Origin of the sequence: Paracerasibacillus soli, assembly GCF_042432965.1 — a bacterium.
Classification (GTDB): Bacteria; Bacillota; Bacilli; order Bacillales; family Amphibacillaceae; genus Paracerasibacillus; species Paracerasibacillus soli.
Genome location: NZ_JBHLWL010000022.1, coordinates 1 through 57,671, shown reverse-complemented (window position 1 = coordinate 57,671; position 57,671 = coordinate 1). Strand labels below are relative to the sequence as shown.

The window sequence follows — 57,671 nt, the reverse complement described above, 5'->3', positions numbered from 1 at the left end:
GTCTCGCAACGTGGCGCAATTGTTACTGGCTTCTCCACAAAGTCATAAAAAGCTTCATCTACAACGAGATAACATTGGTGTTTTTCGCAGGCTTTTATCAGATTTATAAGTTCTGCTTCCGAATACAAGATACCAGTTGGATTATTCGGATTACATAGAAACATCACATCATGTGTTTTTAATAACGGTTCAACCTCCGCTACTGATAACCGCCAATCTCCTTCGGTTAAAGTAAAATTCGTCATTTCACAACCATATGCATGACACATTCTTTCATATTCCGAAAATGTCGGTTGGATTAATAGTACCCGTTTTCCGGCAAAAAATCTCGCTACTAGGGCAATTAACTCAGCACCACCATTGCCAAGTAAAATTGAGCTACTAGGCAGTTGCTCTTTTTCTACAACCATTCCCACCAAGTCTTTCCCATAGGGATCTGGATAATCCGCAATTGCCGCGTGCCATTCAGGCCATTTTTTCCTTATGACAGGAGGCGGACCAAATGGATTAATATTCACACTAAAGTCAATGATTTTTTCTGGTTTCGGTAATTGTAAAAATTGATATATATATTGTGGATTAGATCCATGTAGTGGCCAACTCAATGATCATCCCTCCAATTAACATGAACACGAGAAACAAAAACACTGTTCTGTGCATTATTGTGATGGTCTTCAAAATATGTTTTACCTGTAAATTTGTACTCGGCTCACCAATTAAGGGCGATTGAGATTTTTTACCTTGATAAGTATTTGTCCCACCAAGTTGTACTCCAAGAATGGCTGCTATAGCCGCTTCTCCCCAACCACTGTTCGGACTATGATGTTTGCTAGCATCCCGAAATAGAATAGACAAGGCAGCGCGGAGTGACGACTCCTGTGGTCGCATGACAATCATCATGATTAATCCAGTTAATCTTGCAGGAATCCAGTTTAGAATGTCATCTAATTTTGCTGATGCCCAACCAAAGTTTTCATACTTATCATTGCGGTAACCTACCATCGAATCACACGTATTCACTGCCCGATAAACAAGTGCAAGAGGAGCTCCTCCAAGAAAACTCCAGAAAAGTGGCGCCGTGATTCCGTCACTCGTATTTTCAGCAACCGTTTCTACTGTTCCTCTTATCAGCTCTCTTTCAGATAAATGTTCTGTATCACGGCCAACGATATAAGATAGTTTATTCCTTGCTTCGTGTATATCCTGTTTTTTTAAAGGTTCAACTACTTCTAGCGCTGCTTCACGTAAACTCGTCTGTGCAATAGTCGTAGCGATTAATGTTGCTTCCACGATGATACCAAAGACTGGATGCAACTGGTAACTAACAAATGTGATTACCATGCTTAATACAAAAACCGTACAAATAATAAGCACCACCATGAGTATTCCTTTTTGTTTCCGATAACTTCCCTTATTTAGCTTTCCATCAAAATAGTGAATAAACTTACCAAACCATTTTACAGGATGCGGCCATTGTTTTGGATCTCCTACAATAAAATCTATTATATATGCAAGCAAAATTGCTAAAAAATGATTCATCATGCGCTTCCAATCCCTTTGCCGTCTGAATTTTTTTCTTATACTATCTTCCCGTATCTATTTTTCCATTTATCCCTGATATTTTGCCAACGCTTTACGCAAGCATTGATATACGCCCTTTCCGACAAGTTTGCCTAAAGGAGAAATTGGTCCACCAAAAACAAGTTCAACCCCCTGTTGTGTTGCACCAATTAAAATACTGTCTGTTGACGTCCCAGTTGCTATCGTTCCCGTTACATTATCAGCAATCCCTACTTCTCTTAATACGCTAGCTTTTGCTTCTGTTGCCGTTATAATAGATTGAACATACGCTTCATCTGTTAATTTCCCATTCACAAAAATCCATGTATTTATGGTACCAGGTTGGCTTCGGATGAAATGATTTTCACCGAACGCTGCATCAATGGCGTTACCAACCCCAGCAGTTATCACAATAAATACCGAAAAGTCTTCACCTTCCACCATTTCATACGCAACTTCATTCAAATTAACAGCTGTCATCATACCAACTGTTTCATTCGCGTCTAATCCATGACCTTGTAAATAATCTATCATTTCTTGTTTATAATCATCACATTGATAATCTTTGTTAACATGACGATTAATAAATGATTTGTACCATCCCATACCAGCTCCTGTCACACCAGATGACAATGTTTTTAACGGAATTGGTGATTGCAGGCAAATAAATTCCTTCGTAACGGTTAATTGCTTTTCACTAATCATGCTATTTTTTTCTTTACGATTGTCCACTTCACTAGCGCAAACTTCAGGTAGAAGCATAATTTGTGGCTTTGCTAGTTTAGGATGGGCATACTTTTCTATATCAGTCCGGTAAACTTCCCGGATTGCTTCCACCTTTAATACCGCTTCAGGCACATGACAACTTTTCATTTTCCCTTGATGCATCAGTAGCAACCTATCACAATAAAGACTCGCCAAATTTAAATCATGGAAGATAGAAATAACTGTAAGTCCTTTTTCATATGTCCATCTTCTTAATAAATCAAGTAGTTCTTTTTGATAGGCTAAATCTAGGTGGTTTGTCGGTTCATCTAATAGTAAAATTTCAGGTTGTTGTGCTAAAGCCTGTGCTAGATAAACACGTTGCCGCTCTCCACCAGAAAGTTGATCCAACAAATCATCTCCGTAGGATGCAACACCAGTTTGTTCCATTACATCTTGTACGACTTGCTCATCTTCTTCAGTAAAAATTTGAAAAAGACCCTTTTTATAGGCATATCTACCTAATGAAATCGTTTCTTTAACTGTATAGCTAAACGTTTGCGACGTATGTTGTGGTAATACTGCCATCAACTGTGCAAGTGCTTTTGGTTGATAAGAAGAAATGGGACGATTTTTTAATTGGATATTCCCCGCACTAGTCGGCAAAATACCACTCATCATTTTGACAAGTGTTGTTTTCCCACTACCATTCGGTCCAATAATGCCAAAAAACTCACCCTTATCGACATGAAAGGAAATATCCTTTACAACTGTTTCATGGGCATATCCTCCTGAAACATGTTCTATTTCTATCATATTATCTCCTTCCTTTCAGCCGCTGTTTCATTAAAATAAATGCAAATATTGGTGCACCGATTAACGCAGTAATTACGCCTATTGGCAATTCTGATGGTGCAATAATAATTCGTGAAACAAGATCCGCCATTATTAAAAATGCGGCACCGGCCAACATGGATAATGGTAATAAATGACGATGATCTGGCCCCCAAATTATTCGTATAAAATGTGGAATGACTAAACCGACAAACCCAATCGTTCCAGAAACTGCCACAGCTGCACCGGTCAAAATAGACCCCGCAATTAGAATGATCATTTTTTTACGTTCCACATGAACACCTAAATGTTTTGCCTGTTCCTCTCCAAAGGACATCGCATTTAATTCTGTTGCATGAATGAATAATAAAACTGAACCGATAATAAAAAACGGTAATATAATCCATACATAATCCCAACCGCGCATCGAGACACTGCCAAGCAACCAACCGATAATTTGTCTCAATTCCTCACCGGTTAACGCAATCATAAGCGAAATGAACGCCCCAAGAAACGAGCTGAAAATAACCCCTGTCAAAATAATTGTTTCCACACGCATCGATTGATCAATCCGTTTTGCAAAAAATAAAACTACAAAGATTGTGATAAAGGATGCAACAATACTTACAACTGGCAAAGTAAATATGCCAAGAAAAGGGATAGATAAACTAAAAAAAATCGTCATGACGGCACCAACACTAGCACCCGAGGATACGCCAAGTGTATAAGGATCTGCCAACGGATTACGCAACAAACCTTGAAAGGCTGCTCCCGCAATTGCGAGAGAAGCCCCAATAAGACCAGATAAAATAACACGCGGCATCCGTATATTCATAACGATATTTTCATACATAGGATTCACTTCATTGGACAGCGGTCGTTGAGAAATGTGGGCATAAACAATTTTTAAAATGTCTACAACCGCAACCTTCACAGTCCCAATGGAAATACCTATCAACATAGCACCTATTAAAAGACTAAGTAATAAGAAATAGGCAAATAAATATTTACTCTGCAAAAATGTCTGGATATATCGCTTTTCCAAGTTCCTCTGCTCCTTCAACCAATCGAGGTCCTGGGCGGCTCACTAAATCTTCATTCACATCGATAATTTGTTTGTTTTTAACTGCTGTTACCTCATTCCATCCATTACGTTCCGTTACCTCTGCAACTGGATCTTCTACAAAGCTACCATAGGTTGTAATGATGACATCCGGATTTAATGCAATAATCGCCTCTTCATTCATTTTAGGCCAACCTACCTGGTCCTCTGCGGCATTTTTAGCATTGATTTTTGTAAGTAACTCGTCCATAAATGTATCTTTTCCAGTCGTGTAAATTTCCGGTGATGGAGAAATTTCTACAAAAACGCTTTTCTGATCTTTCTCTTCTATTGTACTAGCCTTTTCTTCAAGTGCTATTAATTTATCCTTCATTTCTGTTATGATATCTAGTGCTTTTTCATGTGTACCAGTTGCCTTACCGATTAGGCCTATCACATCATAAACACCATCAAAATTAGAGGCTGAACTAACGACTAATACCGGAATTCCCGAATCACGTAATTGATCTAACGCTTTTTCATCATTAGACTGATCAGCTAAAACTAACTGTGGTTCCAAGGAAAGTATTTTTTCTACATTCAGCTCTAAACCACCAATTTTCTCCTTTTTAGTTGCTTCTTCCGGATAGTTATCATGATCAGAAACACCAACTATCTCATCACCTAATCCTAAAGCAAATGCAATTTCTGTATTACTTGGAAGTACCGAAACAATTTTTTCTGGCTTTTCTTCTATTGTTAATTTAGCACCAGTTGCATCCGTTACAGTTACAGGAAAAGCTACTTCCGAACTATTTCCAGCATCAGATTGTTCTGTTTGTACATCTTCTTTATTTTTATCCTTATTTTCATCTGATGAACTGGAACATCCAGCTAACACCCCAAATGCTAGTAACATTACCAAAACAAAGAGATTCAGTTTTTTAAATATACTATTTCGCATCCTATTTCCTCCAATATTTGTATGATGTATGAAAATCGAATCATAAAGTAAAAACTTCAATAAAAAAGTCCAAAATAAAACACCTCTAACAAGGTGGTTGAGATGTTATACATACTTCGACTGTTTGCTTTAGGACAAAACTAGCCTACTTTTATTTCTAAACACCTCCCTATCCACGTAGGTAACTGGCGTCAGAACTTGGCAGGTCTCCTGGCTCAGGGGAAATCATGACGAGATACATACACATATATGTATTAAGTATATTCACAATACGAATACAGATTGAATCTGCTAGGAAACTGCACCTTCCCATGTACGTAGACACAGTGGTAACGACAGCTTCTTCCCCAATTACAGTGGCGGGACCGCGTTGGATTTTCACCAAACTTCCCTTTTAAGTATTAAAAACACCAAATTCCGCAACATATTTAATTTTTCTACATTAATTAGTATATCACAATTTACTTAGCACATTTAATTTAAATCAGCTAAGTTATATCACACTTTTTTTAATGTTTCCACCTTAGCTACAGTAAATATCAAACCTTTACCATTTTCTAATGATCTTCTGGCCCATCACGAATAGCATACTTCGAATCTTGTTCATTAAGTTTTAAAAAAGACAAGATAAAGCGAACTAGTATATCCCTATTTTTAAAATCAATCTTCATTTTTGTTAGTATCTTTCTTTACTGTATGCTAAACAATTCTACGAGTAGTAAAGATACTGCACCTAGTAAAGTAGCATGATCCCCTAGTCGTGATACAACTACCTTCGTTTGTTTCGCTTCAGATGTTAAAGCCCATTTTTCAATCGTCTCTTGTACGGCTGGTAATAAAAATTGTTGGGCCTTAGAAACCCCACCACCTATTACAATTACTTCTGGATTCATAATATGAATTAAGTTGGTTAAACCGATACCAAGATACGTACCAGTTTCTTTTAATACTTGAACCATATTTTGATTTCCATTAACCGCCATCCTATATATTTTTTCTCCTGTTAAATTAACAGTAGGACTTATTTCGTCATCATTTTCTTGTTTTAACTTTTCATTGGCGCGTTTTACAATTGCAGGACCTGAGGCAAATGTTTGCAAACAACCACGATTGCCACACTCACATATTGTTCCATTTAAATCAATTGTCATATGACCAATCTCACCTGCTAAATCTTGCGCACCATGATAAAGTTTGCCATCTACAACAGCACCCGCTCCCACACCACTCCCAAGATTAATAGCTACCATGCTGTTTATCTTTCCATGCTTACCAAACCAAGATTCTCCTAGCGCCATCGCTCTTGCGTCATTTTCTACTTTGACATCAAATCCGAATTCTTTTTCCAATTCATCCTTTATCGGTACATTTGTTAAATGCAAATTAGGTGCGAATAGCGATGTTCCTGTTTCAACATCGACGACACCGTGCATAGCAACACCGATTCCTACTATTTTCTCTTGATTATCTACAAAATCAACTACAGATTGAATACAGTTCTTTAAAATCGCCAAAAATTGGTCATTAGTTAACTGACTACTAAGCTTTTTAGATGTTTGAAACAAAACCTTTCCAGACAAATTAGTAAGAACACAGTCAACATCCGCCGGCCCTACGTCAGCACCAATGATAAGAAATGCCTCATCATTAATGTGAAGCATTGTCGGCTTTCTACCTCCCTTTGATTCACCCAAATTACTTTCCATTATTATTTCTTGTTCGAGTAATTCCTTGACGATGCTACTAACCGTAGGTGGTGTAAGCTTTGTTTGCTTTGCAATTTCAGCTCTAGAAATTGGTTCATTCGTCCTAATCTTATTTAAAACCAGCGATTTATTTACAGATTTCATTAATTGAAAAGTACCACGTTGCATAATTTTCCTCCAAAAACATATTTTAAAATAACATATGTAATGCCCTGCAAATAAACCTTACAGGGCATCAACCATATCAAACTGGTGCGATCATAAATTCAAATTGAAGTGTTTCTTCAGCACGAATTTGATATTCTTCATGAACTGCGGCTCCCCAACTATCATCCCCACCAACACCTGATTGTTTTCCTGCAACAGTTACGACCGTATGATGAATAGGAGGTAATTCATAATGATGATAAGCATTTTCTAATTCAAATGCAGTATATGGAGAAACGTTACACTCCAGGGCTTCACCTACAGCTGAAATACGAATACCATCACCTTTCTGATTCGTAATATCTACACGACGAACCCCAGTCCGATTACCTGATTCTTGTGGAATGACGTAGGTCGATACATTATCCATAACAGTATTTTTAAATTGACATAACCTTGCCCCAAAAGCACGATCACTGTAATTTTCCTCCGGTCCTTTTGCATACCATTCCAGCTGGTTGTAATCAGCAGATATTTTAAACGTCAGCGCATAAATTGGAAGATTTGGTAATCCCTTCACACCTTGATAAATAGACTTAACTTTAATTTTACCATTATGATAAACTGTATAACAAACCTTAACTGAAACATCTGGATGGATAGATATTGCATGCTCAAAACTAATCGTAACATATGTTTTTTCTTTTTCTATCGACATGGCAACACATTTTTGGCCTAAACTAGCTGCGTACCACAAACTATGATCAAACGCATAACGATTCCCACGATCATTATCTGTAAGCGCACGCCAAAATAGTGGTTTAGGAGCCTGATTTATCATTTCGGTCCCATTATAATTTAATGAAATTAAAGTTCCTTCCTCGCGAGAAAACAATGCATGAAAGTTTTCACCTTGAACGCCAATATTATAATCTCCTTTCACAAGGGTAACTTCATTACCACCATCGCTCAGCGTATGCCGTTCTCCTATTTTAAAGACATATTCTCCAAAAGCTACTTCAAATCTAGCATCCGCCCACATTGTTTTTTCTTTTAGTAAAAAGGACGTCTGTATGACGTATTCACCTTGGAAATCTATATCTTGCGGAAAATCCAACTCTATCAATTGTTCACTTCCTGGCACTACGTTCACTAGCTTTTCCGAGGAAAAAACTTCCTCCCCTTCATAAAGTAAGCAATATTTAAGTATCAAATCACTCGTATCTGTAAACAAACGCTGGTTTATGATTTTCACACCATTACGATTCGGCTCTAATTTAATGTCTTGGTACAAGAAACGAATTTCCTGTGTTTTTGGAGAAAGTTTCCGATTCGCTTCGATAATGCCGTTCACACAAAAATTATAATCTGTTGGCCTATCCCCATAATCTCCCCCAAATGCAAGATATTCTTTTCCATATCTATCTTTTTTTATTAATCCTTGATCAATAAAGTCCCAAATAAAACCACCCTGGTACATGGGGTATTTATCTGCAAGATCCGTATACTTCTTCATCCCTCCGACAGAGTTACCCATCGCATGCATATATTCACAAAGTATAATTGGCTTATGAGGTTGACTCTTCAAATATTCTTCGACTTCATGGGCTTTTGCGTACATTTGACTTTCCATATCGCTCGTATCTGGATAAGCTCTATCGTTAAATATTCCCTCATAATGTACTAAACGGCTTGGATCTACTTTTCTAAAATAATTTGACACATTATAAAGTACCTCACCACCAAATGACTCATTTCCACAAGACCAAATAAGTATAGATGGATGGTTTTTATCCCGTTCATACATAGAAATTGCGCGATCCATCACAATATCTTGCCACTCCAATTTATTACCGGGAATCGCTCCATCATGGTCCAAATAACCACTTTTTTCCCAAGTTCCATGTGTTTCCAAATTCATTTCATCTATGACATACAAACCATACTTATCACAAAGCTCATACCAACGAGAATCATTAGGATAATGTGATGTTCTGACAGCATTTATATTTAACCGTTTCATCGTCTTAATATCCCAAATCATATCTTCTTCGGTTACTACCCTACCATGATAACAATTAAATTCATGTCGATTGACACCTTTAAATACGATACGTTGACCATTTAAGTACATTCGTTTATTTTTTAATTCAAAATGTCTAAATCCTACATGTTGCGGTACAACTTCAACCAGTTCCCCTGATGGATCATATAACTGAATATAAGCTTGATATAAATATGGAGACTCAGCACTCCATAAATTTGGATGATTCACGCTTACAGTTAACGTCTCCTCGGAACTTGCTAAGTTCTTTTCCATCACATCAATAACCTTGTTTTCTGCATCTTCTAAAATTAACTTTGCCTTAGAACCGACTGGAACAGTTGATAAATGAATGTCTACATGCAATTTCGCACAACTAAATGAATCATTTAAATGCGTTTTCACATGAATGTCTTCTACGTGTAGAACAGGTTTTGTATATACATACACATCCCTAAAAATTCCCGAAAAGCGCCAAAAGTCTTGGTCTTCTAGCCAGCTACCCGTACTACGTTGATAAACTTCTACCGCTAATTTATTTTCTCCTGAATGAATAAATGGGGTTAAATCAAAGTCAGCAGGCGTAAAACTATCCTCGCTATACCCTACAAACTGGCCATTTAACCAAACAAAAAATGCTGTTTCTACCCCCTGAAAGGAAATAAATAAAGGCTGATCTACCATTCTATCTGGAATAGTAAAATATTTAACATAACTTCCAACTGGATTATGCGCCTCGGATACCTCAGGTGGAACTAGCTCCTCATGACCATCCCAAGGATACATTTTATTTACATAATGGGGGTTCCCATAGCCTTGTAACTGAATATGACCAGGAACTTGAATCGTTTGCCAGCCAGAGCAATCGTATTCCATATGTTGAAATCCTTCTACCCTACTACTTGGATTGACGGCATAACTAAACTGCCATGTCCCATTTAAACTTTCACGAAACTTCATTGTTTCTCCACGTCTTGCTTCAACCATTGATTGATAATATTTATGATCTGAATGGGCCTTAAGCCGATTAACTGCAAATGTATTTAAATCTGATAGCCAATCTAAACTTGGTTTTGACATCATATCCACTCCTATATAATTTTCACTTCACAGAACCCATCATCCCAGCTACAAAATGTTTTTGCATGAGGGAAAAAATGAGTGCTGTCGGCAATGTAGCAATCACAATTGCTAGCATCATCATTCCATAATCGGGTGAATAACTAGCTCCTAAATTAGATAAAAGTAATGGTACCGTTTGTTTTTCAGGTGACTGTAAAACAATTAATGGCCACATATAATTATTCCAACTATTCATAAAAGTAATAATCGCACCAGCCGCATATGATGCTTTCATAGACGGCATGTATATTCTAAAAAAAATACCTATCTCGCTTAAACCATCTATTCTCCCTGCCTCAACTAACTCTTTTGCAAACATCTTTGTGTTTTGGCGGAAAAAGAAGATTGTAACAATCAGATTTGTAACACACGAACCTTATGTAAGTGCTTTCATATCTTATTAGCGTATATTGAGATGAGATGTTTCACCTTCACTAATTAATATTTCTACTAGCACGAAGTTACAAAATATCCATATTTAAATATATTAATTAATTTAATTAATAAGTTTTATTATAACTAATGTAAAGTATACGCTATACTTTGTCAACATGATTATGATGGTCATTTCGCTTAGAAAATAGTTTATTTTAAAATAAGCCCTAATCATCGGTAATGGATGATTAGGACTATTTTTTAAGACTCTTAGTACGTCTTGTACAAAGCCAAGCCTTTTCTTTTACTCTCTTTCAAAATGCAGTCTACAATTTATTACAATACGAACCATTTCTTTTATCTCATTTTACTCTATAATAAAATTATCCTCTTTCCGTTGTTTTCTTCTATTTTTTAAAACATTAACTGATAAATAAATTCCGGTTCCAGATACAATGATAAACGTAATCGTAACTAAATCATTCAGCCAATTTAGATTTGAATTACCAGTCAAACCTTCATGAATACGTCTCACAAGTCCCATAATACCTCCTTGTGATTGAGGTTCTCTTTGATCTAATAGTTCTCCCGGCCCAGTTTCAGTTTCATTATCACCTTGTCCGTTTGTAACTTCCGAATCTTGCGCTTCTGTTTCATCAAACCTATGATTTAAATTGCCGTTATTATCTTCTTGTTTAGGTTGCATCATTTGATTTGGTGGAGATCCACCCCTTTGTTCCATCTGTTTTTGCCCAATTAACCACGGCTCATTCATGATTAGACCTGTAATCGATTCAATTAGAATAAATATGGAACAAATTAATCCTATCCATATATGTGCATTTTTCATTTTCTTCATGCTGTTTATTCCTCTCTTTACACCAAATATAATAATAAGTAAAACCACAATCAACAGAGGATTTCGTACTTCCTCCTATTGATTGTCAGTTAAATGAATCGAGTTTTTACTAGCTGTTGCCGCCAATCAATCCTAAGTACCTTGGAATTCTTGGGGGAGAGTATTACAACTAGTAACCTGCGATAAACTACTAAAACACTAATATCTTAACGCTTGAATTGGATCTAGTTTGGAAGCCTTATTTGCTGGGAATACGCCGAATACAATCCCGATAAGTAAGGAAAATAAAAACGAGAATAGTATGACCGGTAGTGAATAAGCAATGCTAATACCTAGTAAAACTGAAACTACTTTCCCTATCCCTAATCCTGCCAAGACTCCAATTATTCCTCCCATTACACTTAAAACAATTGATTCTATTAAAAATTGTAATAAGATATGGTGTCTTTTTGCTCCAATGGCTTTACGGATTCCTATTTCCTTTGTGCGTTCTGATACCGAAACTAGCATGATATTCATGATGCCAATACCACCAACTAGTAAAGAAATACTTGCAATTCCGCCTAGCATGTATGTCATCGTATCATTTACAGAACTCATTGTATCCATAACATCTTGCTGGTTCGTCACACCATAATTATCAGTTTCCCCTGGAAACATACGTGCCATTGCCATTTTAACTGCATTCATCAGAAAATCCATTTGATCCTTGTTATCACCTTTTAGATATAAAGTACTAATTGTAGTACTTCCAATTATTCTCTGTCCTGTGCTTAGCGGAACAATGACTACATTATCCCCACCTTCACCTAGCGAACTTCCTTTAGAGGCTAACACACCAATAACTTTAAAAGATGTGCCATCTATCTGGAGATATTGACCGATTGGATTATCCATTCCAAAAAAGGTTTCAGCTGTATCAGAACCAAGGACCGCAACTTTTTGACGATACTCCACATCCAAATCCGTTACAAAACGTCCTTTGGTTACTTTTGTATCAAGAACATCTGTGTAGGCCGCATTTGTACCTGTTATGGCAACCTGTGATGATGTTCTATCCTTTTTCAAATAAACACGTCCTGATATAACAGGTGACACATCTTGTACGCCATTTAAATCTTTTAATTCTTCTATTTTATCCTCCGATAAATCTACATCAGAGCTATAAGTGCTTACTGTTAATAAATTCGTTCCTAATTGATCAATTTGACTCGTAACTGTTTTCGACGAACCTTGAGCAATAGATACAAGAACAATAACAGAAGCAACCCCAATAATAATTCCTAACATTGTAAGTGCAGCCCGTAACTTATTCCCTTTAATACTTCGTAGCGCTATCTTTAAAGATTCGTTCATTTTCAAATAATACACCTCCATTTTCTAACAATTTTCCATCTTGAATGCTTATCATTCGCTCCGCTTGTTTAGCAATTTCAAGATCATGTGTAATCAAAACAATGGTATGACCTATTTTATTTAAATCCTTCATTAATTCGAGCACTTCTTTACTCGTCTTACTATCAAGTGCACCCGTAGGTTCATCAGCCAAAATAATTGCTGGCTGATTTACTAGCGCTCTTGCAATCGCAACCCTTTGTTGTTGCCCTCCCGATAGTTGCATCGGCATATGAGTTGCTCGATTTAATAACCCAACCATTTCAAGGCAAGACATTGCCCTCTCTCGTCTTTCTTGTGTCGGAACACCCGCATATAACATCGGGAGTTCCACATTTTCTAACGCTGTCAGCTTCGATAGCAAATGAAAGTTCTGAAAGATAAATCCGATTTCTTGATTACGAATGATTGCCAAACTTGTATCATCCATTTTTCCAATATCTTTTCCCGCTAATAAATACAAACCACTATCTGGTCGATCCAGACAACCAATCATATTCATTAATGTTGATTTACCAGAACCAGAGGGCCCAATAATTGCTATAAATTCGCCCTTCTGTATGTTAAAGGAAATATGATTTAATGCATGAATTGTTTCACCGCCTAATTCATATGACTTCATCAGATTTTCTACTTTAATAACCGCATCACTCATTCATGCCACCTCTTCCACCTGCTCGTCCTTGTCCATTACTTGGGGGCATTCCTCCGCCAGGCATTCCATTCATGTCTTTCATCATATTCTCCTGTTTATTTGTAGATGTACTTTCTGTTGAAAGCTGTGGTAACTCTACCATATTACCTTCAGAAACCCCATCTGTTATTTCCACGTATTCATCTGTAACGAGTCCCACTTGAACGGCTACTTCTTCAAAATTTGTATTCGTATCGTTTTCGCTATTTTTATCTGAGATAAGATGAACATATTTTTTATCCCCGTTTGAATAAATTGCGTCAGATGGCACGTATAATGCATCAGCTTTACTTTCTGTTACAATGCTTGCTTCCATCGTCATGCCAACCTTTAATTCCTTTGGTTTTTGAATGGAAATCGTTACATCAAATGTCGTTGTTCCATTTTCAGAGTTTCCTTCTTTCGCAACCTTCGTTACTTTACCTGAAAAAGTATCATCCGGGAAGGCGCTAGCTTGTAGACTTACTTGTTGCCCCTTTTTAACTTTCATGACATCCAATTCGTCCACTTGTATGACCGTTTGTAAATTACTATAGTTTTTTAAATGTACCAATACTGTTCCATTTTGAACCCTATCCCCTTCATCAACGGACACATCAGTAATTGTTCCCGCAACAGAAGCTGTAATTGGATCACTACCATCAGTAAATGTGATGAGTTCATCACCTTTACTCACATTATCACCTACTGAAACTAGCACTTCGTCAATTTCATCATTATCTTCTACGGCTTTTATATCTTTACTAGTTACCGCCTCTACCGTTCCAGAACCACTTACTTTTACTTCTAATTTTCCTTTTTGTGCTGTTGCAGTTCGAGTCTGATGAATATCTTCTTTACTGTTTTTTGTAGAGCTATACCATTGAAAGCCAAAACCCCCAATTACAAGCACACTAACGATTAACCAGATCCATTTTTTCATTTTCGATTCTCTCCTATTAAATATCCACTCTTGCATATGCTATGAAGGATGTTTTTTTGTTTTTGTTATATTCTTTCATTACCAGTATCAATCAGTTTATTCTTCTTGCTCCACTTCAATCACATCATGTCCGACACCTACTCCCTAATAAAATGAAAACAAACTTTGCTGTAAGCTCGTTTAAAGTTCCCATAACCGTATTATGTAACACCAATCTGAAATGGCCTTGAAAACAAACTGAATGTTTACTGAAAATCTACTTATCACTACAAATTGGGGTTATAATAATAAAGAAATTTTTATTCAGCTTGGCCTTATACATTTTTCAGCTAACTTTCAGCTTTTTAATAGATAATATTTGTAAGATGTTCGGAGGTATAAAAAATGAAAACAATTGAGGGTACCAAATTACTTTTAATAGATGATGAGCCACATATTTTGCAGTTTTTGGAGTTAGGCCTTACAAACGAAGGATTTATCGTGAAAACAGCTTTGGATGGATTAACAGGAATCAATATTGCACATGAATTTCAGCCACACATTGCAGTCATCGATGTCATGATGCCGGGAATGGATGGTTTTGAAGTTTGCCGCTTAATGAAAAAAAGTGGTGCACAAACTTCCATCATCATGCTAACAGCAAAAGATGATGTAGAAGATCGGGTAAAAGGATTAAATATTGGTGCTGATGACTATGTCGCAAAACCATTTAGTTTCGAAGAATTATTAGCCAGAATTCATGCACGGCTGCGCAATCAGTTCCCTAACCTTTTTAACGAAGTGATTTACGGACCTTTTAAGTTGAATGATCGAAAAAAGGAGTTTTCTTATCTCAATCAAACACTTCATCTTTCCCCCACTGAGTACGAGCTTTTAAAGTATTTAGTCATGAATCATGGCATTGTACTAAGTAAAGCGACTATTTTAGATCGGGTCTGGGGATATGACTTTCAAGGTGATGAAAATATCGTAGAAGTTTATATCCGTTCACTTCGCGATAAGTTACACGATAAAAACTACCAAGTTATTCGGACGATTAGAGGCGCCGGATACCGAGTGGACTTGTAGGTGAAAACATGCTTAAAAAAATTCTATCGCCTTACTCTTTAAAAAAACAACTACTCATGCGAACTTTTTTTATTTTAGCTATCATCTTACTACTGATAGGCATTGTACAATATTGGATTATGAGGGATTTCCTCTATCAAAATGAAGCAAATGCACTGAACGATAAACTTGGTTCACTTCCTTTAGAGTTACTATTAAATGAAGAAAGCAAATCAACGAAACCTAAGGGGAAGGATAATCCCCTACCTGCTAATCAACCTTTTTTGTTTTACCAAGGTATGTCCCTGGCCATTATTGATACAAACGGAAATTATCAAGATATACTAGGTAATAGTGGTGTTGCCGCTCCCATTTTTACTAAAAAGGAATACCTCAAGATGCTACAACATAACGAAAGTATACATCGGATTGCATATCACGTTAGAGAAAACAGCAAAGGTATAGAACAGTTAGTTGTATTTAGACCATTAGGAGGTCCACATGAAAGTCATAATCGAGCTGATTTGACGTTACAGCTAGGTACAAATACTGCCCCACTCAAAAAAATATTGTTACAACAATTATTAACTTTTATCGTTCTCGCTTCTATTGCTTTAACCAGTGGACTTGTAATCTATTTACGTACTTTAAAACATACTCTTGTCCCTTTATCCACAATCGTCGACGTAGTGAAAAAGACAGATGTCGAGAACTTAACGGAACGTCTTCCAGTTAAACAAGGTCAAGAAGAAATTGATCGATTAGCAGAATCTTTTAATGCGATGTTAGCGCGCCTTGAAATATCTTTTGAATATGAGAGAGAAACAAAGGAACAAATGAGACGTTTCATTGCAGATGCCTCTCACGAACTACGAACGCCTCTTACATCTATAAATGGCTTTATTGAAGTTTTATTAAGAGGTGCAGCTAATCAACCCGAACAACTTTATCAAGCATTAAATAGTATGCAAGGGGAATCAAAGCGAATTATTAAGTTAGTAGAAGATTTATTTACACTCGTTAAACTGGATCAAGCCCCTTCCTTACAAGTTTCCCAAGTGAATGTGACAAAAATAATAAAAGAAATGCGTTCACAACTTGATGTATTAGCAGGAAATCGTACAGTTTATGTTAAAGTATCCGAAGAACGATATGGATATTATGAACCAAATAAATTAAAGCAAGTCTTTCTAAACCTATTTTATAACGCTGTGCAACATACAGACCCGGAGACTGGAGTTATTCACCTATCACTTGATGCAATAAATGATTCAAACAGATTTACTATTCAAGATAATGGCGCCGGAATAGATAGCAAAGACCTTCCATTTATTTTTAATCGATTTTATCGAGCAGATATTTCACGTACAAGGACATCTGGTGGTTCTGGCCTTGGATTATCCATTACAAAGTCCATTGTGGAAGCACATGGAGGGAGAATAGAAGTTACGAGTAAAATGGGAAATGGAACAACCTTTCAAGTATTTTTACCTTTTTCTCCTAAAAAAAATCATTAAGATTCGAGGCAAAATAATATTAGTTTCATATGTGATTATGATATAATAAAAATAATTTAATATGGTTATCAAGAGTGAACGAGAGTACTGGCTCTAAGACTTCACAGCAACCTACCTAGAAGGTAAGGTGCTCCTACCAGCAAAGCTTGCTTTGGATGATAACGAACGGTGCTATAAACCCTTTGTGTGCATTCAGTTGCTGCAAAGGGTTTTTTATTGCGCGAACAGTTAATGTTGGATATCTTTAAGGGCAATACCGACCAACATTGGCCTACTCTGCTTAGGATACATTTAGCCTTGTCACGATCAATGATAGCTAAACTAACCTTTGTTTGGGAATATTTTCACAGCAAGCCGCGTCACAGTTTATGTCTCGTTAATTGCTCGCTTTTACTTTTTTGCAAATGGTCTTGATACCTATTGAAAAATAATAGGAGGAATGCAAATGAATACAACAGGATTTATTCGTGGTTATATGGCTAAAAATCAAGAAGGAGAAAAATATTTACACCATGTAATGAAGGTAATGGAGCGACAACTTCAAGAATGGGACGAAACATATGAGGTAAAAATGATTAAAAAGGAAAGCTATGCTATTTCAGTTCAAAATAGTGAACAGACTTCCATCATTCTCATTTCAAATTCACAGTTAGCACAGCTACAATCTAAATCTCCATACGCTTTGGACAAGTATATGTGGACAAAGCTAAAGGAGAATGGATTAGTTATAAAAGAGCGAACTGGAAATTATTTAAATTACGTTTTTATGTAAGATCGATTCATCTATACAATTATTCTAATAATTAAGGTGGGAAATTTTCCGCCTTTTTTATTTTTCATTACAGTATGTCACTTTTATCCACTTCCCGGCGGATTGTGTTGCCTTCAGTTTTTAATTCCAAAACATATGAAAAACCATTTCGTTTAACTATACACCATATGGCAATAACTAAATATAACATATCCTCTACTTGCAAATTCATACTCTCTTCATATTTTTGTAATAGGATAGAATAAAAGATCCTTACTAAAATATATACTTTGCTGAATAATACTTCTTGATTGGAGAGATACAGATGACTACTATACTTGTTGTTGATGATGATCAAAATATCTTGAACTTAGTATCGGTTTACTTAAAAGATGAAGGGTTCAACGTTTTGAAAGCAGAAAATGGGCAAGAAGCACTAAATTTATTAGAAAAAAACCCATGTGATATGGCCATTGTTGATGTGATGATGCCGGTTATTGATGGATATGAATTAACGAAGGATATTCGTAACTTTTACGATATTCCAATCATATTATTGACTGCGAAAGACCAACTTAAAGATAAGGAAAAAGGTTTCCTTTCTGGAACAGATGACTACCTTGTGAAACCCTTCGAGCCAAAGGAACTCCTGTACCGTATAAAAGCGTTATTTCGCCGTTATGAAAAAAATACCGAGGATGTTATTACTCTCGGATCGACTGTTATTAATAAAAAAAATTATGTAGTGGAAATTGACGATAAATCATTTTTATTACCATTAAAAGAATTTGAATTACTTTTTTACCTTGCCTCACACCCCTCGCAAGTATTTTCACGTGGACATTTAATCGAAAGAATTTGGGGATTCGACTATGATGGTGATGAGCGGACGGTTGATGTACATATAAAACGGTTAAGAGAACGTTTTACGAAAATAACAAGTGACTTTCATATTAAAACGATACGCAGTGTTGGGTATGCTTTGGAGGTAAAATAATCGTGAAGACGCTTTATGTTAAATTCGCTCTCACAACCATTTCAATTATGCTTGTGAGCACTTTGCTTTCCTTTATGTTTTCCAATTTTTATTACCAACAAAAATTAAAGCCTTATAACGATGAAAAAAATACAAAAATTGCACTAGATATCGCGAATTACGTTAATCACGAACAACATATTCATCTTGAACACTACTTAGAAAATATATCAGCTGTTGGATATCAAATTTTTTTAGCAGATAAAGAAGGAAATAAGACATTTTTCGGTGACCCATTTCGGGACAAAACACTTTCTAATCAAACAATTGAACTTGTATTAAATGGTGAAGTTTACCACGGGATTGCGCAATTCCCCCAAGAAACATTTGTCACAGGCTTTTTTGCAAACGAACTAACAAATACCATCGGGGTACCGCTAGAGCATAACAACAAACAATATGCGCTTTTTATTCGACCAAATATTAAATTACTTTTTAATGAAATGCACATTCTATTTGCCTGGTTGCTTGCTTTAACAATTGTATTAAGCATTATTTTCGTTTGGATTAGTGCGAAATATTTAGTTAACCCTATTTCGAAGTTAACACGAGCTACAAAAGATCTTTCCGAAGGGAACTTTTCCATTGAACTTGATATAAATCGAAAAGATGAAATAGGAAAACTAGCAACTAGTTTTACAAATATGGCGCAACAACTTGAAAAGCTTGATGAAATGAAGAGCGAATTTATTTCAAATATTACCCACGATATCCAGTCACCATTATCGAATATAAAAGGGTATTCCCATTTACTGGAAAAGGATACGTTGAGTGAGGAAGATAAATCCCATTATATTTCGATTATTAACAATGAAATCAATCGATTATCAAGCCTCACAAAACAGTTATTACTACTTGCTTCACTTGACCGAGGGGATGATCTTTTAAATAAGATAACGTATCCTTTGTCAGATCAACTAAAAGAAGTTATTTTTAATCATCAATGGGCTATTAATGAAAAGCGGATCATGATTAGCTACTCTATGCCTGACATAGATATAAATGGAGATCCTGCATTACTTTATAATGTATGGGAGAATTTGTTAACCAATGCCATCAAGTACAATAAAGAAAATGGTAGCATTGACATATCAATTATCAAAAAGGAAAAGGAAATTGAAATTCGTTTCCAAGATTCTGGTATAGGACTATCTCAAGCAGTTCAAAAGCGAATTTTTGATCGTTTTTATCGGGAAGATTCTGCAAGGACAAGTACAGTTGAAGGTACCGGTTTGGGATTATCTATCGTCTCTTCGATCGTGAAATTACATGGTGGTCGAATCGAGGCAGACAGTGAAGAAAATGTAGGTTCAACTTTCACAGTGTACTTACCGAAAGGATAACCTCATATTCATAGGTGATTCATCATCTTGAAGTAATATATGAACATACATATTGACTATCGGAGGGGTTATATGAATAACTACAGTCAGCTATTACTTAGATTTTCAGCGTTGTTTGCAGTTATTGGTGTATTGTTAGGTACACATATGGCAGGTTCAGGGTCAAATGCATTTCGCCCGATTCACACCCATATTTTGGTTGGAGGCTGGTTAACTATATTTGCATGGGCGCTATACTATAAAGTATTTTACCCTAAAGTGAATATGCTAGCTAAACTGCATGTGTGGTCAGCAATTATTGGTTCAATCGGATTGTCAGTAGGAATGTGGCTGCAATATTTAAAGCCCTTCCATCTACCTGATATCTTTGTACTGATTTTTTACATAGGTGGTGGCATGGTATTACTGATTAGTTTTACAATGTTTTTCCTTTTAACAATACTCTATGGAGAGAAGCGTTGTATAGATTGAACACACGCCTTCTAAAAAGAAGTGCGACTGTGCAATGTAGAATAAGTCTTGCCAAGGAGCACTCGACTGCCTTGACTAGACTTATTTTTTTATGTCATGACAATCCATTGGGATACACATTTTCAGCGTACTTATATCCATTTATATTTACAAGACTTTCCTGTAAGAGTACGCGTTAAAGTTAATAAAAAGTACACGTCAAATTTTAAGTTTGTAAATATGTAGAGATGCTCGGACAAAGTTCAGAGGTTCGTTGAAAGTTTGTTATATTTTATTGACATTTTATAAACCTTATTGCTAATTTCCTCCTCATTAACCATGATGGATTTAAGTGCACTTCAGGAGGATTGATTACTCATGCCAAGAAGATTCATACATATTGCTTTATTTCTTTTTATTGTCACAGCCCTTTCCGGTTTGTGGATGAGGGCAATACCGTTTATACATATTTCCTCACTAAACTATGAACATATCTTACATGCACATTCACATATTGCTATTTTAGGGTGGGCCTTTTTTGGCTTATTTATTATCTTTTTGGCGATTATTTGGCCAAATCTTCAGCAGAAAAGACATGCAAGCATGCTAGCTTATTCTATATTTTTTACATCTGTTTTTATGTTTATCGCGTTTTTATACGAAGGCTATGCTACATACTCAATTATTTTTTCGATATTGCACATATTTGTAGAATTTTGGGCTGCATTTTTTATTTACAAACAAATCAAGCTTCAAAAAAGCATTCCCCAAATTAGTCAACTTTTTATGAAAGGATCACTCATCGCTTTAATTATTTCTTCTATCGGCCCTTTTTTATTAGGTTATCTTGGTGCAACTGGATTACGAGAATCTATGTTTTTTGACATGAGTATCTATTTCTTTTTACATTTTCAGTATAACGGTTGGCTTTTTCTATTTTTAATCGGTCTCTTTATTAAAGTTTTGCATGACAAAAATATTGAGTTATCACGTACTTTAGGAAAATACGGATTTTGGATTTACTTCCTTTCTTTATTTCCGTGGTATGTATCATCAATTTTATGGGTTGATGTAGGAGGATTTGCTAAAGTAATCGCGACAGCTGGTAGTGTAGGTCAATGGATAGGTGTTGTTATCATTCTTTTGTCAGTTAAAAAAGTGTGGCAACTGTTAAGAGATGCATTTTCAAAAATAATATTAATATGTATCATGGGTACATTTCTATTATTATTCCTTAAAAGTACGATGGAACTCGGCCTTATTTCTGCCCCACTATCAAATCTCGTTTTTGAAACAAGAAGTGTGATTATCGGCTATTTACACCTAACATTACTAGGATTTGTTAGTTTATTTATTTTGACACAATTTCAAATGACTAAACTAATCGATACGAAGAAAAGCTCTTTTACCACGGGGATTTCTATGTTTTTAGTGGGTTTTGTCTTAAATGAATTGTTATTATTTATGATGGGACTTCTCTCTTGGTTAGATGTATTTAATATTCCTTTTTACCATGAATCATTATTTATAGCAAGTATGCTATTATCTATTGGGATTGGATTTTTGTGGGCCTCCCTTATTAAGAAGCAGACATATAGAAAATCTTATCAACAAAAATAAGATGTATGCAAGATGGGCAATCCTGATTTTAAAGGTATTATTGTATGTTATTATCTTTTATGCTTTCCTTAAAAGCTGAATTCTTTTATTGATGAAAAAGAGCAAAAAGAGGTTCATCATAATTCCAGCAATACAAACAAATATGCTGGCATTATCGAAGGAAAATAAAGAATATGATGTATTAAGATACGTATAAACAAAAATAATCAACATAATAGATAACCCAATGAGAGAACAAATAAATCCGTTTCTAATAAAACACAGAAATTCTAAGCTTTTCAAGACAATCCCGCCTTAAGGCAAATATTTAATCAATTCCTTCAATTCAATATAACGTGTAGCTTGTAACCTGTCAAGCTGGTTTATACGGTATTGCTTATGGTGGTTGTATCAGCTAGCTCTCCAAATTCAAATCATTATTTTATAGCTTAATTTTAATAAAAAACTCCTATTTCAATTGAAAACAATAGAAGCCGCATCGTTTATCTCTATTCCGATGCGGCCTCTTACATAAGGTACTTATTATACATTTAGCGTTTCCACTATCCCAAACACCTGCTCCAAACGTTCCCCCACCATTTTCTCCACTTCTTCCATCGTCAGTGTATCCAATATCATCGCTCCACCAACAACATTCAAGTATTTCGTCGCTTGTACGAAATGATCTCGTTTAATAGTGTTACCTTTTTGTTTCCAACTTACGAGTGCTCGTAGTATTCCCCTTGTTATTGCACGGTTTGATGTAAAATTACTTGAGAAAAATACGACAGAACGTGCAGAAAAGTCTGCTTCACAGAAGAACTCTGTTAACCAAAATGGATTTTCTTTATTCGTTTCATCATATGTCATATGCCCAACCCACCATAGCCGAGCTAGAATATGCACAAATAATGATCGTTTCATGCCACCAGCCTTCAAAAAATAGCCTGTATTAATACGTTTATCATTATGGGCTTCTCTTTCTTTTTTTAAGCGATGAAAAGCATAATCTCGTAACTGTAAATGAGCAAGACCGGCCCAAATTCGCTCGTCTGTAGCTTGTGAAAGGTTTAAATGCCGCAGAGCCTCATATAAATTCTTTACATTTTCCGCATCGCTCACTAGAAAATCGTCACTCATATTCATTTCCGGAACTTGAAAATCAACTTTTGATTCTAACACTCTACCATTTAAACTCAAATAATCATTAAACCATGCATCATCTTTCGTATAATAATGTTCTTTGTATTCCTCATAATTCGTACGTAAATCTTGTAGTGTTTCATCGGATAAGAAAGTTAATTTCATATTAATCCTCCATTTGATTAAACTTTTCTATCTCATTAAAACTTGTTTTTAAAGGCTTGCGTAATATCATCTGTGCGGCCTTTAATGCAGGTAAAGTATCGCTACCGACATCATGAATCGACACATTATTATCAGCGAATATTTTTTCTAACACTTGATACCATGTATAGTCAACATAATCATTGCTTTGATACATTTCTGTAAAAACGTGTACCAAACTAGGTAAAATAACCGCAGAAATAATTGTATTTTTCAAGCGCGAATTTGCATTAGTCGCATACCGATCATATTCATAAGCAGGCAAAGAAATCATAATGAAATCGGCGTTCAGTTCTACTTCCATAAATTCCTTTTTTTCTGATTTCGTTATATTAATAATAGATGGTAAATTTAACATTTCCATATTATCTTCAAATAGCGTCACTTCAATAGCATTACCTATTGCCAACATATTCCCTTTTTCAAACGTAATCGGTATGTCTTTAAACCAGTCATTTAGTTGGTAATTCGTATAATTTTCAATTTTAACTTTCGCAACGACAAACGAATGAATAGTTACTTTTCCACGTAGATTCTCATCTTTTATGCTTACTTCCATAGTTTCCTTAAAAGACTCGTATACTTGACGGTAACTTGTGCGTCCGCATTCAATGTGAAGTGCATATGCGCATTGCCCTGATTCAATCAATCTCTTCATACCTACATTGGAAAGGTCAAACTTAGCGGAAAACTTAACCTCCCCAAATGTTTCTTCCACTCCAATTCTCGTTTCAAAAGATGAATTAACATAATCATCATTATTCATATATAAAACTGGATATGGGTACGATGCATTAATTTTCATAAAGTGTTACCCCCATTACACAATAATCAGAATAGTTGATACATACATTTAATACGAAGGGCTTGTTTTTCCGTACAGAATGGACATAAACATTATTAGCATTCACCTTATCAACTGTTACTCGGGAATCGTTTGTGTCCGCTGATTTTATCGGTAAATCATAATCACTTTGTTCTCCCATTACGCGAAAGGCAAGTCGGGCACTGGCTACAGTCTTTTCTGGCTGGATGAATATGCGATAAGCACCGATTTCTTTATTTACACAAACGTATCGTTGTTTGATTGGTATCGGATGTTTACTTGGTTTACGTTTTTCCCTCATATCCAAATCACCTTGTTTATTACGGTCTAGCTCGTTCACTCCATCAGGTTCCGTTAGTCCACCACCCTGATTGCCGCCACCTTCATGTGTACCGGTACCATGACCACCCTTGTCACCAGTTGGTGTAATACCAAATTCTCCAGCTAATTGCTTTTCGATTTCTTCCATGTCAGTATCTAGCTGACGCGTATTACGCCGTTTTGGTTGTTTCGGTTCTTCAACTTTTTCTTTACGAATAAGCGTCTTAATTTTCGTTTGGAGTGATTCTCGCTTGTTAATTTCTCCTTCAGAAATTAAATTTTTATTTGGTAAAAAGTCGCTCAAACCAACAGCATCCATTTCATCATCAATTTTTTCTTGAAATTGATTTCGAACAGCTTCCCTCATAAACTTGCGTAAATCAGCAAAAATCTTTTTAGCTAGTCTTGGGTCTTTTTCAAACCGCTCCGGTGACCATTCATTATGTGCTGGGTTTTCCATTTGTTTGAATATATTGTTCATATTTGTACCAGTAATCGTTAATAACCCAGTAAATGAAATACTCCCACTGATGCGATTTTGCTCGTAAATACGCATTCCCGTTTTTCGGGTCATCAGTACACGACGATTTAAATCTTCACCATTTAGTAAATAAAGTACAGCTTCTCCCTCTTTAAATGTAATATCCTTATATTTCTGTGCAGGATATGAAATTTGTATTGTCTGGGGTGATGTTAATAAGGAAAAGTAATTTTTTAATACCCGGTTATCTTCTGTATCATCCAGGGCTTCAATTAGTTCCGCAATGTTGTCACTATTAATCTCTAAATCATTTATTCTTACAATTAATTTATGCTGAAACACCGTCATGAAAAAGTTTAACAGGACTGATTTCTTTATCTCTTCTTGCCAATCTTGTACAGGTTCAAAAGCAGTTATATAAATATCTGTTCCTGTTTCAGTTCTAGTAAAACTTGGGTCAAGCGGTAATTGTCCATAAATTGCAGTAGAATATTCACTATTTGTATAAAAGCCAGTCCCAGTCGTCACCCGGTTATCAGGTTTCTGATAGGACAATATATTTGCAACGCCAATATGTGATTCATAGCCTGTCGTATCAAAAGAAGAGTAAAAAATGGTCCGTAACTTGGAATTTAAAAATGGCGCTGATTTCCCAATTCCAAAGCTTCCACCAGAGCTTTCATCCTTGTTAGAGGAACCCGCCTCTTTCACCAAAGATGACCAAGCTGATCCAAGTTCCGCATCTTTTGCGCCTTCCAGACCTTTCGTATTAAAATCGCTAATACGCAAAAATTGCATTTTATCTTTTTGTAAGATCTGTACTGCATCTTCAATAAAATCTTCACTCTGTTTATTCCGCCCTTGCCATGTTACTCGGCAATCACGGAAAACATTTAATAATTCCTTATGGTTAGGAAAGTTATTTGTATGAGTAGTAAAACCTTTAAACTCAACAATGACAGGTTTCGTTTTATCGCGAACTGCATCTAAGGAGTTTTGACAAATCTCTCTCGTAAGTGATTCTAATGCATTTCCTCTAAATGTCTCTAACCCTGCATGGTTAATCGAATTAATATTTCCGCCAATGGTTGCAGGGAAATTCCAGTATGTAGTCATCTTGTGTGCCCCCGTGTAAATGTTGTTATTTATTATAGTGATTGTAAACGATTATATATGAATCTATTTTACCAGATGAATATGGGTATATGGTACTAATTAATTACTTTCAATTTTAAGGGGGAAATGATTCAGAATTGATTTCTTTTGCAGTAAAACATTGGAGTAATAGCCAAAATTAGTTTTTCGCTATAAAAAATATATTGATATATGTTTGGGATAAAGAAATTTTAAATTATATCATATAAGCAAGAGGGAAAAAGACTTTTTATATATAGTTGGGAGAATTTTACCTCCTTGAAAGATATTAGTATCAATGTATAATTAGGAGCATGGAGGTGGTGTTAAAATGGAACAAACAATGTTGAACCAAATTATGGATGCATTAAATATGCATGGTAAGCAAATACGAGAAGATATTCGCGGATTAGATAAGAAAGTGGATAGCTTAGAAAACAAAGTACAAAGACTCGAAAAAAGAGTAAACAGCTTAGAAAACAAAGTTGACAACCTGGAAGGAAAAGTAAACAGTTTGGAAAATAAAGTAAATAGCTTAGAAAGTAAAGTTGACAATATGGAGAATAAGATGGATAAAGGATTCAATCGACTTGACGCAAAATTTTCCGGAATGCGTGTTGAACTTTCTGAATCACAAGAAACAATTGATTATGTAGCCAGCAAAACACTACAACACGAACAGAAACTCCGTACTATCTACGAACAAGAAGTATAAGCCTATCCTCATCATAGTTTAATATTCAATTGTTTTGTTAGGGGTTGGCGTTATTGAATAAACAACCCTTTAGTATATCTTTTTTCCGATATTTTAGTTTTCGTAATCAATTCATTTCAAGTTATAAATCATCAACTGAGCGATTTATACAAACTAATGAAAAACATCGCGCAGATGTTCATCGCTTTGCCTATCATGTATTCTGTTTATATTTTACATACCTTTCAAATGCAAGAATATAATGTTTTTTTGAATTAGGGAATTCACTTTCTATTTCCTTCCTTATTCTAGGGGTAATTGCTTGTTCCCCATTATAAATTCCCCTTTTAACTAAACCATTAAACCGGCCAACATAATCAGTAGCCGATTTTTCACTCAATCCGAATTCCTTGATTAGGAAATCCTTAAATTCCATCTATTCCTCCCCCTTTCTCTACATCCTATTAAATATTTATTAACATTCTGCTACTTTTTTAATATATTTAGAGACAGGGGATTCAATGTTTATCGTCCACATTCTTACCCACAACTCAGGGCCCTAATCCCCTGTCTCTTAAGAATTCCTATAATCTGCTATAGTAATTACGAATCTTCTTGGCCATAAGAGTTCTTCTCACATCCAAAAACTTTTGATAATTATCTGCGGCTACTTCAAATATGGATTGTGGAATACAATTCATTTTGAGATTCTGCTGTAGGTCCTCCCATTTATCAATTTCACCTATCTTAATTTGTTCCCCCTTAATTTGAGATTTAACCTTTTCCATATATTCTTTCGGAGATTGTGCTTTCACGGCTAAATTTACAACCTGTTCTGTGTAAGCATAGTTTGCTATTTGGTTATATTGTCTCCTGTTATTGTAACCACTAGTTTGCAAATACTTTTTGGGAAAAACGTGATGAACGTCCCCTCTTTCCTCAATTAGCTGCTGCACTGTAATTGATTTTGAAAGAAAAGCATTATCTTTATCATAAATCTGGGACATAACAAACAAATTGAAATAAGGGCTACTTGTCACCGATGTTTCTAAATTAGCAGGTAGAATATTCTCCCAATAAGCATCAGACAACTCACCTGCTTCCATTTTCTCAACATATTCCATGGGATTCTCATGTGCTTCAAAACGTTTTATATCAAAATCAAACATAGACTCTGGAGACCCTGAGTATCTTTCCGTTAATATTGAAGCTACAAGCCATTTTCTGACTACCTGATTTATAATAGAATCCTGCACATTTTTTTCTCGTAATAATAAATATAATGCGTAAGCAAAGTTTAAAGCATTCTGCGATCGAACTAGTTTAGCATTAATAACCCCTGCCGATTTTAAAATCATAATAAATCGTTTAAAGTTAGTTTCATTGATAAACTTTAATACACCATCATGCAAACTTTTGAAAGAGTCCTCAATTATTTCCTCTTTATACTCTCTTGTTTCAAAATCTCTTCCTGACAATAGGCTGACTAAATTCGATAACCTTCCACGGAGAAATTTAAATGAAAACGCTACACGTAATAAATCAGAGTAACTTGGTTCATAAATATTGGTATTATAATCCTTTAACCACTTAATTTTCTTGAAATCATCAGTTTCGGCAAAATCCTTGTCGTTTTGAATAATATTGTCATAAACTGAAGGACTTTTAATTAAATGGCAAAAGTAATCCACTGTCTTACGTATGAGAGGGCCACCATATACGTCATTGACAGAAATCTTAGACATAGCAAAATCTGCTTGGCTTAAGTTAACTCCGGCAGAATTTATCCGAATAAATATCTCCGTTACAACTTCAATATCCAAAGTGTGCGCTAACTCAATAACACCTATGGAACTATATCTGATACTTGTTAACTGTTGAAGTACCTCGTTTAACTTATTGTTAGTAATTTCCGGATTTTGTTGACAATATTGATTGATAAATCCAAAAGTATCAAATCCTTGTTCAAATACCTTAGAAATATCTGGTATCCATTTTTTATCCTTTAAGATAGCTGGATTTTGTACTTCAAAGGTTTCTTCAATTGGGTTAAACGCAATATTGATTTTTCTTTTACTATAATCTTTTGTAACTATTTCCTCACCTGTAATTGCAGCCATTATCGCGGTCACACGTTGCTGACCATCTATCAAAATTCTTTTGCCATGTGAAATGGTTCCATCTTTAAGACGTGCATCAGGGTTTTGCCATGTAATTATATAGCCAACAGGATAATCATTATACAGAGAATCTAGTAAGTCCCTGACTTTGGAAGGTTTCCAAACAAATGGTCGCTGTATTTCGGGTATTGCTACTAAATCTTGCTCTATCCAGCTTATTAAAGCATTTATGTTTGTATTGTTAACTTGATAATTAGACAATAGATTCACCATCCAAAATTACTAATTATATATTTTCGACTGAGTAAGTTAAGGATTAGGTTCAACATCTCTCAATCTTGGAACAAGGACTTCGGCTTCTCACCCTAATCTCCCTCCTGTAAAATTACCTTCTCACACAAGTAAAGGCCATATTTTTAAAACAGGATACCTTACAAAAATGGAGTTCAGTTACAGCATTTTGTACTTTTTAAAAATTTATAGCCTCATTTAACTAATCTAGTTACCTATAATCCAGTATTTGAGCATTTTTATTAATTCTTTCTTTCCCACTATATCATAATTATCATCTGAATCTGCATTTGGATAAAACTGAAGGAAAATCCCATGCTCGCTATTAAATTTAATTGATCGGTTATTTGTTCCAGGATAGATACAAATTACCTTGTGAATAGCTTTATGTTCATAATGTCCTTCCTTATATACATATTTAATTCTCCAATACTCCGACAGTTGTTCCAATGCACGTGTTCTACCCTGTTTGGAGTATATATTATAAAAAGGACTATATTTAACTTCAATGATAAAAGAAGAGGTATATTTCCAGCCTTGCTCTTCCATCTCATACAGGTCTATTCGAATATCAGGTTTACGGTTTATACCAGCACTATAAAAATGTTTGTCCTTGTCTAAAGCAATATCCGAATCATGTTCAATCAATTCATCATACGTAATGTCTACTCTTAAATGATCCTTAGATAGCGTTACTTTCGTACCATCTTTTAAGCCATATTCAAAAAATGATTGTGTTAATTGGTTCCATAAAGAATCATTATAAGCCTTAAATTCTAGCGTCTCTAACGCATGGATTGCACCAAAATAGACGTAGTACTCGTACAACTCATATGTCGGCTTATACACAGGGAGCGAAACGATTCTACTCCCGTCTTCAACAGATATTTCGTTAGATTCTATCCATAATTTATTAAAAATTTGATACCCAACATGTTTACCCAATACAATCAAATGAGGCATTTTATCACTTATTTTAGACCAAAAAGTATTATTCATCACATTATTTAAAGTTGCTCTACTTTTTATCAATTTATGAAGTTCATTAGTAGCCCGAACGAACTTATCCTCAAGCTTTTTAAATTCTAGCTTTTTTACTTTTAATGCATTACCAATTCTACTTTTCTCCCTGTCCGTAATAAAACGATTTTCTAAAAGTTGTTTATGGGTATACTCTAATTCCCTTATATCACGTTCTGACTGTTTCTTTTCTCTTTCATACTCTTGACCTATTTTAGTAACTAATTTCAATATCACTTTTAACTTGTTTGACAATAGAAAAACACGATATTTCACAACCCTATTAGAATGCGTATCCCATTGTAAAAATAGATTCTTATTTAAAAACTTCATCTCCCTTACTACTTGTCCCTTAGCTGAATTTTGCCATTTGACGATTCTTTCATCTACTTGCTTTGGCTGTTTATCTATTACATATCTTTTTGATAGCTCATTTTGGGTATTCTTTTCAATCATCTGTAGTGCATGATGCAACATTCTTTCGTTTTCAAAATACCATCGAATATATTGCCAATAACTACTTTCTTCAATATCTGATAAATTTCCATACATTTGTTTTTTACTAACATAATCAATTGTAAGTCCTTCTAGTTCCTTATTTATTAACTCGTGTATTTTAGCAAATTGTTTACTATCTACATTTTTTGGAACAATTTTAAATCCACCATAATAACATTTACCTTTATAGATTACCTCAAAGTGATAGGTTCCACATCGCCATGGATACAGTTCATTACGTAAAGGAAATAAACGTTTTTCAAGATGATTCTTGTCAAATTTACATGCAAATGCAGTTTCATCTTCTTCATCTACTTTAACAGTCCCCCAGACAACGTCTACCTGTTCGGTCATATCTCCGTCAATTTTCATCATTAAATTTTTTAATTCTTGGATTTCATACATAAATTGTGGTATTCGGTAAATAGATGTTGTTAGATTAGTAATTTCAATTTCTTTTTCATTATATCCTTCTCCTACAATAAGACTTAATTGAAACGGCAAAGTTATCCCACTATCCACCCTAGTAGTATACGAATCTTGAAATTTAATTTGCATAACCATATAACATCAACTCTTTTGCTTTACTATTTAATAATTGTAAGGATCGTTCAAATGATGATACTTTTTGTGATGCTTCCGATTGAAATAATTCACTGATAGAACCCGGTTTATATTCCCCATTTCTATATATACCAACAAGTGGTTCAACATAGGACTCTAACCCCTTTATTTTTGTTAACACTCTTTGGGCTACTTGCATATCAAAAGCTTGTGAGCGATTTATCAACGGCTCCCCTTTTCTATTTACTGGTATACTTGCTAAAAATTTCGATATTCCTATTGCCACTCTGAAGGAAACCCCTTTTTGTTTATTGTTGTGATGAATTAGCTGATGTAATTCATCAAGAATATTAATTTCTTCATTTGAAAGTACTGTCAAATAATGTTTATCATCTTGCATTAATTCATTTCTATAGGTACGAGCATCAAATTTAAAAGTCTTTAATTTATCCGATTCATGTTTCTCTATATTGATAATGTTTGCCGCCTCGGCAAAACTTAATTTAAATGGTGTAATAACATTTGTCCTGTCTAATAACCGATCAGAAAAGTCCTTCGTTGTTTCATCAAAATTTACTGTCCCTACAAATATAATATTATTACCTATTTTAACTTTTGATTTATATTTATTATTCACACAGTAACTATTATCATTAAATAACGGTAAATATCTGTTTTCCTCTTCTATTTCTAACAATGAAATAAATGGGCTGAACCAGTGTTCTACCTGGGAAAGGTTCATTTCATCAAAAATTATCATATATATCTCATCTTGATTTTTCTCAGCATCTAAGAGCAAGCTTACTAATCCTGTTTCACTTTCATAGTACACGCCATTAGTTGGATTTAAATAACCCAATACGTCATTTGGCTCATGGTATGATGGCGAGACAGGAATCATTAGTAATTGACGACCGAATTCTAACCCCATTGTTTCTCCATATAGTTTTGCCAATTGGGACTTTCCAGTTCCAGACATCCCACCAATTATACTTAATAAATTTGTTTTTACACTAGTATGAAAGGAGTATAATTCTTCTTTATTAAAATACAATCCACGAAATGCTGCATTTTCTAGTAAATATTCCAAAAATTTATTTTCGGATTTAGAGTATTTGTTATAAAACTTTCCATGTTGGGTATTCTTTTTAGGAATTACACCCTTACTATCCGTATCTCCCCCATTGTTTTCCACTTTTTTCATAATACTTTCTGCTTCTAACTTTATTCCATAAGAATTAAAGGTATCTTTTATATCTAATATCTTATCTGCCTGTATAAAAAACAATCGATCATCAATTCTCATATCAACATAATTCAAAAAAATACCTTCCACTGTGGATTGATATTTAACCTCTTTCATTTCCTGTTGTAAATATGTGGTTGTATTATTTGTAGCATTTAAAAAGACTTCGTACAATGTTCCTTGACAGTAAATAAATTCAGGTAGGTCAAATAAATTCGGATAGTGTCTCAGAGTAAATGGTTTATACTCACTAACTAACTTTAATTCAAAATCGGCCTTATTTTCATCTAGTTTAAGTTCTGGACCTGGAATCATAAAATACTTATCTGCTGGTTCGATATCCTCTATTTGTAATAATTCAACATACAGCATTTCGTTAGCGACACTTAATGTAAATGCTATTAATTTATCATCTAGAAAATCCCTAACCTTATCTTGGACTTCAAAATGATATAGCGTATCATAATTCATCCATGCACTTAACTTTCGAAAGTTATTTTTACTTCTAGTACTACCAGTAATTATCTTATTTTGGTACGAAAAAAGTCTTGATATTTCATCTGGTATAGGCGATAAACATTTTATATGAAATTGAACATGTTCATAAATGCCATCTATGGAATAGACAGAACCAGGTATTGGGGTTCCTGTGATATCATCTTCATTTACTAATCTTCCTACAAAAATTGCATCAGTTAGTTTACTTACAATTTCAGGATTAATCCGTTGTTTTAACTTCATATCGTAATTCCCCCTCCAAATAATAGACAATACTCCTTATATTTTTATTTACACCACCACTGACTATGCGATAAATAATTCCCTTTTGTTGAAATTGTTCTTCTAATTTAAACGAATCTCTTATCATAATTCCATCAAGGTTCAAAAAGCAAATTTTACTTTGTATCCTTGGGGTTATGTTATTTTTTAAGTCAGCGGTATCTTTAAAATAAATTATTTGTTCCTGTGTAAAATAATGTAAAAGCGAATCATCTCTTACCTTTGTAAAAAGGCAAATATTTTCACTTTCAAATAGCTTTTTATAAATTCTATCCTTTGCACTTGTCACCATATTTAATTGATTTTTCAGTTCCTTGATATTCGATTGTTTCTTATGCATAAGTTCTATATATTTTTCTCTTTCCAATCTTACCTCCCTAATTGTTCTTTGTGACTGTTCAATTTCCTTTCGTAAACTATTATTGTTATCTACTAATTCATTCTTCTCTTCCTCCAATTTTTTTATTTTTTCTTCTTTTTTATGGGTTTCTTTTACTGTTTTCACCAATCTATTATTTACTTTATTTACCTCAAGCTGAAAATCCTTTTTCAATACACCAACGCTATCAAAAAACTCTGTCTGACGGCGATTTATAATGTTAATAAGATCAAATATTACAAGACTCTTTAAACTGCCAAGTTCCTCTACATTCCAACCCTTTAATTCATCTAAAAACTGATAAAATGCTTTTAAATAATATCCTTCAATTGGTTTAGGTAAGGCTTCGTTTTCTAACACTTCTTTTAATGTTTGATTTGGTTTCTTTTTCATCTTTACCGAATCTTCGTAGAATGAATCAAATATTTTATCAATTTTACTTTTAATTTCTTTTTGATAGATGGTTGAATGGGCCTTTAATTTATCAGAAAGTGTAACGTTTACAAGATTTTGAAAAGGTGGTAATCCAGCTATTATATTTTGTCTGATTTCCTCCTTTTTACGCATATATTCTTCGAAATGAATAATGAAAAACAATGTAAACTTCTGGCCATTTGAAACATTTTCATCCATTTCAATCTGTGTGAAAAACTCCGCCTTCGATAATTCCTTATATTTTTCAAGTAAACCCTTAACATATATTCCTAGGAAGTGTATTGCATCATTTACCTTCCATAATCTTTTTTTTGCAGTACCTTTAACCAATGGCAAAGGTGCCTTCAATACATTTCTAGTGAAACCAGGTATCTTTCCATTTGTATAAAAAATTATTTTGATATAACCTTCTTTTTCTAGGCATCCGAAAAGATAATTGGCAAGAAAGTCATTCGCTTCTTTTTTATCTATCTTTTCCATAAGCTCCAATACATATCAACCTCCAAACATTTTGAATTGATTAAGGATTATAACCCACATATCATTTTACAATAATTCTGACATCTCCGAAAGCATTTTGACACCTATACAAATTGTAGTTAATATGTTTAACACGCTTGACCAAACAGGTTACCATACACTCCTTTAAATATAACGGTTCAAAAAGATTGTAAAACATGACACATCTGACTTCATGTCAATTACTTAAATTTACTCATGTAGTTTTTACATTTCCAAAGGTTACGACTTACTGTTTCTATGTGACTATGAACTAAAACCAAGGGCTCTAAATGTACTATTGATTCATGGTTGGGAAAAAGAATTGGGGATTACTTTATTGATTAGTTAGAGATATGTGAAGTAGGTTTGGTCGGAATTGTAGCAAATACGGGAATTACGGAATAAATCTACAATAATCTATTGATCCCGTCAGCTATATCAGGAGAAATATTTCAACCAAAAAGTACTTATAAATTTAGGACTCGCTCATACTCATCTGTCTTAACAGATGACGTAGAAAGAGCAACAGTTATTTTACTTTGATTTGGGAAAATTGCCGATAAATGAAATGCGTGACCTTATATATTGAAGTGAGCGAGTTTTTACCGTCTTGCAGTAATTTGAATCATTGTATAATAGCTATTGTATATAATGGGGGTGGAAAATAATGGAGTAAAACTACTTAAAAGAAATTTTAAACGCATTAAATATGCATAGTAAACTAGTACAGGGTGAATTTCGTAAAATGGATGCAAAAATCAACAATATAGAAGTTAACTTGGATGCACAAATCAATAATTTAGAAGGAAAAATGAATTCGAGTTTCAACAATCTAGAAGAGAGAAGGAGTTCTAGAATCAACGACTTAGAAAGTAATATAGATATAAGAGTTATTAATCTAGAAGGCGAAATGAATAAGCACCATTGATTGACTTGACGCAAAATTTCCTGGTATGCGTATTGAACTTTCCGAGTCACAGGGAACAATTAATTATGTAGCAACTAAACAATTACAACATGACAATAAACTCCGTAATATGTATGAACAGCAAATCAACTATTTTTCCCATAGGAACGGGGTTGCCCCTGTTAAATGGACAACCCCTTCGCCGATTCTCAGCGTGTTTCAAAGGCACTACTTCCCCCTCAACTGCCCAAACAACTTCTCCAATGTCCCAATCCCTACATTCTTATATTTCGCAAGGACAACCAACTCCTGTGGCAACTGCCCCACATACTCAATGCCGATTTCATTCAATTGTCTAATTAAACTTGGTATGCCAGTAAATTCCTCCGTGCTAAGGGGAACTTGTGACAATCTTTCCGTTACCACAATGTAATCATCCTTGTAAAAGAAAAATAATTCACCAGGTCGTTCAAGTAAAATTTCCCGACGTTTTTTCTCCTCCTCAATAAACACCTTTAACTCGGAAAAGAAGTTTTGATCATTTGTCTCATTGTATCGTTTTACATATTTGTGCAATCCTACTAGATTTTCTGGTAACTCACTCATAATACGGGCTTGCTGTTCCCCACCTAGTCGGATTAGGAACCGCTCTGACTTTTCAAATCGTTGAGGGAGCAAAAATGCATCGCGTAGAAAATATGGTATTTCTAGTTTATCATTCTCATAATAAATTGTACGAATTGTTGTCATACCAGGCATTTCTACCGCAACATCATCTGTTTCCACCGCTTCTATTGTTGCAGCGACTTCCCTTTGTTCAGGCACCTCTGACTGGAAATTTTCCAATGAGGTTGTTAATAGCTTTTCCATGTTTTCCAAACGTACTTGTAACTCCGCCATATCATAGGCTTCGTTTTGACTTGGTTCTGGATCACGGTATGCTGGTACTTTTAGATCAATTGGGCCATACACTTCGACATACCATTTTACAATCATATGTAATGCTTCCCATGACAGCAGCGCTTCCGAATAACGAAATTGACGTACATCATGTGCCGCTTTATTTCCAGTCATTCTTATTTGGTGAAAAGCATTCCGAACATCATCACTTATTAATTCTTGGTTATCTAGCATATCAAGTTTTTCAGCCAAAGAGGTGAACGTTTCAAATGGTAATTTTTCTATTACTAATACCTTCTCAACAATAGCCTCAATAAATGTACGCGCATGTGTCAGCATCGTCCGTGGGCTTGTGAAAATACTATTTTCAAGTTCCCTAGCAACGTATGCTAATTCCTTTGACAACGGTTCTAGAAATTTATAAAAATATGTTTGTTGTTGTGACATGGTGCATCCTCCTGCATCTGTTCAAAAAAGATAAAATAAAGTATATAGTTCTATTTTACTAGAATTACTTATTTTATAAAGGATAAGACAATAATTCAATTAGGTAATGGTTGGAATTTCAGTTTATCCTTCAATATGGAAGATTGTTTGAGCATGGCTGGTACATCATATTTTGCATTCTCGCAATTTAATGCAATTTGAACAACCATATCACACACCATTTTTAATTTTATAGAAAATCCAGGAAAGATTTGGTAATATAATTAATGGTCAATTATCTTATATAAATTTAATATAAATGAAAGGTGCAATAGAATGCTTAATGGTATTATACAAGTATTAATGTATATTGGCTTTTTTATTGGTGGATTAGTTATAATCGGAATAATTTATGTTTTAGTAGAAGGTATTAAAAAGTTGTTTCCAAATCATGAAGAAAAGGAAGACTCCATATTAATGACAGGGATGTTTTTTACTCCCATTATTATCATTGGGATCATTGGTGTTACTATTTTGTTTAGTGTCATTTTTGATGGTAGTAGTGTGGATCAAGAATATGATAGCTATGAAACTTATGATGAATACGGGGATGATTCTCCTGGAATACATTACGGTGAACCATATCCTAGATCAGATGGGACACCAGTAAAAGGCCACTATCGTTCAAATCCGGATGGAAGTCCTTATAACAATTTAAATCCTTAATTACATACGTAATGGGAGCTGGCCGATACCGTTCTGACTATTGTTTCGGTCAGCTTAATTTGTAACCATTTATTGCAATAAAAAACTTTTCTTTCATTTATAATTTCAATCTCATAACCTTGCTCAATAGATTCCCCAACTTTTACTTCTTCTGCAATCTCACCTCTTTTATCAACTAATGATATATCTTGTTTAGCAACAATAAGGAAACCAGTCTTTCTAACTACTGTACTTCTTATTTTAGCTCCAATGCTAACAATTTTTGCATAGTCCCTCACAGTACATTGCTTCTAATTCACCAGTAAAATCCCTACTACCTAAAATAAAACACCATTACAATCTAATAGATTATCCTGGTACATTTTCGTGTTATTTTATTACAAAAAAATAACTCAGTTCATTAGGAACCGAGCCATAAGCCAAAGATTATATTTATTTATTACTTTTTTCTTTTACTACAAACGTAGTGTTAGCCAATATCATAAGGTCGATTTGTTACTTCCCAAGTATTTTCATATCTTTAAAAGGATAGTAAACAATTCGTGTTGTTCCTACTACTTTTTCCATTGGGATTGCTCCAATGTGTCTACTATCTTCACTACCTCTTCTATTATCTCCCAAAACAAATAGATGGCCTTCTGGGACTACTTCACTTCCAACTGGAGTCTGTTCTAATGTAAATGAATGAGTTAATGGTTTATCGATTACCTTTTGTTTAAATTCATCCAAATACGGTTCTTCGTAGGGTTCTCCATTTATGTATAAAATATCATCCTTATACTCAACACGGTCACCTGGTAGTCCAATTACACGTTTAACATAATCCTTTTTATCCGTTGCATGAAATACAATAATATCAAATCTTTTCGGTTCACCTATTTTAGATACAATTATACGCTCTTCTTCATGTAAAGTTGGCTCCATAGAATAACCATTCACTATTACTGGCGTAAAGAAAAATGTACGAATAATAAAAGTTAATATAATTGCAATGAAAAGTGCCTTGATCCATTCCGAAATATGTCCTTTATTTTTTACAGTTGCCATTTACTTTCATCCCCTCACAATTCAATATGACTTTCCTTCGATTACATCCGACCATTCGTACATAAATTTATTCGTAAACTAAAAGAGGTTTCTTCATGGAAACAACAATATTCTCCACACAATAAACAATTCCGCTCATGTAACAATACCTCTTTCACACATTCTAATCTAATTCTAACACAAATATTCTGAATCGACTATAAAATAAAAAGAATAAGGATTCCAATACTTCATTTAGCATATTACCTTTTGAAAAACAAAGAGCTAGTTGTCAATTAAACAATTGCTCTCCGCAATGTACTACTCCCGCAACATTTCTTATGTAATGACTGCTTAGCTTTCAATCCATGATCCCGCTAATGGTATTTCCTTATCCTTCTATAAGATTTCCGAATAGTTTTAATACAAAACACCCGTTTAAAATATCGAAACTACTGAGAAGGTAAAAAAGCAGTTCGGATTTAATATTATGAATCTGAACTATCACCAAAGCAGCTATACACGCTATCTAAACCAACCTTTCTCTTTAAATCGGGAGATTGCTTCAATTCGATTACTCACTTCTAATTTATCGAGAATGACAGAAACATAATTACGTACGGTTCCATTTGTGATGAAAAGTTGATTGGCTATTTCCTTTGTGTTTTTTCCTTCTGCAATTAATTTAATAACCTGTTCTTCACGTTCAGTTAATGGATTTTCATCATTGTATGCTAAGTCTACTAATTCCGGGGCGTACACGCGGCGACCATCCATAATTACGCGAATAGAGTTAGCTAGTTCTTCACTCGGACTATCCTTTAACAAATAGCCACTCACATTTGCTTTTCGTGCGCGCTCGAAATATCCCGCACGGGCAAAGGTCGTTAAAATGATAATCTTACACGGATGATCCTTCAATTCCTCGGCAGCATCTAAGCCACTTTTTATCGGCATCTCAATATCCATCACACAAACATCTGGATTGTGTTGCTTCACGAGGGCCAATGATTCTTCTCCGTTTTTAGCTTTTCCAACTACTTTCATATCCGGTTCTAAGTCGAGCAGTGAACCGAGTGCGCCAAGTAACAGTCCTTGATCTTCAGCAATTACAATACGAATCACCTTTTTACCTCCCTTACTGATGGGGCTTGCCCTGTTAAGGGTGGATTCCCCTTTAATACATTCGGTACTTGAATACGAAGTGTCGTTCCTTTTTCAACATCAATTTTCAATTTCCCATTAACAAATTCTAATCTTTCTTTAATTCCACGGATACCATTTCCCGAAAATAAATTAATTTTTTCTGATGTCCCTTTTCCGTTATCACAAACGTTCAGCATGATTTTATCTGGTATTTGTTTGATCACCACTCGACACACGGTCGCATTACTATGCTTCACAATATTCGTTACCGCTTCTTTCAAACACATACTTAGCACATTTTCTACCATTGGCGTAGTGTCACTTAAGTTTGGATTACCAATCAATTGAAAGTCCATCTCAGCAGCTCTAATCACTTGACGAACACGAACGATTTCATCTGCCAATTTCGCACTCCGCATATCTGACACCATATCCCGTACTTCTTTTAAAGCAGTTCTTGCAGTTTGATGAATATCTTGAATTTCATTTTTAGCCGCATCCACATTTCTTTCCAATAATTTTCCGGCCAAGTCGCTTTTTAATCCAATGAGTGATAGTTTCTGTCCTAACGTATCATGTAGATCCCTAGCAATCCGCTCCCGCTCTTCAATCACTATTAATTGTGAAATCTTTTTATTTGCATTCTCCAATTGATTTTCTAATTGCTCGCGTTTATTCCGATCATGTAAATTAACTGGAATGAGAATAACGCCAATTACAGTTATCATAATAAATGGTAACTGTGTGACAAAAATCTCGCTTTGAATAAAGAAGCCTGCAGTTACTGCGGCAATAGTTGTCACCAGATGAACAATATATATCGTGATAAAGCCACTCCTATGTTGGATATTCCCGATAAAAAAGGCTAAAAACAACGAAAAATAAACGTAACCGAAGTACAGGGTCATCCCGATGCTTATTGCCATCTCTATGCCTACGGATACGTACACCGTCCATCCTCTTTTAATAAAAGAAAGTCGGTAAGTCACAAAAAATAGCACAATCATCATCATTCCAAACACAACTTCTAATGGCGATGATGATCGGAAGATAAAATAAAAAGGAAGGATACAAAATATAATCCAGGCATACAAGCTTAATCCTGTATTTTTTGGAAATATATGATACCAATTCCGCAATTGAAAACCTCCCTTTTTCTTTATGTTTTGTTTAAGTATACGTAGATTGATAAGTATTTGCCAGAATTTCGTAATACTCCCAAGTTTGAAAAAAGGCAAAACACGATGTTTTGCCTTCCGTACCCTTTTGCCAAGGGATTTTTATTATTTTTGAATGCTCGTTGATTTTAAGTTTATGGATGTTTTCCTTTTCTTCATGAGTTCCTTCACTTCTTTAAAACTGATAAAGTTTTTGTTATCTTCATCATATAATCGAAATCGAATTGACTTTAAACTGGAGGCTAACGTAATCGTTGTAGCCTTTTGTAACGGTGGTGTCGATTCATGGGCTTTTTCCAAATTATAGTTTGGAACACGTGGCGCTAAATGATGCACATGATGAAAACCTATATTTCCTGTCAACCATTGTATGATTTTAGGTAGCTTATAATAAGAACTACCATCAACAGCAGCCTTCACGTAATCCCATTCCGATTCATTTTCAAAATAGGAATCTTCGAATTGATGCTGAACGTAAAATAACCAAATACCTAATGAACCAGATATAAAGAGGATTGGTACTTGCACAATTAAAAATGCTTGCCAACCAATTGCCCAAATGAGTAACGCATAAATAACGATAATAGAAAGATTGATAAGATACGTGTTTAATCGTTCCTTCCTTCTTGCTCCTTTTCGATTAAACCGATTCGAGATTAAAAATAAATACAATGGACCAAAACCAAACATGATAATCGGATTGCGGTAAAGCCGGTAAGCAATTTTAAGCCAAAATGATGCGCCAATATACTCCTCTACCGTCATGACCCACACATCTCCTGTACCGCGTTTATCCAAATTACTACTTGTCGCGTGATGGATTGCGTGATTTCGCTTCCATTTTTCAAATGCAAATAAAGTAATGATGCCGGTTATTGTACCTACAATTCGATTTGCTTTACCATTATTAAAAAAAGACATATGTGTACAGTCGTGGAAGATAATAAAAATGCGAATGACAAATCCTGATGCCACGACAGCGAGTGCTAACGTTAACCATATGGACACAGCTAGGCTTTGATAAGCCAGATACCATAACACGAAAAATGGCAGCATTGTGTTGATAAGCTGAATAATACTAGCTTTTGTATTTGATTTTGCATACGGCATAACACTTTTTCGTAATTGCGCTTGTTTTTGTCTACTCATCGTTTCCTCCCAAAAATAAGATAGTGTTCAGTAGGGATAATAAGACAGTTTCACTTTCATGCGTATCATATATATAACACCGCATTTCAATGTGTCATTATTACCGGACTAGTTGAACTATCTCTATCATAGGAAGTTTTCTTTCACATTTGTAGACACAAACGTCAAGGTTTAGGTATGACAAATGTCATGTATATGGATCCATTTCCACATACATAGTAGTCAAGCATCTTATGCCAATGAAATCAAGGTAAAAATAGGAAAGCAACGTTGCCTCTCGTTAGTTATTTTCCCTAACCTTATCTCTTAATGCTCGCTTTAAAAACTTTCCAACCGAGGTTTTTGGGATTTCATCCATAAAGATTACTTTATCCGGCAACCACCATTTCGCAAATTGAGGCTTTAAAAAAGCTAGTACTTCTTCTTCGCTCAAAGTTTTCCCTTCCTTTAAAACAACACATGCTACTGGACGTTCTTGCCATTTTGGATCTGGTATGGAGACTATTGCTGCTTCAAAAATAGCTTCATGCGCCATTAATGCATTTTCTAAATCAACAGAGGAAATCCATTCTCCACCACTTTTAATTAAATCTTTTGTTCTATCTATCATGTTAATATTTCCTTCTTCATCGATAGTGACGACATCTCCAGTATATAACCATCCATCTTGGAATGCTTCTTTACTTCGTTCGTCTCGATAATATTCATCTGCAATCCATGGACCTCTAACTAGTAACTCTCCCATTTCCTTCCCATCTGGTTTTACTTCACCATTTTCATTAATTACTTTCACTTCCAAGCCTGGTACAACTAAACCTTGCGTAGCACGAATATTTAATCTATCTTCTTCTGGTAAATTAGTTTGATAACTTTTCAGTCGTGCGAGGGTCACTAATGGTGTTGTTTCCGTCATACCATAAGCATGTATAAACGGAATGCCGAAGTCTGATTCAAATGCGCGAATCATTCCTTTCGGTGCTGCAGATCCACCACATAAAATGGCACGTAAACTTTTCATGTTATAGTTTCCTTTTTCTAGTTCGTGTAATAAACCTAGCCAAATTGTAGGAACACCTGCAGTTATTGTTACTTGATATGTTTCAATAAGTTCGGCAATGACTTTTGGTGTCATCATAGGCCCAGGTAGGACTTGTGTAGTTCCTAGCCAAGTTGCAGCAAAAGGTACTCCCCAAGCATTCACGTGAAACATTGGTACGACAGGCATGGCAATATCTGATTCCGAAAGTGCTGCTGAGTCTGCCATACTTAAAGCCATACTATGAAGGACAATGCCTCGATGAGAGTAAACGACTCCTTTCGGTTTACCAGTCGTCGCTGATGTGTAGCACATGCCTGCAGCGTCTTCCTCAACAATATCTGTTGCAAATTGAAAGTTTTCATCTCCTTCTGCCAATAAGGCTTCGTAAGAATATAGCGGTTGAAGACTGGAGTCAGGAACTTCAGCTTCATCGGACATCACAATAAAAGCTTTCACTGTTGTCAATTCATCCTTGATATTTTCTATCAGTGGCAATAAATCTATATCAATAAGTAAAACCTCATCTTCGGCATGATTGATAATGTAGCGCAAGTGTTCAGCAGATAAACGAATATTAATCGTATGCAAAACAGCACCCATTGCGGGAATTGCAAAATAAGCTTCTAAGTGGCGATGGTGATTCCAAGCAAGTGTGCCTACCCGGTCCCCCTTTTTGACTCCTAATTTTTCTAGCGCACTTGCAAGCGATCTAGTTCGTTTTCCAATTTCTTGATAGGTAAAATGGTGGACACCACGATGTGTTCTAGAAATTACTTCTTTTTTTGAAAAGTATTTTTCAGCACGTTCAATCATCGAAACAATTGTTAACTGCGTGTTCATCATTTTTAACCATCCCCTTTATGGTTATATTAATTGCTTGATTAACCGTGAAACTTCCATGTGAATTTTTCACACTTTCGCCCTACTAAGGTGAACGAAATAAATCGTGTTTTTGCTAGTTGGCGCTATTATGAAAAACAAATTGTAATAAATAGCATCACATCCCCTTTTAATCGTCAATTACAGATCCATTTTGATTTATCCTAAATGTGCTGTTTTTTTAAATGCTATTAAAATATATGCGTTGAATTGTGATTTTAGTAGGATTCTAGGAAAAAATAGTTTGATAAGAAAATTTCAATACCAAGGGGTGCCACAAATCTCTATCTAAATTGAAGAGAATAAAGGATAAGGTTGCAATGCGCCTTTCACACATATGTCTCTTAAACTTGAACAAATCGAATATTTGCTGATTTTTAGTTTCCTATCATTCTTTTAATCCTCCCGTGATTACTTGAATATCTTGTAGCATGCGATAAAAGTCCCATACGAACTAATGAAGCTCACTTTACAATTACTACCATTTTTATGACAGTTTTCAAAACTTTCCATTGCCATTCCTGAAAATAAATGATAATATAAATTGTGTCGAAAATATGTCGAAATATAAGAAAGCACTATTTCAATACATGTAGCAATTATAGTTTAAGAGTTTATTTTTTATAAAAAAATGATAGCGCTTTGTATTCTAAATAAGGAGTGACAGAAATGATAACATTTTTAGTTTGCATTGGGCTATTAGTTGTAGCTTATTTCACTTATGGTAAATTTGTAGAAAAGATATTTGATCCAACTGATGCACGTAAGACTCCCGCATATGCAAATGCTGATGGCATTGACTACGTGCCAATGGGGAAACAAAAAAATGCACTCATCCAGCTATTAAATATTGCTGGAACTGGACCAATCTTTGGGCCGATTATGGGTGCTTTGTTTGGACCAGTCGCTTTTTTATGGATTGTAATAGGATCTATTTTTGCCGGAGCTGTACATGATTATTTGACTGGAATGATTTCTATTCGCAATAAAGGAGCACATATTCCAGAATTAGCCGGAAAATTCTTAGGTAACTTTTCAAAACATATTGTAAATATCTTTGCGTTATTGTTATTACTTTTAGTTGGAACCGTTTTCGTAACAACTCCAGCTTCATTACTAGAAATACTATTAAATGGAAAACTAACATTAGGTATATTAATAGGAATTATATTTGTCTATTATTTCCTTTCCACAATTTTACCGATAGATAAAATAATTGGGAGATTCTACCCGTTCTTTGGGGCAATCCTTCTTTTAGGAACATTAGGCGTTGGGGTTGCGTTATTATTTTCAGATTACACAATTCCAGAAATGACATTGAAAAATTTACATCCAGACAATGTACCGGTTTTTCCAATTTTGTTCTTTACCATTACATGTGGTGCTTTATCAGGTTTCCATGCAACACAGTCACCAATTATTTCGCGAACGACTCAAAAAGAATCACAAGGTCGTTATGTTTTCTATGGCATGATGATTGCAGAAGGAATTATTGCGATGATTTGGGCTGCAGCAGCTATGAGCTTACTTGATGGCCAAACATTGAGTGAAATGATTGCAAATGGTACACCATCAGCAGTTGTAAATGATGTTTCAAAAACTTTACTTGGGGCAGTTGGTGGAACGATTGCTGTATTAGGTGCAATTGTCCTTCCGATTACTTCTGGTGATACAGCATTTCGTGCGGCGCGTTCCATTATTGCAGATTACTTGAAAATTGATCAGAAGAAATTAGCAAGACGCTTATCGATTGCGATACCTTTATTTGTAATTTCAGCAGTTTTAACGCAAATTGATTTCAATATTTTATGGCGCTACTTCTCTTGGGCAAACCAAGCAACAGCAGCAATTGCACTATGGATTGCCACGGTGTACCTATATGTAAAAGGGAAAAACTATTTTATCTCGTTAGTCCCTGGATTCTTTATTACGTATATGGTTTTTGTTTATATTTTAAATCAAAAGATAGGATTCAATTTAGATTTAAAACTATCCTTTATTCTTGGTATCATTTTGACGGTTGCATTAACGATTGCAATCTTTATCAAGGCTAAAAAGAACAGGATAGAAAAGATTGAAACAGATGTAGAAGTTGCGTAGTCCATGTAAATTCATATTGAACTTTGGGGTATTGTTAAAATAGAAAATATAAAAAAGCGGATGTGGGCAGCATCCGCTTTTTTATTGGGGTCTGACCCCTTCAATTAACTGTTCGACCGTTAAATGTGTTCCTTCTACTTCTAATTGATTCGCTACTTGTATGACATATGGTTGTGCCAAATTGGCCTTTTCTAGCATTTCTTTATTAGTAAAAACTGTTGCTGGGGTACCATCTAATAAAATGTTGCCTTCATTAAATACAATCGTACGTTCAAATACTTCAGCAGCAAAGTCCATATCGTGTAAAATACAAATGACTAGCTTGCCTCGTCTTCTTAAACTCCAAATAATTTCCTTGATTCGCTGCTTTCCAACATAATCTTGCCCCATAGTCGGTTCGTCAAAAATAATAACCTTTGTATCCATTGCTAATATAGAAGCAATTGCAATCATTTTTCGTTCAGCTAAACTTAAGTCATAAGGGTTTTTATGAGCATATGTTTCAAGCCCCACCATTTTAAGTGCATCAAGAGCAGACCGTTTTGCTTCATTTTTATCTTGAGCAATATGGAGCGGCCCAAACATCACTTCATCTAACACGTTATTTTTAAAAATCTGGTCATTTGGATTTTGAAAGACAAGCCCAATATGACGTGCTAACTCGGAGGCAGTATATTCTCTTAAATTTTTATCATTTAAAAAAATATCCCCACTTGACGGTCGTATTAACCCTTTTAATAATTTTACGAACGTTGTCTTTCCTGCACCGTTTTGCCCGATAATAGCGGTTGATTGTTCTTTTAAGATGAATTGGAGTCCTTTTAATACTTCCGCATGTTCTGTATATGAAAATTTTATGTTTTGTATGCGAATTTCACTCACCATGACCACCTAACTTTCGAAGGACAGTTTTTGTAGCCAATTGATTCGCTTTCAATTGTTGCAATGTTGCAGGATATAGTCCCGTTTTTTGATCATATATTCCGAGTGCTTTTGCTACGTTTGTTACGACTGGTGCTTCTACTCCACGTTCATATAAATCATCTCTCGAAAAGATTTTTTCTGGTGTAGCAAAATCTATTAATTTCCCATCATCTAAGAGGAGAACTCTATCAGCATATTGCGCGAGTTTTTCCATCTTTTGTTCAGCCATCATAATCGTAATTCCTTCTTTCGCAAGATTTTCGACTACTTTAAACACTTCATCAGAGCCTTGGGGATCAAGCTGTGACGTTGGCTCATCCAAGATTAATATAGTTGGTTTCATCGCAACAACACTTGCAATTGCTACTCGTTGCATTTGCCCTCCTGACAAATCAAAGGGATTTTTTTCTCTAATGTTTGTAATCTCAAGCAATTCTAGACTTCTTTCAATACGTGCTACCATTTCCCCACGATCAATGCCCAGATTTTCGAGTCCAAAGGCAATTTCATCAAACACTGTATATTTTGAACCGGTCATTTGCGAAAATGGATTATCAAAAACGAGTCCTATTTTTTTCACGACTTCATTCATATCAGATTGTCTAACTTCTACCCCATCAATTATTACTTTTCCACCATAAGCTCCTTTAAAAAAATGTGGAACAAGTCCAGATAAAGCATAACAAAGTGTAGACTTACCCGCAGTATTTCTACCAATAATTCCAATGAATTCTCCCTTTTCAATCGTAAATGAAACATCATGGATTGCGAGTTTATCTGTATCAGGGTATCTGTATTTTAAACCTTCTACTTGTATCATACTCATTGAAAAATCCTCCATAATATTGTACTTATCAAAACGATGCATAAAAATCCTTGCATGGCACTTTGATAACGATAAGTGCGTGACTTATTTAAAAATGTCTTTTTTCCTTTCAAGTTAAAGCCACGCATTTCCAGTGCAATTGCACGTTCTCGCGTATCGTTTAGAGAATTCAGTACAACAGGACCGATTAAAGGGAAAAATGCTTTCATGCGTATGACTAAATTCCCTTCCGTTTCCATCCCTCTTGAACGTTGGGCATCTGTAATTTTCCCCATAGTTGCTTGCATTTGTGGGATAAGTTGGAAAATGGATAAGAGCACATGACCTATTTTTGGTGATAAGCCTTTTTTAATAAGACGTTCCACTAACTCATCTGGTTTCGTCGTTAAAATGAGCACACCAAATGCACTTAACATATTTAAAACACGTAATGTTAATAAAAGAGCAACAGAAAACCCTTCCTTATAAAGAGACACATTTCCAATTGAAAATAAGATGGTTTCGTTATCTGGATGAAAGAAACCTTGAACAATAATAATCGATATAATCAAAATGAGACTAATACCGATGATAGGTAGTATTTTCCAAAGCACTTTACCAATGATTAATAGTAATAAACTAACTACAGTCACACCAAGAACAAACCCATGTAACGGTAAAATATATGTAATCGCAATACTAACAAAAACATAAAGCAACTTTGTAATCGGATCAATTCGATGTATAACCGATTCTTTATCAACATAAAGAGTCATATTCAAAACAATCGACACCCTCAACTAAATTTTTGAAACATGGGGACGGTTCTCCTGTTTCATTCAATGCGTGGAACGGATCGGGTCCCCACAACTGAAGATTTTTATAGTTCTTCTATTTCATCGTCACTACGATAAATATTTGTTAATGACTTCGGTAATCCTTTAAAGATTAGGAAACTGATAATAACTGTTGCAACTTTATCTGGTACATCAACAATGATACTATCACCAAAAGATGCCAACCAAACTGGATAATCCTTCGTCAATAAAAAGGCATAAAAAGCATCGCCCCACACGTTTCCTGTTTGACCTTCCCAAAGCCACATGTTTAATGGTGTGGAAACTATTGCGGCAACAAATCCTACAACAAGACCAATTACAATCGCCTTTCCAATATTTTGAATCCAACCCTTATATGCCATGATACCAACACCAAGACCGATAACACCGCTTGTAATTGCATAAACGGTTGAAATTGGATCAACTGTAAAACCATAAATAAGATTATTAATAATACCAGATGCCGCTCCAATTATTGGTCCTGCTAACATACTTGCTAGAACTGTGCCAATTGCATCAAGCCACAGTGGTAGTTTCAGTAATCCAGCAAATAATTTACCTAAGTAGTTTATCCCAATAGCTACTGGAATGAGTACAATTGCTGCCGTGGACAATTTTAATGACCACATACCTTTTTTGCTCATTGCTTTTCTCTCCCCTTTTAAATGATGTATGTTAAATGGAAGCAATAACTTCCAAAGTAACCCATTACCCCGTAAAGAACATTTACTTTTTTAAAGATGACATATTCATTTTGATTCTGATTCTTACTTATTCAAACCTGCTGTATAAGTTTGACTTTCATAGACTAGTAAACTAATAAATTAGATGTAATCGGTTCCAAGTTAATTTACTAATTTATAAAAATGATCGGCTTTGTTTATATTTACGCCTATTTTTAACCATTATGTTCAGGACTTGTTCCTGCTGCATTGCATTGAATCCCTTAATGTGAATCACTTCACATGATATCCAAGAAAATGTAACATGATTTAACAAGATTCTACCATAGTTTATTAAAATTACAATCCTTATTAGAAATTTCTTTAATAGAAGGAAAAGATGGAGGAAAAACAAAAAACGGGGGTCTGACCCCCGTTTAATAAGTCTCCAATGTTTTCAATTATGCACTCTTCTTGCAAATTCAACGAAACGAAATTTATCGGGGCGGTGCCGTGACTCGGTATATTGAAATAAACTCGTATCTTCCAAATAGACCTTACTTTTAATAACTACAACGTTGGAGAATCCGTTTAAATCCAAATATTTTCTATCCGCTTCTGTCGGTTGCTCGACGACAATCTCTTTTCTAGCGAAGCTAATTTTTAATCCAAGTTCATGCTCTAAGTAATCGTATATGGAGTCTGCTGCAATTTCCGTTGTTAAATCAGGTACATAATGGGGATTAAAATAATCTTTATCTAATATAATTTTTTCTCCAGAGATTTCCCTTACTCGAACAACTTTCCAAACCTTTTCTTTCGCGCTTATTTCTAAATCCTTTTGCACAGATTCTTCTGGTTCCATTAAAGCCAATTCTTTTACGAGCGTTTTAACAGGCTCCTGCATTTCACTTGCTAATTCTTTAAAACTAACAATACCTGAAACAGGAAAGTTAAATTTCGCTTTACTAATTACAACGGAACCTTTGCCACGGATTTTTTGGATATATCCGTTCTGTACAAGTAGATCAAGGGATTTCCGAATTGTTTCCCGTGAAGTATCATATTTAGTTGCCAATTCATTTTCAGATGGTAACATCGTTGATTCCGGCCAATAGTCTGTTTCAATTCTATTTACAAGCTCATGATATATCGTTAAATATTTTTGCATGATTATACCTCATTATATATCGCATATTTGAAGCACAGGGACGGTCCTCCCGTTTCATTGAGGCACGAGAACCATCCCTATGTTTCACGCACTTTCGTGAAACACGAGAACCGTCCCCATGTTTCACCAATGTTTCTACTTTATATGATACACAATGGATTCGTATGGGCGCAATGTTATTTGTTTTATCGTGTGACTGGAGTCTGGATAATTTGAGAGTAGGATATTAGCTTTTTTTCCTTTTTCCAAATCAAATTGTGTGCTTACATTTTCTTCGTAGAAATTGCTGATGACAAGTAATGTTTCTCCGTTCCATTGGCGTCTATATGCAAAAATATGTGGATTATCAGCGAGCAAGAGTTCATAATCTCCATATGTGATGACATCATGTTTTTTGCGTAGTGCGATTAATTGTTTGTAATGATAAAAAATTGAGTTTAAATCATTCATCGCATTTTCTGCATTAATTTCTTTATAATTATCCGCTACTGGAATCCAAGGTTTTCCTTTTGTGTATCCAGCATTTTTATTTGCCGACCATTGCATTGGTGTTCTTGCATTATCACGTGATTTTTGTTTAAGAATTTTCATCACATCTGATTCCGATTTGCCTTTTTTTAACATCATTTTATATGCATTCAACGATTCTACATCACGATAATCATCAATCGATTCAAAACCAGGGTCTGTCATGCCAAATTCTTCACCTTGATAAATATATGGTGTTCCTTGCATCATGTGTAAAGTTGTTGCAAGCATTTTTGCGGACTCTTTATGATATTTTTCATCATCACCAAACCGAGATACAACACGTGGTTGATCATGATTGCACCAAAATAGTGCATTCCAACCATTTCCTTTATTCATCCCAACTTGCCAATCCGACAAAATTTGTTTTAACTCAAGAAAATCAAACGATGCTTTCGTCCACTTTTCTCCATCGAGGTAATCAACTTTTAAATGATGGAACTGGAAAGTCATATCCAATTCTTTTCTTTCCGGATTCGTGTATAGCACGCATTGATTTAGAGACGTAGAAGACATCTCCCCAACCGTCATCATATGATATGGTGCAAAAACTTTTTCGTTTAATTCATGTAAAAATTCATGAATTCTCGGTCCGTCCGTATAAAACTTTCTTCCATCTCCTGATTCGTCATTGGGAAACTGTTGATTTTTAGAAATGAGGTTAATAACATCTAAACGGAAACCATCAATCCCTTTTTCAGCCCAAAACCGCATCATGTCATATAATTTTCTGCGTAATGTTTCATTTTCCCAATTTAAATCCGCTTGTGTTCTATCAAATAGATGTAGATAGTATTGTTCCGTTTTTTTATCATATTCCCATGCAGATCCACCAAATTTCGACTGCCAATTATTTGGTAGATCACCATTTATTCCATCATGCCAAATATAAAAATCCCGATATGGACTATCCTTAGAACGTGATGCTTCTTTAAACCACTCATGCTCTGTCGAAGTATGGTTAATCACAAGATCCATTATTAATTTCATATCTCTTTGATGGGTCTCATGAAGTAGTTGCTCAAAATCTTCCATCGTTCCATATGATTCATCAATGGCAAAATAATTACTAATATCATATCCATTATCATGTTGCGGTGATTGATAGATAGGGGTCAACCAAATGACATCGACCCCTAACTCCTTTATATAATCTAATTTTTTGATAATCCCTTGTAGGTCACCAAAACCATTACCAGTTGTATCATAGAAACTTTTGGGATAAATTTGATACACTACTGCTTTTTTCCACCATGCTTCTTTCATTGTTAAAACACCTCTTCTGACTAATTAATCCGTACGATACTTCCGTTTTGCAATCATAAATGTGATGACAAATGGCACAACAATTACAATGGCCATCCCAATGATAAAGGATACCCACCCGTCTGGTATAATTGAAAAGATTCCTGGAACACCACCGACGCCAACTGAAGATGCTAATACGTGTTGCATCGTAATAAAGGCACCCGCAATTGCTGAACCGATAATCGCTGCAAAAAATGGATATCTAAAGCGTAAATTCACCCCGAATAATGCTGGTTCTGTAATACCTAACCAGGCAGATATTCCTGAAGTTCCAGCTAAGCCTTTTAATTTTTCATCTCTAGCTACTAGCATCATCGCAAATGCCGCTGAACCTTGGGCAATGTTTGATAATGCAAGAATTGGCCATAAAAATGTTGAGCCGGTACTACCAATTAATTGTAAATCCACTGCTAAGAATGTATGGTGCATTCCTGTAATAACGAGAGGCGCATAAATAGCTCCGTAAACAAGCCCACCAACAATTGCAAATTGATCAAAGACAGCAACTAACCCATCCGTAATCCAGTTTCCAATTGTAAATGTGATAGGTCCAATAATTGTGAACGTAAGAAAACCAGTAACGAGTAATGCAATTGGTGCAACGACTAATAATTGTAAGGAATCCATTACCCGCTTTTTAAGAAATATTTCCGTTTTTGCTAGAAGCCATGAAGCGAATAATACCGGTAACACTTGCCCCTGGTATCCTATTTTATTAATTTCCAAACCAAACAAATTCCAAGTCGGAATTGTTCCTTCTTTTAAGGCATCGCCATATGCCCAAGCATTTAATAAATCCGGATGAACTAAAATAAGTCCAAGTACAACACCTAATAATTCGTTCCCACCAAACCGTTTAACAGCGGACCAACCTATTAATGCAGGCAAAAAGGTAAATGCAGTATTGGCGATAATATTTATCATATCTGCAATACCTTCCCATTGTGGATACATCTCAATTACAGATTGTTCACCAAAAATACCACCATTTGCTAAAATATTATTTAATCCCATGAGCAAACCAGCTGTCACAATTGCTGGTAAAATAGGAATAAAAATATCTGCCAAAACTTTAATTCCACGTTGCAACGGATTCTGCTTTTTACCTACAGCAGCTTTTACCTCATCTTTCGTTGCCTCGCCAATTCCTGTTTCTTCGACCATAGCAGCGTATACTTTATCAACTGTTCCTTGGCCAATTACAACTTGGAACTGACCATTCGCTGAAAAAGAACCTTTCACAAGTGATATATCTTCTAATATATCCTTTTTTACCTTTTTCTCATCAACAAGTGCAAATCGTAATCTAGTCACACAATGCGTGGCAGCTTGAATATTGTCAATGCCACCCAATGCCGTGACAATTTCTTTCGCCTCTTTCGTATATTTTGCTTCTTTTTTATTAGATTCTGTTTCTACTTGTTTCGTAGTTTTCGCATGTTGTTCTGAATTATTAGCTCCAATTGGACGCACTTCAAATATATTACTTTCCCCAGCTTGTGCATGCAGTTCACTTGTTTTTTTTGAAATTACTAACGAATCTCCATTCGTAATCACAATAGGAGTAATCGGACTCATAGCATGAGTACGAACGAAATTTAAATCAAATGTTACTAAAGGATCGCCAACACGAATTTTGTCCCCTTGCTCAACATGAACTTCGAACCCTTTTCCTTGTAAATTCACCGTATCTAATCCAATATGAATCAGTATTTCAGCACCTGACTCACTTTGTAGACCGATAGCGTGCTTAGTTGGAAATACTTGTAATACCTTTCCATCAACTGGCGCAACAACCTTTCCATCTGTAGGTTCAATTGCCAATCCATCCCCCATCATTTTTTGAGAAAATGTTGGATCAGGAACTTGTTCCAATGGTAATACTTTTCCTGTTAATGGTGCATAGATTTTACTAATTTTATTAACCATCGTAAACCCTCCCTTTTAACTTTGTTTATTTATTTTTCCCCTTACTTGTATATACAAGTTTATATTAATAAGTATAACTTGTATATACATGTTTTGCAAGGGCTTTCATATTATATAAAAAAATACCTGTAAATAGAACACTTTTTCAAGTAATCTATCTACAGGAATTATATTAGACTATATGTTATGCCTGCGTTTCCCTTGCTTCTAGCAGTTCATCCTCTTTGTATTTTTTACGAAAACTAATCACGATTACAATCATGAATAATGCCATGATGGATGTAAAATAGTAAATTGGTCCATATGCTGCATGTGCTGCTTGTTGAAATGCTTCTTCTAATGCAGCGCGTACTGCTGGGACTGGGATTTGATTAATTTTTTCTGTTATATCAGCATAGCCTCCACCACTTACCTGTTCCATCATACCTGCAGGAATATCATTTGGATTTATTCCATGTGCTTGTAATTTTTCTGGAATAAGCGCACCTAGCTTCCCGAAGCCATTTTGAATAAAGGTTGCATAAATAGTTGGTGAAATTGTTAAGCCTATTTGTCGTGCTACTGAAAGTGTACCAATTGCAGAACCTTTTTGTCTTCCAGCCGCGTTTGATGTTAACACTGTTAATGGTGCACCGAGCACAAATCCAAAGCCGATACCGGCCAAAACAGAGAAAATAACAAATAGTAATTTTGTATCTGCAAAATACCCGAGTCCGCCAAAGCCGAGAATAGCTATCATTCCCGAAAAGACAATTGTTTTTACAGGTCCTTGTTTATCAACAAAATACCCACCACCTCCTGCACCAATTCCAGATGCTAAAGCTAATGGCGTCATCCAATAACCAGATTTGGCTGCTGGTATTCCTAAGATTTGCTCAACAAATGATGGAATAAAGATCACTGCACCAATAAATGTTCCGGATAGTAATCCCATAATCAAAGTCATAGAATACGTTGGTTTACGAAGTAGTTCATAAGGTAAAATCGCATCCACATTCGATTTTTCATTTCGCTTTTCCACGTATAGAAGTGTTGCAAAAAATATGATTCCTAATATTAATAAACCGAGTACACTCCAATCAAGGAAGCTTTGTAGTAGATTTCCTGTGCCTAGATTGTTTACTGCAAACATCATACTTAAAATAAAGAATGATAAAAGTGTAATACCGAGATAGTCGGTTTTCGACATGACTTCCTCTTTTGTTTCTTTTAGTAAAAGTGCCCCACTTACCAGTAGGATAACCCCAATTGGTACATTGATTAAAAATAGCCAATGCCAAGTTCCTGTGATATCCATTAAAAAACTACCGATATTTGGACCAACAACAGATGCTATCCCATTCATACCACCTAATAAACCGAGCATGCTTCCTTGACGATCTTTTCTAACAGTACTTAATACGTGGGAACTCGCAATAATGAAAATTCCTCCTCCACCAAATGACTGAAGAAGACGTGCTGCTAAAAAGAGTGTAAAGTTTGTACTAAGCGCAACACCAAGTGACCCAATCGTAAATATTGCAATTTCAATAAGATATAACCTTTTTCTCCCGTAACGGTCAGCGAGTTTCCCAACGATAGGCGTCGTCACCGCTAATCCTAATGTATAAAGCGTAATCCCCCATGAGCCCGATGTCGCGGATACATGAAAAGAGGAATTAATCGTCGTTAATGCAGCACTAATAATTCCATTATCTAGCGCTGCCATAAATACACCAATCATTAAAATAATAAAGCCAAGGTTTTTTTGCTTCTCTTTTTGTTGCTCTACCATATCAACATCTCCTACTACAAGTTGCCCTTCTTGCTTGTAATTTCTGCCCTATACCAAATTATGTGCATCATAAAATATTGCAAACCATTTTCCTTTTAAAATAAAATGATAACAAATAAAAATGAATAATATATGAATGGAAATTTACAAAGTTCATCGTGATGACAGTAAACCTGACGTAAATATACCTTCTGTGTATACATAAAACGTAAAAACAGGAGCTGTGTATAGGATTAATCCCTCAATACAGCTCCACACATGAAGAAGATAATATTCATTATTCTTCGGTATCATCTTCATCTTCTGCATCTACGAATTCATCAAATGCCTTAGACACTTTTTGAAACTCATCATCCGAACTAAGTTGATCTAAATCGCCATCGTCGTCAATTTTCATAAAGAAAATATCAATATCATCATTTTCCTCTCCCGTTAAATCTTCCACAAAAGATACTGCCACATAATCAGTATCTTCTACAGTCATGATTGCCATCACTTCCATTTCCTGTTCTTCTGTCATATCATCACTAATTGTGAATGTATCGCCTACTTTTATTTTATCCACAGCTATTCCTCCTTTTTGCATTTATTGTACACGTATTATAAATTTATGTACGAAAATCTATTCTTTTAAACATCCGTTCTCTATCTATGCTGGATTACTTCTTCTACCTTTTCATCCTATAAGTAACTTATCACTGTTTTGTGCGATTCATTCTGTTTATTCACTTCCACTCATAACCTTGTGACTAAAGACTCTTGTATGAAGTTTTTTTTAAGATTATCTTATGGTTATACGATTGAAAAAGGCCTTTACGGGGAAAGAGGGAGAACTTTTGAATGCTCATGATGAAATATACGATGAACTAGAAAATGATGAAAACTATGAGGACGATGATTCCTTATTAGAAGAGGAACCCAAAACAAAAGTAGAACTATTTCTAAACGCATTATTACTTTTAAGTGTGATATTTGCAATCATTTGTGTTATTTTAATCGCTTTTATTGGTGATAAATATTTTATAGAAGGCGAAATTTTAGTTAGACTTATTGCGTTTTTTATTGTTTTATCTTTAGGTATTGCGTCGTTCAAATATTTTCTAGCCTGCAAAGGAAGATTGAAATCTATTTTTATGTTACTCGCAACAGCCTTATTATTCGGGACATCATGGTATTGCGGCATCGATGCTATTACCGTATACAATGATCGGGAGGCATATCAAAACGGGGAATTTGAAATTATTACCGCTATTCCACTTCAAGTTGGATTTGAATCTAGTAACTCAACTCGACATGTCTCAGACCTTATATTTGATAACGATTTGACTATTGATGTGCTTCACCTTTGGATTCCAAAAAGAACGTATGAAACGGACTATGAAGGCAAGTCATTAGAAGTACGATATGTGAACTACTCCCACCACTTACCACCCTTACGGGTCGCTTGAAGTGGGGGCTTCTTGGGTAATCGACACTTTTAGTAGCTGGCGAAATGGACCAAGCTAA

Annotated in this window: 47 protein-coding genes, 1 pseudogene and 2 riboswitches (1 of these 50 running past the window's edge); of the genes and pseudogenes, 12 read left to right on the top strand and 36 right to left on the bottom strand. The window is 35.1% G+C overall.

Annotation, left to right across the window (positions count from 1 at the left end; genetic code table 11):
- From cobD to ACFFIS_RS06870, 12 genes and pseudogenes are all read right to left on the bottom strand, one after another.
- Nucleotides 1-605: the 5' portion of a threonine-phosphate decarboxylase CobD gene (gene cobD, locus ACFFIS_RS06925; protein ID WP_390186752.1), read on the bottom strand. It extends 469 nt beyond the left edge of the window; 605 of the gene's 1,074 nt are visible here — the first part of the coding sequence; the start codon lies at nucleotides 603-605; its stop codon lies off the left edge, out of view.
- Entirely contained in the window at nucleotides 580-1,542 is a 963-nt protein-coding gene (gene cbiB, locus ACFFIS_RS06920; protein ID WP_390186750.1) for an adenosylcobinamide-phosphate synthase CbiB, read from the bottom strand. The genes cobD and cbiB overlap by 26 nt, the downstream gene beginning before the upstream one ends.
- 66 nt (nucleotides 1,543-1,608) lie before the next feature.
- Complete coding sequence (locus ACFFIS_RS06915; RefSeq protein ID WP_390186749.1) at nucleotides 1,609-3,081, bottom strand: adenosylcobinamide amidohydrolase; 1,473 nt, start codon at nucleotides 3,079-3,081, stop codon at nucleotides 1,609-1,611.
- 1 nt (nucleotide 3,082) lies between these two features.
- Nucleotides 3,083-4,144: a FecCD family ABC transporter permease gene (locus tag ACFFIS_RS06910; protein WP_390186747.1), complete on the bottom strand. Its 1,062-nt coding sequence runs from the start codon at nucleotides 4,142-4,144 to the stop codon at nucleotides 3,083-3,085.
- Complete coding sequence (locus ACFFIS_RS06905) at nucleotides 4,107-5,105, bottom strand: ABC transporter substrate-binding protein (RefSeq protein WP_390186746.1); 999 nt, start codon at nucleotides 5,103-5,105, stop codon at nucleotides 4,107-4,109. Before ACFFIS_RS06905 ends, ACFFIS_RS06910 begins: the two co-directional genes overlap by 38 nt.
- A gap of 183 nt (nucleotides 5,106-5,288) precedes the next feature.
- A riboswitch (cobalamin riboswitch) is annotated at nucleotides 5,289-5,535 on the bottom strand.
- 259 nt (nucleotides 5,536-5,794) lie between these two features.
- Nucleotides 5,795-6,979 carry an ROK family transcriptional regulator gene (locus ACFFIS_RS06900; protein WP_320378477.1) on the bottom strand — a complete coding sequence of 395 codons (1,185 nt, stop codon included), beginning with the start codon at nucleotides 6,977-6,979 and terminating at the stop codon, nucleotides 5,795-5,797.
- Between the two features lie 76 nt (nucleotides 6,980-7,055).
- Nucleotides 7,056-10,085, bottom strand: a complete 3,030-nt coding sequence (gene lacZ, locus ACFFIS_RS06895) for a beta-galactosidase, LacZ type (RefSeq protein WP_390186745.1) — start codon at nucleotides 10,083-10,085, stop codon at nucleotides 7,056-7,058.
- 19 nt (nucleotides 10,086-10,104) lie between these two features.
- Nucleotides 10,105-10,470 (bottom strand): annotated as a pseudogene (locus ACFFIS_RS06890) (carbohydrate ABC transporter permease); the annotation flags it as partial.
- A gap of 396 nt (nucleotides 10,471-10,866) precedes the next feature.
- Nucleotides 10,867-11,406, bottom strand: a complete 540-nt coding sequence (locus tag ACFFIS_RS06885) for a PepSY domain-containing protein (protein WP_390187089.1) — start codon at nucleotides 11,404-11,406, stop codon at nucleotides 10,867-10,869.
- 150 nt (nucleotides 11,407-11,556) lie between these two features.
- The gene (locus ACFFIS_RS06880) at nucleotides 11,557-12,714 is read right to left on the bottom strand and encodes an ABC transporter permease (RefSeq protein ID WP_320379747.1); all 1,158 of its coding nucleotides are present in this window, start codon (nucleotides 12,712-12,714) and stop codon (nucleotides 11,557-11,559) included.
- A complete protein-coding gene (locus ACFFIS_RS06875) occupies nucleotides 12,677-13,408 on the bottom strand; it encodes an ABC transporter ATP-binding protein (protein ID WP_390186743.1) in 732 nt (243 codons plus the stop codon). The genes ACFFIS_RS06880 and ACFFIS_RS06875 overlap by 38 nt, the downstream gene beginning before the upstream one ends.
- On the bottom strand, nucleotides 13,401-14,369 hold the full coding sequence (locus tag ACFFIS_RS06870) for an efflux RND transporter periplasmic adaptor subunit (protein WP_390186742.1): 969 nt from the start codon (nucleotides 14,367-14,369) through the stop codon (nucleotides 13,401-13,403). The genes ACFFIS_RS06875 and ACFFIS_RS06870 overlap by 8 nt, the downstream gene beginning before the upstream one ends.
- Nucleotides 14,370-14,753: 384 nt before the next feature.
- Here ACFFIS_RS06870 and ACFFIS_RS06865 point away from each other — a divergent pair, with 384 nt between their 5' ends.
- The 7 genes from ACFFIS_RS06865 to ACFFIS_RS06835 all read left to right on the top strand — a co-directional run bounded on the left by ACFFIS_RS06865 (nucleotide 14,754) and on the right by ACFFIS_RS06835 (nucleotide 22,133).
- Nucleotides 14,754-15,437 carry a response regulator transcription factor gene (locus ACFFIS_RS06865; protein ID WP_390186741.1) on the top strand — a complete coding sequence of 228 codons (684 nt, stop codon included), beginning with the start codon at nucleotides 14,754-14,756 and terminating at the stop codon, nucleotides 15,435-15,437.
- 8 nt (nucleotides 15,438-15,445) lie between these two features.
- Nucleotides 15,446-16,933 carry a sensor histidine kinase gene (locus ACFFIS_RS06860; RefSeq protein WP_390186740.1) on the top strand — a complete coding sequence of 496 codons (1,488 nt, stop codon included), beginning with the start codon at nucleotides 15,446-15,448 and terminating at the stop codon, nucleotides 16,931-16,933.
- Nucleotides 16,934-16,995: 62 nt separating this feature from the next.
- Nucleotides 16,996-17,098: riboswitch (SAM riboswitch) on the top strand.
- A gap of 280 nt (nucleotides 17,099-17,378) precedes the next feature.
- On the top strand, nucleotides 17,379-17,705 hold the full coding sequence (locus tag ACFFIS_RS06855; RefSeq protein WP_320378471.1) for a hypothetical protein: 327 nt from the start codon (nucleotides 17,379-17,381) through the stop codon (nucleotides 17,703-17,705).
- 304 nt (nucleotides 17,706-18,009) lie between these two features.
- Nucleotides 18,010-18,681: a response regulator transcription factor gene (locus tag ACFFIS_RS06850; protein ID WP_320378470.1), complete on the top strand. Its 672-nt coding sequence runs from the start codon at nucleotides 18,010-18,012 to the stop codon at nucleotides 18,679-18,681.
- A gap of 2 nt (nucleotides 18,682-18,683) precedes the next feature.
- Complete coding sequence (locus ACFFIS_RS06845; RefSeq protein ID WP_320378469.1) at nucleotides 18,684-20,063, top strand: sensor histidine kinase; 1,380 nt, start codon at nucleotides 18,684-18,686, stop codon at nucleotides 20,061-20,063.
- A gap of 72 nt (nucleotides 20,064-20,135) precedes the next feature.
- Nucleotides 20,136-20,534 carry a hypothetical protein gene (locus ACFFIS_RS06840; RefSeq protein WP_320378468.1) on the top strand — a complete coding sequence of 133 codons (399 nt, stop codon included), beginning with the start codon at nucleotides 20,136-20,138 and terminating at the stop codon, nucleotides 20,532-20,534.
- 357 nt (nucleotides 20,535-20,891) lie between these two features.
- Nucleotides 20,892-22,133: a hypothetical protein gene (locus tag ACFFIS_RS06835; protein ID WP_320378467.1), complete on the top strand. Its 1,242-nt coding sequence runs from the start codon at nucleotides 20,892-20,894 to the stop codon at nucleotides 22,131-22,133.
- 522 nt (nucleotides 22,134-22,655) lie between these two features.
- Here the strand turns inward: ACFFIS_RS06835 and ACFFIS_RS06830 are convergent.
- From ACFFIS_RS06830 to ACFFIS_RS06820, 3 genes are read right to left on the bottom strand one after another with little or no spacing between them, the layout of a single operon-like run.
- Nucleotides 22,656-23,420: a DUF6339 family protein gene (locus ACFFIS_RS06830; protein ID WP_390186739.1), complete on the bottom strand. Its 765-nt coding sequence runs from the start codon at nucleotides 23,418-23,420 to the stop codon at nucleotides 22,656-22,658.
- A 1-nt stretch (nucleotide 23,421) separates the two neighbouring features.
- On the bottom strand, nucleotides 23,422-24,264 hold the full coding sequence (locus ACFFIS_RS06825) for a hypothetical protein (RefSeq protein WP_320378465.1): 843 nt from the start codon (nucleotides 24,262-24,264) through the stop codon (nucleotides 23,422-23,424).
- Nucleotides 24,254-26,203: a hypothetical protein gene (locus tag ACFFIS_RS06820; protein ID WP_390186738.1), complete on the bottom strand. Its 1,950-nt coding sequence runs from the start codon at nucleotides 26,201-26,203 to the stop codon at nucleotides 24,254-24,256. The genes ACFFIS_RS06825 and ACFFIS_RS06820 overlap by 11 nt, the downstream gene beginning before the upstream one ends.
- 349 nt (nucleotides 26,204-26,552) lie before the next feature.
- Between ACFFIS_RS06820 and ACFFIS_RS06815 the strand changes: the two genes are divergently transcribed.
- Nucleotides 26,553-26,936: a DUF7310 family coiled-coil domain-containing protein gene (locus tag ACFFIS_RS06815; protein WP_390186737.1), complete on the top strand. Its 384-nt coding sequence runs from the start codon at nucleotides 26,553-26,555 to the stop codon at nucleotides 26,934-26,936.
- Nucleotides 26,937-27,129: 193 nt separating this feature from the next.
- Here the strand turns inward: ACFFIS_RS06815 and ACFFIS_RS06810 are convergent, their stop codons facing one another.
- The 5 genes from ACFFIS_RS06810 to ACFFIS_RS06790 form a co-directional block, all read right to left on the bottom strand.
- The gene (locus ACFFIS_RS06810; protein ID WP_320378461.1) at nucleotides 27,130-27,351 is read right to left on the bottom strand and encodes a hypothetical protein; all 222 of its coding nucleotides are present in this window, start codon (nucleotides 27,349-27,351) and stop codon (nucleotides 27,130-27,132) included.
- Between the two features lie 148 nt (nucleotides 27,352-27,499).
- Nucleotides 27,500-29,296 carry a GmrSD restriction endonuclease domain-containing protein gene (locus tag ACFFIS_RS06805; RefSeq protein ID WP_390186736.1) on the bottom strand — a complete coding sequence of 599 codons (1,797 nt, stop codon included), beginning with the start codon at nucleotides 29,294-29,296 and terminating at the stop codon, nucleotides 27,500-27,502.
- Between the two features lie 237 nt (nucleotides 29,297-29,533).
- Nucleotides 29,534-31,408: a hypothetical protein gene (locus ACFFIS_RS06800; protein WP_390186734.1), complete on the bottom strand. Its 1,875-nt coding sequence runs from the start codon at nucleotides 31,406-31,408 to the stop codon at nucleotides 29,534-29,536.
- Nucleotides 31,392-33,395, bottom strand: coding sequence for an McrB family protein (locus ACFFIS_RS06795; RefSeq protein WP_390186732.1), 2,004 nt, complete (start codon nucleotides 33,393-33,395; stop codon nucleotides 31,392-31,394). The genes ACFFIS_RS06800 and ACFFIS_RS06795 overlap by 17 nt, the downstream gene beginning before the upstream one ends.
- Nucleotides 33,373-34,737, bottom strand: coding sequence for a hypothetical protein (locus ACFFIS_RS06790; protein ID WP_320378453.1), 1,365 nt, complete (start codon nucleotides 34,735-34,737; stop codon nucleotides 33,373-33,375). Before ACFFIS_RS06790 ends, ACFFIS_RS06795 begins: the two co-directional genes overlap by 23 nt.
- Nucleotides 34,738-35,494: 757 nt before the next feature.
- Between ACFFIS_RS06790 and ACFFIS_RS06785 the strand changes: the two genes are divergently transcribed.
- On the top strand, nucleotides 35,495-35,677 hold the full coding sequence (locus ACFFIS_RS06785; protein WP_320378452.1) for a hypothetical protein: 183 nt from the start codon (nucleotides 35,495-35,497) through the stop codon (nucleotides 35,675-35,677).
- Between the two features lie 207 nt (nucleotides 35,678-35,884).
- Here the strand turns inward: ACFFIS_RS06785 and ACFFIS_RS06780 are convergent, their stop codons facing one another.
- Nucleotides 35,885-37,003 (bottom strand): DUF4145 domain-containing protein, encoded by a 1,119-nt coding sequence (locus ACFFIS_RS06780; protein WP_390186728.1) that lies wholly within the window; start codon nucleotides 37,001-37,003, stop codon nucleotides 35,885-35,887.
- A 315-nt stretch (nucleotides 37,004-37,318) separates the two neighbouring features.
- On the opposite strand from ACFFIS_RS06780, the gene ACFFIS_RS06775 reads away from it, so the two are divergent.
- Nucleotides 37,319-37,708, top strand: a complete 390-nt coding sequence (locus ACFFIS_RS06775) for a hypothetical protein (RefSeq protein ID WP_320378449.1) — start codon at nucleotides 37,319-37,321, stop codon at nucleotides 37,706-37,708.
- Here the strand turns inward: ACFFIS_RS06775 and ACFFIS_RS06770 are convergent.
- The 6 genes from ACFFIS_RS06770 to ACFFIS_RS06745 form a co-directional block, all read right to left on the bottom strand.
- The gene (locus tag ACFFIS_RS06770) at nucleotides 37,705-37,986 is read right to left on the bottom strand and encodes a BRCT domain-containing protein (protein WP_320378448.1); all 282 of its coding nucleotides are present in this window, start codon (nucleotides 37,984-37,986) and stop codon (nucleotides 37,705-37,707) included. The genes ACFFIS_RS06775 and ACFFIS_RS06770 overlap by 4 nt on opposite strands.
- A gap of 217 nt (nucleotides 37,987-38,203) precedes the next feature.
- On the bottom strand, nucleotides 38,204-38,755 hold the full coding sequence (lepB, locus tag ACFFIS_RS06765; RefSeq protein WP_320378447.1) for a signal peptidase I: 552 nt from the start codon (nucleotides 38,753-38,755) through the stop codon (nucleotides 38,204-38,206).
- Nucleotides 38,756-39,259: 504 nt separating this feature from the next.
- Entirely contained in the window at nucleotides 39,260-39,859 is a 600-nt protein-coding gene (locus ACFFIS_RS06760) for a response regulator (protein ID WP_390186725.1), read from the bottom strand.
- Nucleotides 39,856-41,019 (bottom strand): histidine kinase, encoded by a 1,164-nt coding sequence (locus ACFFIS_RS06755; RefSeq protein WP_390186723.1) that lies wholly within the window; start codon nucleotides 41,017-41,019, stop codon nucleotides 39,856-39,858. Before ACFFIS_RS06755 ends, ACFFIS_RS06760 begins: the two co-directional genes overlap by 4 nt.
- A gap of 144 nt (nucleotides 41,020-41,163) precedes the next feature.
- Entirely contained in the window at nucleotides 41,164-42,207 is a 1,044-nt protein-coding gene (desA, locus tag ACFFIS_RS06750; RefSeq protein ID WP_320378446.1) for a Delta(5) desaturase DesA, read from the bottom strand.
- Nucleotides 42,208-42,487: 280 nt separating this feature from the next.
- Entirely contained in the window at nucleotides 42,488-44,089 is a 1,602-nt protein-coding gene (locus ACFFIS_RS06745; RefSeq protein ID WP_390186720.1) for a long-chain fatty acid--CoA ligase, read from the bottom strand.
- Between the two features lie 705 nt (nucleotides 44,090-44,794).
- Between ACFFIS_RS06745 and ACFFIS_RS06740 the strand changes: the two genes are divergently transcribed.
- Entirely contained in the window at nucleotides 44,795-46,225 is a 1,431-nt protein-coding gene (locus tag ACFFIS_RS06740; protein WP_320378445.1) for a carbon starvation CstA family protein, read from the top strand.
- Between the two features lie 81 nt (nucleotides 46,226-46,306).
- Here the strand turns inward: ACFFIS_RS06740 and ACFFIS_RS06735 are convergent, their stop codons facing one another.
- The 9 genes from ACFFIS_RS06735 to ACFFIS_RS06695 all read right to left on the bottom strand — a co-directional run bounded on the left by ACFFIS_RS06735 (nucleotide 46,307) and on the right by ACFFIS_RS06695 (nucleotide 56,730).
- Nucleotides 46,307-47,110, bottom strand: a complete 804-nt coding sequence (locus ACFFIS_RS06735; RefSeq protein WP_390186719.1) for an energy-coupling factor ABC transporter ATP-binding protein — start codon at nucleotides 47,108-47,110, stop codon at nucleotides 46,307-46,309.
- On the bottom strand, nucleotides 47,100-47,975 hold the full coding sequence (locus ACFFIS_RS06730) for an energy-coupling factor ABC transporter ATP-binding protein (RefSeq protein WP_320378443.1): 876 nt from the start codon (nucleotides 47,973-47,975) through the stop codon (nucleotides 47,100-47,102). Before ACFFIS_RS06730 ends, ACFFIS_RS06735 begins: the two co-directional genes overlap by 11 nt.
- Complete coding sequence (locus ACFFIS_RS06725) at nucleotides 47,972-48,730, bottom strand: energy-coupling factor transporter transmembrane component T family protein (protein ID WP_390187086.1); 759 nt, start codon at nucleotides 48,728-48,730, stop codon at nucleotides 47,972-47,974. Before ACFFIS_RS06725 ends, ACFFIS_RS06730 begins: the two co-directional genes overlap by 4 nt.
- Nucleotides 48,731-48,834: 104 nt before the next feature.
- Nucleotides 48,835-49,437 carry an ECF transporter S component gene (locus ACFFIS_RS06720; RefSeq protein ID WP_320378441.1) on the bottom strand — a complete coding sequence of 201 codons (603 nt, stop codon included), beginning with the start codon at nucleotides 49,435-49,437 and terminating at the stop codon, nucleotides 48,835-48,837.
- A gap of 475 nt (nucleotides 49,438-49,912) precedes the next feature.
- Complete coding sequence (treR, locus tag ACFFIS_RS06715; RefSeq protein ID WP_390187084.1) at nucleotides 49,913-50,629, bottom strand: trehalose operon repressor; 717 nt, start codon at nucleotides 50,627-50,629, stop codon at nucleotides 49,913-49,915.
- Nucleotides 50,630-50,761: 132 nt separating this feature from the next.
- On the bottom strand, nucleotides 50,762-52,420 hold the full coding sequence (treC, locus tag ACFFIS_RS06710) for an alpha,alpha-phosphotrehalase (RefSeq protein WP_390186717.1): 1,659 nt from the start codon (nucleotides 52,418-52,420) through the stop codon (nucleotides 50,762-50,764).
- Between the two features lie 24 nt (nucleotides 52,421-52,444).
- Nucleotides 52,445-54,391 (bottom strand): PTS system trehalose-specific EIIBC component, encoded by a 1,947-nt coding sequence (gene treP / locus ACFFIS_RS06705; RefSeq protein WP_390186715.1) that lies wholly within the window; start codon nucleotides 54,389-54,391, stop codon nucleotides 52,445-52,447.
- Between the two features lie 184 nt (nucleotides 54,392-54,575).
- Nucleotides 54,576-56,165, bottom strand: a complete 1,590-nt coding sequence (locus tag ACFFIS_RS06700; RefSeq protein ID WP_390186714.1) for an MFS transporter — start codon at nucleotides 56,163-56,165, stop codon at nucleotides 54,576-54,578.
- A 277-nt stretch (nucleotides 56,166-56,442) separates the two neighbouring features.
- Entirely contained in the window at nucleotides 56,443-56,730 is a 288-nt protein-coding gene (locus ACFFIS_RS06695; RefSeq protein ID WP_320378440.1) for a DUF1292 domain-containing protein, read from the bottom strand.
- A 271-nt stretch (nucleotides 56,731-57,001) separates the two neighbouring features.
- On the opposite strand from ACFFIS_RS06695, the gene ACFFIS_RS06690 reads away from it, so the two are divergent.
- Entirely contained in the window at nucleotides 57,002-57,613 is a 612-nt protein-coding gene (locus ACFFIS_RS06690; protein ID WP_390186713.1) for a hypothetical protein, read from the top strand.
- The last annotated feature ends 58 nt before the right edge of the window (nucleotides 57,614-57,671 follow it).

Bases quoted from the DNA above. Each gene is read 5' to 3' on its own strand.
- cbiB (WP_390186750.1), bottom strand. From the start codon at position 1,542: ATGATGAATCATTTTTTAGCAATTTTGCTTGCATATATAATAGATTTT.
- ACFFIS_RS06915 (WP_390186749.1), bottom strand. From the start codon at position 3,081: ATGATAGAAATAGAACATGTTTCAGGAGGATATGCCCATGAAACAGTT.
- ACFFIS_RS06905 (WP_390186746.1), bottom strand. From the start codon at position 5,105: ATGCGAAATAGTATATTTAAAAAACTGAATCTCTTTGTTTTGGTAATG.
- ACFFIS_RS06900 (WP_320378477.1), bottom strand. From the start codon at position 6,979: ATGCAACGTGGTACTTTTCAATTAATGAAATCTGTAAATAAATCGCTG.
- lacZ (WP_390186745.1), bottom strand. From the start codon at position 10,085: ATGATGTCAAAACCAAGTTTAGATTGGCTATCAGATTTAAATACATTT.
- ACFFIS_RS06880 (WP_320379747.1), bottom strand. From the start codon at position 12,714: ATGAACGAATCTTTAAAGATAGCGCTACGAAGTATTAAAGGGAATAAG.
- ACFFIS_RS06875 (WP_390186743.1), bottom strand. From the start codon at position 13,408: ATGAGTGATGCGGTTATTAAAGTAGAAAATCTGATGAAGTCATATGAA.
- ACFFIS_RS06870 (WP_390186742.1), bottom strand. From the start codon at position 14,369: ATGAAAAAATGGATCTGGTTAATCGTTAGTGTGCTTGTAATTGGGGGT.
- ACFFIS_RS06865 (WP_390186741.1), top strand. From the start codon at position 14,754: ATGAAAACAATTGAGGGTACCAAATTACTTTTAATAGATGATGAGCCA.
- ACFFIS_RS06860 (WP_390186740.1), top strand. From the start codon at position 15,446: ATGCTTAAAAAAATTCTATCGCCTTACTCTTTAAAAAAACAACTACTC.
- ACFFIS_RS06855 (WP_320378471.1), top strand. From the start codon at position 17,379: ATGAATACAACAGGATTTATTCGTGGTTATATGGCTAAAAATCAAGAA.
- ACFFIS_RS06850 (WP_320378470.1), top strand. From the start codon at position 18,010: ATGACTACTATACTTGTTGTTGATGATGATCAAAATATCTTGAACTTA.
- ACFFIS_RS06840 (WP_320378468.1), top strand. From the start codon at position 20,136: ATGAATAACTACAGTCAGCTATTACTTAGATTTTCAGCGTTGTTTGCA.
- ACFFIS_RS06835 (WP_320378467.1), top strand. From the start codon at position 20,892: ATGCCAAGAAGATTCATACATATTGCTTTATTTCTTTTTATTGTCACA.
- ACFFIS_RS06830 (WP_390186739.1), bottom strand. From the start codon at position 23,420: ATGAAATTAACTTTCTTATCCGATGAAACACTACAAGATTTACGTACG.
- ACFFIS_RS06825 (WP_320378465.1), bottom strand. From the start codon at position 24,264: ATGAAAATTAATGCATCGTACCCATATCCAGTTTTATATATGAATAAT.
- ACFFIS_RS06820 (WP_390186738.1), bottom strand. From the start codon at position 26,203: ATGACTACATACTGGAATTTCCCTGCAACCATTGGCGGAAATATTAAT.
- ACFFIS_RS06815 (WP_390186737.1), top strand. From the start codon at position 26,553: ATGGAACAAACAATGTTGAACCAAATTATGGATGCATTAAATATGCAT.
- ACFFIS_RS06810 (WP_320378461.1), bottom strand. From the start codon at position 27,351: ATGGAATTTAAGGATTTCCTAATCAAGGAATTCGGATTGAGTGAAAAA.
- ACFFIS_RS06800 (WP_390186734.1), bottom strand. From the start codon at position 31,408: ATGGTTATGCAAATTAAATTTCAAGATTCGTATACTACTAGGGTGGAT.
- ACFFIS_RS06795 (WP_390186732.1), bottom strand. From the start codon at position 33,395: ATGAAGTTAAAACAACGGATTAATCCTGAAATTGTAAGTAAACTAACT.
- ACFFIS_RS06785 (WP_320378452.1), top strand. From the start codon at position 35,495: ATGGATGCAAAAATCAACAATATAGAAGTTAACTTGGATGCACAAATC.
- ACFFIS_RS06780 (WP_390186728.1), bottom strand. From the start codon at position 37,003: ATGTCACAACAACAAACATATTTTTATAAATTTCTAGAACCGTTGTCA.
- ACFFIS_RS06775 (WP_320378449.1), top strand. From the start codon at position 37,319: ATGCTTAATGGTATTATACAAGTATTAATGTATATTGGCTTTTTTATT.
- lepB (WP_320378447.1), bottom strand. From the start codon at position 38,755: ATGGCAACTGTAAAAAATAAAGGACATATTTCGGAATGGATCAAGGCA.
- desA (WP_320378446.1), bottom strand. From the start codon at position 42,207: ATGAGTAGACAAAAACAAGCGCAATTACGAAAAAGTGTTATGCCGTAT.
- ACFFIS_RS06745 (WP_390186720.1), bottom strand. From the start codon at position 44,089: ATGATGAACACGCAGTTAACAATTGTTTCGATGATTGAACGTGCTGAA.
- ACFFIS_RS06740 (WP_320378445.1), top strand. From the start codon at position 44,795: ATGATAACATTTTTAGTTTGCATTGGGCTATTAGTTGTAGCTTATTTC.
- ACFFIS_RS06735 (WP_390186719.1), bottom strand. From the start codon at position 47,110: ATGGTGAGTGAAATTCGCATACAAAACATAAAATTTTCATATACAGAA.
- ACFFIS_RS06730 (WP_320378443.1), bottom strand. From the start codon at position 47,975: ATGAGTATGATACAAGTAGAAGGTTTAAAATACAGATACCCTGATACA.
- ACFFIS_RS06725 (WP_390187086.1), bottom strand. From the start codon at position 48,730: ATGACTCTTTATGTTGATAAAGAATCGGTTATACATCGAATTGATCCG.
- ACFFIS_RS06720 (WP_320378441.1), bottom strand. From the start codon at position 49,437: ATGAGCAAAAAAGGTATGTGGTCATTAAAATTGTCCACGGCAGCAATT.
- treC (WP_390186717.1), bottom strand. From the start codon at position 52,420: ATGAAAGAAGCATGGTGGAAAAAAGCAGTAGTGTATCAAATTTATCCC.
- treP (WP_390186715.1), bottom strand. From the start codon at position 54,391: ATGGTTAATAAAATTAGTAAAATCTATGCACCATTAACAGGAAAAGTA.
- ACFFIS_RS06700 (WP_390186714.1), bottom strand. From the start codon at position 56,165: ATGGTAGAGCAACAAAAAGAGAAGCAAAAAAACCTTGGCTTTATTATT.